At 65.5% G+C, this 57671-nt stretch carries 48 protein-coding genes and 2 tRNA genes (1 of these 50 running past the window's edge); 4 read left to right on the top strand and 46 right to left on the bottom strand.

Annotated elements, in window-relative coordinates:
• From QVN30_RS09305 to lepA, 15 genes are all read right to left on the bottom strand, one after another.
• Positions 1-395: the 5' portion of a hypothetical protein gene (locus QVN30_RS09305; protein WP_204569632.1), read on the bottom strand. Its footprint begins 115 nt before the window's first position; only the first 395 of its 510 coding nucleotides appear in the window; it begins with the start codon at positions 393-395; its stop codon lies off the left edge, out of view.
• A 199-nt stretch (positions 396-594) separates the two neighbouring features.
• Positions 595-2337, bottom strand: coding sequence for a [FeFe] hydrogenase, group A (locus QVN30_RS09300; RefSeq protein WP_289836172.1), 1743 nt, complete (start codon positions 2335-2337; stop codon positions 595-597).
• Positions 2331-4160 carry an NAD(P)-binding protein gene (locus QVN30_RS09295; protein ID WP_289836171.1) on the bottom strand — a complete coding sequence of 610 codons (1830 nt, stop codon included), beginning with the start codon at positions 4158-4160 and terminating at the stop codon, positions 2331-2333. Before QVN30_RS09295 ends, QVN30_RS09300 begins: the two co-directional genes overlap by 7 nt.
• A 183-nt stretch (positions 4161-4343) precedes the next feature.
• Positions 4344-4997, bottom strand: a complete 654-nt coding sequence (locus QVN30_RS09290; protein ID WP_289836170.1) for a class I SAM-dependent methyltransferase — start codon at positions 4995-4997, stop codon at positions 4344-4346.
• A 421-nt stretch (positions 4998-5418) separates the two neighbouring features.
• A complete protein-coding gene (gene recO / locus QVN30_RS09285) occupies positions 5419-6171 on the bottom strand; it encodes a DNA repair protein RecO (protein WP_289836169.1) in 753 nt (250 codons plus the stop codon).
• 17 nt (positions 6172-6188) lie between these two features.
• Positions 6189-7280 (bottom strand): GTPase Era, encoded by a 1092-nt coding sequence (gene era, locus QVN30_RS09280; protein ID WP_435051638.1) that lies wholly within the window; start codon positions 7278-7280, stop codon positions 6189-6191.
• A gap of 31 nt (positions 7281-7311) precedes the next feature.
• Entirely contained in the window at positions 7312-7692 is a 381-nt protein-coding gene (locus QVN30_RS09275) for a diacylglycerol kinase family protein (protein ID WP_087199016.1), read from the bottom strand.
• An 11-nt stretch (positions 7693-7703) separates the two neighbouring features.
• Entirely contained in the window at positions 7704-8213 is a 510-nt protein-coding gene (gene ybeY, locus QVN30_RS09270; protein WP_289836167.1) for an rRNA maturation RNase YbeY, read from the bottom strand.
• A complete protein-coding gene (locus QVN30_RS09265) occupies positions 8194-9198 on the bottom strand; it encodes a PhoH family protein (RefSeq protein WP_289836166.1) in 1005 nt (334 codons plus the stop codon). Before QVN30_RS09265 ends, ybeY begins: the two co-directional genes overlap by 20 nt.
• A gap of 60 nt (positions 9199-9258) precedes the next feature.
• Positions 9259-10545, bottom strand: coding sequence for a MiaB/RimO family radical SAM methylthiotransferase (locus QVN30_RS09260; RefSeq protein WP_289836204.1), 1287 nt, complete (start codon positions 10543-10545; stop codon positions 9259-9261).
• Between the two features lie 12 nt (positions 10546-10557).
• Positions 10558-11709: a molecular chaperone DnaJ gene (gene dnaJ / locus QVN30_RS09255; RefSeq protein WP_066831960.1), complete on the bottom strand. Its 1152-nt coding sequence runs from the start codon at positions 11707-11709 to the stop codon at positions 10558-10560.
• Between the two features lie 197 nt (positions 11710-11906).
• The gene (locus QVN30_RS09250; RefSeq protein WP_187119125.1) at positions 11907-13010 is read right to left on the bottom strand and encodes a DnaJ domain-containing protein; all 1104 of its coding nucleotides are present in this window, start codon (positions 13008-13010) and stop codon (positions 11907-11909) included.
• A 151-nt stretch (positions 13011-13161) separates the two neighbouring features.
• Positions 13162-14361, bottom strand: a complete 1200-nt coding sequence (gene hemW, locus QVN30_RS09245; RefSeq protein WP_289836165.1) for a radical SAM family heme chaperone HemW — start codon at positions 14359-14361, stop codon at positions 13162-13164.
• Positions 14362-14487: 126 nt separating this feature from the next.
• The gene (dusB, locus tag QVN30_RS09240) at positions 14488-15519 is read right to left on the bottom strand and encodes a tRNA dihydrouridine synthase DusB (RefSeq protein ID WP_289836164.1); all 1032 of its coding nucleotides are present in this window, start codon (positions 15517-15519) and stop codon (positions 14488-14490) included.
• Between the two features lie 55 nt (positions 15520-15574).
• The gene (gene lepA / locus QVN30_RS09235) at positions 15575-17383 is read right to left on the bottom strand and encodes a translation elongation factor 4 (protein WP_289836163.1); all 1809 of its coding nucleotides are present in this window, start codon (positions 17381-17383) and stop codon (positions 15575-15577) included.
• Between the two features lie 197 nt (positions 17384-17580).
• Here lepA and rpsT point away from each other — a divergent pair, with 197 nt between their 5' ends.
• Complete coding sequence (rpsT, locus tag QVN30_RS09230) at positions 17581-17844, top strand: 30S ribosomal protein S20 (protein ID WP_066831951.1); 264 nt, start codon at positions 17581-17583, stop codon at positions 17842-17844.
• A gap of 138 nt (positions 17845-17982) precedes the next feature.
• On the opposite strand, the gene holA is transcribed toward rpsT, so the two are convergent.
• The 14 genes from holA to QVN30_RS09160 form a co-directional block, all read right to left on the bottom strand.
• Positions 17983-18963, bottom strand: coding sequence for a DNA polymerase III subunit delta (gene holA, locus QVN30_RS09225; protein WP_289836162.1), 981 nt, complete (start codon positions 18961-18963; stop codon positions 17983-17985).
• A 93-nt stretch (positions 18964-19056) separates the two neighbouring features.
• A complete protein-coding gene (locus tag QVN30_RS09220; RefSeq protein ID WP_289836161.1) occupies positions 19057-21384 on the bottom strand; it encodes a ComEC/Rec2 family competence protein in 2328 nt (775 codons plus the stop codon).
• Complete coding sequence (locus QVN30_RS09215; protein ID WP_289836160.1) at positions 21375-22100, bottom strand: ComEA family DNA-binding protein; 726 nt, start codon at positions 22098-22100, stop codon at positions 21375-21377. Before QVN30_RS09215 ends, QVN30_RS09220 begins: the two co-directional genes overlap by 10 nt.
• A gap of 266 nt (positions 22101-22366) precedes the next feature.
• Entirely contained in the window at positions 22367-23542 is a 1176-nt protein-coding gene (gene thiI / locus QVN30_RS09210; RefSeq protein ID WP_204569602.1) for a tRNA uracil 4-sulfurtransferase ThiI, read from the bottom strand.
• 5 nt (positions 23543-23547) lie between these two features.
• On the bottom strand, positions 23548-23829 hold the full coding sequence (locus QVN30_RS09205; protein ID WP_066831941.1) for a DNA-directed RNA polymerase subunit omega: 282 nt from the start codon (positions 23827-23829) through the stop codon (positions 23548-23550).
• Between the two features lie 6 nt (positions 23830-23835).
• Positions 23836-24405: a guanylate kinase gene (gene gmk / locus QVN30_RS09200; RefSeq protein WP_204539778.1), complete on the bottom strand. Its 570-nt coding sequence runs from the start codon at positions 24403-24405 to the stop codon at positions 23836-23838.
• The gene (gene mihF / locus QVN30_RS09195; protein ID WP_066831938.1) at positions 24406-24714 is read right to left on the bottom strand and encodes an integration host factor, actinobacterial type; all 309 of its coding nucleotides are present in this window, start codon (positions 24712-24714) and stop codon (positions 24406-24408) included.
• Between the two features lie 194 nt (positions 24715-24908).
• The gene (gene pyrF / locus QVN30_RS09190) at positions 24909-25628 is read right to left on the bottom strand and encodes an orotidine-5'-phosphate decarboxylase (protein ID WP_289836159.1); all 720 of its coding nucleotides are present in this window, start codon (positions 25626-25628) and stop codon (positions 24909-24911) included.
• Positions 25622-26530 carry a dihydroorotate dehydrogenase gene (locus QVN30_RS09185; protein WP_289836203.1) on the bottom strand — a complete coding sequence of 303 codons (909 nt, stop codon included), beginning with the start codon at positions 26528-26530 and terminating at the stop codon, positions 25622-25624. The genes pyrF and QVN30_RS09185 overlap by 7 nt, the downstream gene beginning before the upstream one ends.
• Before the next feature lie 11 nt (positions 26531-26541).
• Positions 26542-27336, bottom strand: coding sequence for a dihydroorotate dehydrogenase electron transfer subunit (locus tag QVN30_RS09180; RefSeq protein ID WP_289836158.1), 795 nt, complete (start codon positions 27334-27336; stop codon positions 26542-26544).
• Positions 27337-27449: 113 nt separating this feature from the next.
• A complete protein-coding gene (locus tag QVN30_RS09175; RefSeq protein WP_204564288.1) occupies positions 27450-28739 on the bottom strand; it encodes a dihydroorotase in 1290 nt (429 codons plus the stop codon).
• Positions 28723-29667, bottom strand: coding sequence for an aspartate carbamoyltransferase catalytic subunit (locus QVN30_RS09170; RefSeq protein ID WP_066831932.1), 945 nt, complete (start codon positions 29665-29667; stop codon positions 28723-28725). Before QVN30_RS09170 ends, QVN30_RS09175 begins: the two co-directional genes overlap by 17 nt.
• A 4-nt stretch (positions 29668-29671) precedes the next feature.
• Entirely contained in the window at positions 29672-30256 is a 585-nt protein-coding gene (gene pyrR, locus QVN30_RS09165; RefSeq protein ID WP_204569592.1) for a bifunctional pyr operon transcriptional regulator/uracil phosphoribosyltransferase PyrR, read from the bottom strand.
• Between the two features lie 344 nt (positions 30257-30600).
• Positions 30601-31683, bottom strand: a complete 1083-nt coding sequence (locus tag QVN30_RS09160) for a KamA family radical SAM protein (protein ID WP_289836157.1) — start codon at positions 31681-31683, stop codon at positions 30601-30603.
• A 252-nt stretch (positions 31684-31935) separates the two neighbouring features.
• Between QVN30_RS09160 and QVN30_RS09155 the strand changes: the two genes are divergently transcribed.
• Together QVN30_RS09155 and QVN30_RS09150 are read left to right on the top strand one after the other, a co-directional pair.
• A tRNA-Asn gene (locus QVN30_RS09155) sits at positions 31936-32010 on the top strand.
• Positions 32011-32242: 232 nt separating this feature from the next.
• A tRNA-Asn gene (locus tag QVN30_RS09150) sits at positions 32243-32317 on the top strand.
• A gap of 186 nt (positions 32318-32503) precedes the next feature.
• On the opposite strand, the gene rpoD is transcribed toward QVN30_RS09150, so the two are convergent.
• From rpoD to QVN30_RS09085, 13 genes are all read right to left on the bottom strand, one after another.
• Complete coding sequence (rpoD, locus tag QVN30_RS09145; RefSeq protein WP_066832650.1) at positions 32504-33835, bottom strand: RNA polymerase sigma factor RpoD; 1332 nt, start codon at positions 33833-33835, stop codon at positions 32504-32506.
• 140 nt (positions 33836-33975) lie between these two features.
• Entirely contained in the window at positions 33976-35973 is a 1998-nt protein-coding gene (dnaG, locus tag QVN30_RS09140; RefSeq protein WP_289836156.1) for a DNA primase, read from the bottom strand.
• Positions 35970-36971 (bottom strand): bifunctional riboflavin kinase/FMN adenylyltransferase, encoded by a 1002-nt coding sequence (gene ribF / locus QVN30_RS09135; RefSeq protein WP_289836155.1) that lies wholly within the window; start codon positions 36969-36971, stop codon positions 35970-35972. Before ribF ends, dnaG begins: the two co-directional genes overlap by 4 nt.
• Positions 36968-37909 carry a tRNA pseudouridine(55) synthase TruB gene (gene truB, locus QVN30_RS09130; protein WP_289836154.1) on the bottom strand — a complete coding sequence of 314 codons (942 nt, stop codon included), beginning with the start codon at positions 37907-37909 and terminating at the stop codon, positions 36968-36970. Before truB ends, ribF begins: the two co-directional genes overlap by 4 nt.
• Positions 37910-37919: 10 nt before the next feature.
• On the bottom strand, positions 37920-38963 hold the full coding sequence (locus QVN30_RS09125) for a DHH family phosphoesterase (RefSeq protein WP_435051635.1): 1044 nt from the start codon (positions 38961-38963) through the stop codon (positions 37920-37922).
• 6 nt (positions 38964-38969) lie between these two features.
• Positions 38970-39371, bottom strand: a complete 402-nt coding sequence (gene rbfA / locus QVN30_RS09120) for a 30S ribosome-binding factor RbfA (RefSeq protein ID WP_066832658.1) — start codon at positions 39369-39371, stop codon at positions 38970-38972.
• Between the two features lie 12 nt (positions 39372-39383).
• Complete coding sequence (infB, locus tag QVN30_RS09115) at positions 39384-42077, bottom strand: translation initiation factor IF-2 (protein ID WP_289836153.1); 2694 nt, start codon at positions 42075-42077, stop codon at positions 39384-39386.
• Positions 42078-42176: 99 nt separating this feature from the next.
• A complete protein-coding gene (gene nusA, locus QVN30_RS09110) occupies positions 42177-43427 on the bottom strand; it encodes a transcription termination factor NusA (RefSeq protein ID WP_066832668.1) in 1251 nt (416 codons plus the stop codon).
• Positions 43427-43921, bottom strand: a complete 495-nt coding sequence (rimP, locus tag QVN30_RS09105) for a ribosome maturation factor RimP (protein WP_066832671.1) — start codon at positions 43919-43921, stop codon at positions 43427-43429. The genes nusA and rimP overlap by 1 nt, the downstream gene beginning before the upstream one ends.
• 262 nt (positions 43922-44183) lie before the next feature.
• A complete protein-coding gene (locus tag QVN30_RS09100; protein WP_087202432.1) occupies positions 44184-45608 on the bottom strand; it encodes a sodium:solute symporter family protein in 1425 nt (474 codons plus the stop codon).
• Between the two features lie 402 nt (positions 45609-46010).
• Positions 46011-48578: a leucine--tRNA ligase gene (gene leuS, locus QVN30_RS09095; RefSeq protein ID WP_289836152.1), complete on the bottom strand. Its 2568-nt coding sequence runs from the start codon at positions 48576-48578 to the stop codon at positions 46011-46013.
• A 592-nt stretch (positions 48579-49170) separates the two neighbouring features.
• The gene (locus QVN30_RS09090; protein ID WP_289836151.1) at positions 49171-50187 is read right to left on the bottom strand and encodes a hypothetical protein; all 1017 of its coding nucleotides are present in this window, start codon (positions 50185-50187) and stop codon (positions 49171-49173) included.
• A 447-nt stretch (positions 50188-50634) separates the two neighbouring features.
• On the bottom strand, positions 50635-52146 hold the full coding sequence (locus QVN30_RS09085; protein WP_204539735.1) for an IMP dehydrogenase: 1512 nt from the start codon (positions 52144-52146) through the stop codon (positions 50635-50637).
• Positions 52147-52365: 219 nt separating this feature from the next.
• Here QVN30_RS09085 and QVN30_RS09080 point away from each other — a divergent pair, with 219 nt between their 5' ends.
• Entirely contained in the window at positions 52366-52698 is a 333-nt protein-coding gene (locus QVN30_RS09080; protein ID WP_066832689.1) for a winged helix-turn-helix domain-containing protein, read from the top strand.
• A 97-nt stretch (positions 52699-52795) separates the two neighbouring features.
• Here the strand turns inward: QVN30_RS09080 and QVN30_RS09075 are convergent, their stop codons facing one another.
• From QVN30_RS09075 to QVN30_RS09060, 4 genes are all read right to left on the bottom strand, one after another.
• A complete protein-coding gene (locus QVN30_RS09075) occupies positions 52796-53371 on the bottom strand; it encodes a manganese efflux pump MntP (protein WP_087202441.1) in 576 nt (191 codons plus the stop codon).
• Between the two features lie 72 nt (positions 53372-53443).
• A complete protein-coding gene (locus QVN30_RS09070; RefSeq protein ID WP_289836150.1) occupies positions 53444-54535 on the bottom strand; it encodes a PLP-dependent transferase in 1092 nt (363 codons plus the stop codon).
• A 195-nt stretch (positions 54536-54730) separates the two neighbouring features.
• The gene (thrS, locus tag QVN30_RS09065; RefSeq protein WP_289836149.1) at positions 54731-56494 is read right to left on the bottom strand and encodes a threonine--tRNA ligase; all 1764 of its coding nucleotides are present in this window, start codon (positions 56492-56494) and stop codon (positions 54731-54733) included.
• Between the two features lie 354 nt (positions 56495-56848).
• Positions 56849-57280, bottom strand: coding sequence for a double zinc ribbon domain-containing protein (locus QVN30_RS09060; protein ID WP_066832716.1), 432 nt, complete (start codon positions 57278-57280; stop codon positions 56849-56851).
• Positions 57281-57671: the final 391 nt, after the last annotated feature.

The raw sequence follows: 57671 nt of genomic DNA, 5'->3' as shown, positions 1-57671 counted from the left end.
TCAAAAAGATCTATCACCATTCTTACAAGGAAAAAGGGCATAAGCGCGAGAAATGAAAGCGACAGCGGCACCATCGTCTTGAGCGTCGATCTCCCGAAAGCTCTTGTCTGAGGGCTCAGTCCGCAGCGCTGCATCCAATCGGACGCCACCGGCCGCATCCGGCTTGCATAAACCAACGTTACGACAACGCATGCGATCAGCAAGCCGAGCAGCGCAAGGAGAAGCAACCCGCCCGTATCGCTCCACGAGATACGACCCGAATCGACTGCCGCATTCAAGGCTACATCAAGGACACCGCACATGACCGCGCAAGCTGAACCGACGAGCAAGGGCTTTACAACGGCTCTCCTCTCCCGCTCGTCACATGAACGCCAAACGCGAACCATCGAAAGCATCGTGTCCCCCTTTTGCTCGAGCAACACATATATCAGTAATACAACTAGGGACTCTTAGCAGGAGTTTCCCTCGTTACCACGATTGTTTACGCGCACTGTGGAACCAGTCGGCAGGCGGCAGAAAAAAAACCGCGACCGGCAAGGTTGCCGGCCGCGGAATACAACGAAGAAGAGCAACGCGAATCGTCCCGCCCAGATCCTACTTCGGCATCGACCACGCGGTATGGTCGGTGTGGAGAAGCTCCTCGGCGCGCTCGGAGAGCGGATTGCCGAAGAAATCGTCGTAGACGAGCTTCACGCTCGGGTTCTCGTGGGAGAACCTGATGGGCGCCTGTGCGTCAAGGCCCCACAGCACGTCGCCGCGCTCGCCGGCGAGCTCGCAGCCGTCGTGAATGGGCTGGCCGCCGCCGCCCACGCACCCGCCGGGGCACGCCATGATCTCGACGAAGTCGTATGAAACCTCCCCGGCTCGCAGGGCCTCGATAAGCTTGCGGGCGTTGCCCAGACCGTGCGCCACGGCCACGCGCAGCGGGGTGCCGGCCAGATCGAAGGTCTTCTCCTTCCAGCCGTCGAGGCCGCGCACGCCGGAGAACGCGTCGGGATCGGGATTCTCGCCCGTCGCGAGGAAGTAGGCGGAGCGCAGCGCCGCATCCATGACGCCGCCGGTCGCACCGAAGATGACCGCCGCGCCCGTGCCGACGCCGAGCGGCTGATCGAGCTCCTGCTCGGGCAGGGCGCTCGCGTCGATGTGCGACGCGCGGATCATGCGGTCGACCTCGCGCACCGTGAGCACCACGTCGACGTCGGGGTCGCCGGTCTCGCCCACCATGGTCGGCAGCGCGGCCTCGGCCTTCTTGGCCACGCACGGCATGATGGACACGCTGAAGATCTTAGAAGGGTCCACGCCCAGCGCATGGGCATAGTAGGTCTTGGCGACCGCGCCGAACATCTGCTGCGGGGACTTGGACGTCGAGACCTGGTCGAGCAGCTCCGGATAGTGCGACTTGACGTAGCGGATCCATCCGGGGCAGCATGAGGTGAACATCGGGAACTTGATGTCCTCCCCGCCCGGCTCGCTCGCCTTCTTGATTCGCTCGAGCAGCTCGGAGCCCTCTTCCATGATGGTAAGGTCCGCCGAGAAGTTCGTGTCGAACACGTAATCGAAGCCCATGGCACGCAGCGCGCTCGCCAGGCGCTCGACGGTCGCCTGCTCATGGGTGAGGCCGAGCGACTCGCCCCACGAGGTGCGGACCGCCGGGGCGATCTGCACGAGGCAGATCTTCTCCTGGTCCTCCAGGGCGTCGAACACGCGCTCCGTGTCGTCGCGGGCACGCAGCGCGCCGGTCGGACAGTGCGTGATGCACTGGCCGCACAGGGCGCAATCGGTTTGCGAGAGCTCCTTGCCGCCCGCAACGTTCACCGACGCATGGCTCGCGCGGCTCGTGAGGTCCCATACGCCCGTTGCCTGGACCTTCTCGCAGATCTGGATGCAGCGCAGGCACTTGATGCACTTGTCGTTGTTGCGGATGAGCGGGAAGGCGGGATCGGAGCGGAACCCCTCGAGATGCTTGGGATACGGCAGGTCGGTGATTCCCAGGTCGTTCGCGAGGCTCTGCAGCGAGCAGTTGCCCGAACGGGCGCAGCTCGTGCACTCGGAATCATGCTGCGAGAGCAGAAACTCGACGTTCGCCTTGCGCGCGATCCGCGCCTTGCGGCTGTTCGTGTGCACGATCATGCCGTCGAGCACGTAGTTGTTGCATGCGGCCACGAGCTGGTCGATGCCCTCGACCTCGACCACGCACACGCGGCACGCCCCGACCTCGTTGAGGTCGCGCAGATAGCACAGCGTCGGGATCTTGATGCCCACGCTCGCCGCAGCGTCCAGAATCGTCGTGTGCTCGGGCACCTCGACCACGCGGTCGTCGATAATCAGCTTTACCACTGGAAATTCCTCCCCCCACGGAACGCGCCGAAGCCGAAGTGATCGCAGCGCAGGCAGCGCGAAGCCTCCTGGTGCGCTTCCTCCTCGGTAAGACCGATCTCGGCCATCTCGAAGTCGCCGATGCGCTCGGCGGCGTCGCGCTCCTTGAGCTCGCAGCGGCCGCACAGGCGCTTGCCCTTGAACTGGACGGGCGGCAGCTCGACCTCGAGCAGGATCTGATGGTCAAAGCCGAGGTAGCGGTCGATGTTCGCCGCAGCGACCTTGCCGGCGTTGATGGCGCGGATGACGGTCGCGGGCCCGGTCTGGCAATCGCCGCCCGAGTACAGGCCCTCGAATCCGGGCACGGCCCCGTCGGAATCGGTCACGACGCGGCCCCACTTGCACGGCACGCCCATGGCCTCGAACGGAGCGGAATCGATGTCCTGTCCGATGGCCACGATCACGCGGTCGCACGCGATGAGCTGCTCGGGCGCGGCGGCGGCACGAGGGGCCGGGCGCCCACGGCTCGGGGCGCCGATGATCTGCGGCTGCACGACGACGCCGGCGACGCGCCCGGCCTCATCGGTCTCCACGCGGACCGGTGCGTTGAGCTCCATGATCTGGCAGCCCTCCGCCTCGGCGCCCGCGATCTCGGCATCTTGCGCCGTCATGTCGCAGATGCGACGGCGGTAGGCGATGATGACCTTCTCGGCACCCAGGCGGACGCTCGAGCGGGCGACGTCCATCGCGACGTTGCCGCCGCCGATGACCACGACGCGCTCACCGGAGAAGTCGGGCATCTCGCCGTCGCCGATGGCGCGCAGCATCTGCACCGCGGAGACGACGCCCTCGGCATCCTCGCCGGGAAGGCCGAGCTTCTTGTCGTTGTGCGCACCGATGGCAAGGTAGACCGCGTCGAAGTCAGCGCGCATGCGCTCAAGCTCGGCGCCGTCCACCGCGTGCTCGAGCTCCACCTTGATGCCGCAGTCCAGGATCCACTGGATCTCCTGGTCGAGATCCTCGCGCGGAAGGCGGTAGCTCGGAATGCCGTAGCGCAACATACCGCCCAGGTGCTTGCGCTGCTCGAAGATCGTGACATCGTGACCCATGATGGCCAGGTAGTACGCACAGCTGATGCCCGCGGGGCCGCCGCCGATGACGGCGATGCGCCGGCCGGTCTTCTCGGCGATCCACGGACGGTAGTCCGCTTCCATGTGATCGGTGGCGTAACGCTTGAGCGCCAGGATGTTCAGCGGGTCGTCGACGATGCCGCGGCGGCAGTGCATCTCGCACGGGTGCTCGCACACGCGGCCGCAGACGATGGGCAGCGGATTGTCCTTGCGGATGAGCCTGACCGCATCGGTGTAGCGGCCCGCCTCGACAAGCGAGATGTACCCGGGAATGTCGACGTTGGCGGGGCATCCGGCAACGCACGGGACCCGCTCGTTCTCCGCGAACCCGCATGCGTGCTCACGGACGTGATGCTCGAAGTCGTCGCGGAACCCGCGCACGGCCATGAGCGCCATCGAGCCCGCCTCGTAACCGATCGCGCAGTCGCTCGACAGGTAGATCGTGTTCGCGGTCTTTTCGATCAGATCGATCGTCTCGAGCGTAGCGCGATTCTCCAGCACATCCTCGAGCAAATCGGACAGCGCCCTGAGTCCCACGCGGCAAGGCGTGCATTTGCCGCAGCTCTGCGTGGCGCACAGGTTGACGAGCGCTGCGGTGAACTCGACCGGGCACGGCGCGAGCGATCGAGCGGCGAGACGCCGACCGAGTGCATCATGCAGGTCGTCCATGACGGCCTGGGCATGGCTGCGCTCCATGACATGAAGTCGTGCCATAAGTACTCCCCTCTACTATGTACAATAACTTTTTATTGCATTGGAGGTCGTTTTGGCCAGCACAACCCTATGGACGGACGATTCCGTCTCGTAAGCGTTATCGCAGGTAGAATTTTCCGTAGTATTCGTGGAGAGAGCCGTTGGGTATGTGTTGGTTTACTTTGCGATGCACCGAGCTCGAGTTCAGTCTAATATTTTTTTATCATTGTCCAGAGCGGACAAGGCGGCGCGCCCGCTATACGACCAGATGGTGTAGGTCTGCGGATAGCCGAACACCTGGACACCCTCGAACCATTGGAACGCACCCTGGCGCTCGATGCTCCATCCGGGTCGACCCGCGTAGGCGTAACGCTCGCCGTTATCGGACATATGGATCACCGTGACCGGATGCGCGATCTCCTCCTCGATCTTGTCGAGGAAGCGCGCGAGGACCGGGGTGTCGAAAGGGTTGAACAGGTATATGTGGGTATAGGCGCCGAGCGGCTCGTCGAGCACGTTCGCGCATCGTACAGAGAGCTGGGGAAACCGCCCGATCCAAGAGGACGCGCGCGTCACGAGGTCGCCGTCGAGCTCGACGCCGACCGCTGCGCCCGAAAAGCCGCGCGACGCGAAGTACGCGAGGACGCGCCCCGTGCCGCATCCAACGTCGAGAAGCCGCGAGCCTTCGTCGAACGCGAGATGGGAGAACAGCTCGTCGAGCACGAAATACGGCGTAGGCGTCGGCTCGTGAGCCCCCTCGGCGCTGCGGGCGGCAGGACGCGAGCATGCAAGCGACCGACCGCAGGCGGCGATATCGCGCCGCTCGTCCTCGGCAAACAGGCTCTGCTTAGTCCTCATGAAACTTACCCCTTCTGCAGCGATACTCGAACGACCCCAAAGGTAACACCGAACAAGGCCCTTGCGGTGGAACTCGTTGAGGAAAACGCCCTTGCAGGCATCGCCCCGAAGCACCTTGCGGCGTGATTCGCTTCGGGCTTCCACCCGTTGCGGCCAAACTGGCTAAAAAGTTCTGTTTTGCTGTTAGACGAGCCAGACGAAGGAGGTCAATCTGGCTGAGATACTGCCGTCAGCGCCTCAAATGCCCCGAAACGGAACCTGTCAGGGTGGGCAAGCAGCCACAGACGGCGGATCGGGACCCGCCCGCACGGAGTTCGTAACAGCAAAATAGAAATTTCTAGCCACTTTTCCTCAGAGGGCAGCATGGGCCGCGCGCGGCGCGACGAAGCCGACCGGCAGATCCCCGCAAAGGAAACGATGATCAGCGACCCAGCATGAATTCAAGGCACCGCAGGCGCGCATCGAGATGGGTCGCCGCCCACACATGGGCAAGAGCCAGCATGAACGTCGCGGTCATGCCGTCGACAGGGGCCTCGACCAGCTCATCGAACCGCAGCGCCAGCAGCGACTGGAGCCAGCGCACCTGATTGGCGTCGACCTCGTCGGCGCCCGGCACGCTCGAGGCGCACGACGCGCACAGCAGGCCGCCCGCCGAAGCGGAAAAGTAACTCAGCGCAACGTCCCCGCACAGCACGCACGACGAGAGGTCGGGTCGATACCCCTCATGGGAAAGCAGTTTGAACACGAAGGCGGCGACCAGCACATCGAGATGCACAGCGTCGCACGCCTCGTTGCCCACGAGCGAAAGCGCACGCTCCGTGATGGCGAACGTGAACGGATCCTCGGAATCCTCGTAGCTGCAAAGCTTCGCGATCTCGGCGATCGCGCTGGCGGCGCACATGCGCTCATAGGTCGCGCCCGCGCCGAGCGGGGCCGCGAGCAGCTCGGCCTGCGAGACGACATCGAGCGTGCGGCCATGGGCGAGCAGCACATCGACCGTGCAGAACAGCTCGCAGCGCGCCGCCAGGCGGGACCCCGGCTTGCGGGCGCCCTTGGCGACCGCGCGGATCTGACGCCCCTTCTCGGACAGAAGGGTCAAGATCAGATCGGTCTCTTTGAGCTTGACCTTATCGAGCACGACGGCGCGCGTGCGATATGTACGCGATCCCGCCACGAAAGGAGCCCCCTCGGCTATTCCTCGAAGGCGTAGCCCATGCGGCGGATCTCGTTGACGTCGTCACGCCAACCCTGCTTCACGCGAACCGCGAGCTCCAGGTACACCTTGCGACCGAACAGGCGCTCCAGGTCATGGCGCGCATCGGTGCCGATATGCTTGATCATCTCGCCCTTGCGCCCGATGAGGATGCCTTTTTGCCCCTCGCGCTCGACGTAGACCGTGGCATGGACGCGCACGAGCTTCGATGTGCTCTCGAACGAGTCGCATACGACGCCGACCGAGTGGGGCACCTCCTCGCGCGTGCGCAGCAGCACCTTCTCGCGCACGAACTCGGCCACGAGCGTCGCGTCGTCGGTATCGGTGTCCATGCCCTTGGGGTACCAGCGCGGACCCTGCGGCAGGTAGTCGGCGACCAGCTGGATGAAGGGCTCGACGTTGAACCCCTCCGTGGAGGAGACGACGATCACGTCGTCGAAGTCCACGAGCTTGCGCGCCTCCTCGATCTGCTTGATCATCTTGGTCTGATCGACCTTGTCCGCCTTGGTGAGGACGAGCACCTTGACCGCGGAAGACGCCGCCACGCGCTCGGCGACCCATGCATCGCCGCGCCCGATGGGCACCGACGCATCGATCAGGAAGGCGACCACGTCGACATCGGACAGCTCCGCGAGCGCGGAGCGGTTCAGCTCGGAGCCGAGCCCGTCTTTGGGCTTATGGATGCCCGGCGTGTCGACGAACACGAGCTGGAACTCGTCGCGGTCCACGACGGCGCGCATGCGCCGGCGCGTCGTCTGGGCGACCGGCGAGGTGATGGCGACCTTGGTGCCCATGCAGGCGTTGAGCAGCGTGGACTTGCCCGCGTTGGGACGACCGACCAGCGCGACGAAGCCGCTGCGGAATCCCTCGGGCGTGTCCCCCGCCACAAGGCCCAGCTCGGCGCCGACGCCTCCCTGCGACTCGACGAGCGCATCGAGCTCGTCGTCGCTCAGGTCCGCAAAGGGGTCGAACTCCTCGAGCTCCTCGTCGGCATCGAGCCCGTCTTCCTCCTCGAGGGCGTCCTCGGCGTCATCGAGCTCCTCAGCCGTCTCCAGCAGGTCTTTATCCAACTCAGTCATGGTTCCTCGTCTTTCTTGGACGCTAGGCGATGAGCCCCAGCGCACGGGCGAACACGATGATGCCGACAATCGCCGCGGTGATCGACAGCGTGTAGACGCTTGCGGCGGCGATGTCCTTCGCGCGCTTGGCAAGCGGATGGTATTCCTGGGTGGCGAGATCGACAATGGCCTCGATCGCCGTGTTCACCAGCTCCGCGAAGATCACGAGACCGAAGCACAGGGCCACCAGGCACCAGGAGAGCAGGTCGATCTTCAGGACGCAGCCGACCACGACCGCGGCGATGCCCAGCGCGAGCATCACCTTGATGTTGCGCTCGGTGCGCACCGCCGTGACAAAGCCCTCGAGGGCGTATCCGAACGACCGGATGAACGACGGGTGGTCCTTGTTGGAACCGGGAATCATCTCAACCCCTCCTACTCGCCCTGGTGGCGGGTCGTGGGACCGATCTTCACGTCATCGGGATCGTCTCCGCGGCGGCGGGCGAGCTCGCGCAGGACCTCGATCTCGCGAGCCTCCATGTCGGCGGCCTCGGCATCTTCGAGGTGATCGTAGCCCAAAAGATGGAGCAGACCGTGCACGAGCATGAGGCGGCACTCCTCCGCCGGCGTGTTGCCGAACTCGGCGGCCTGCGCGGCGATCACGCCGGGCGCGAGGATCACGTCGCCGAGCTCGACCGCCTCATCCACGGGGATGTCCTCGTCAAAAGGCGAGTCGCATTCGAACGACAGCACGTCGGTCGGGGCGTCGATCTCACGCCATGTGCGGTTGAGCCCCCGCATCTCCTCGTCGTCCACGAACGAGACGGACACCTCGACCGGGCGCTCGACGCCCTCGTGCTCGAGCGTGCACAGGACCGCCTCCTCGATCTCGGACGCCGCGATCAGCGTGTCCAGCTCGGCATCGTTACTGATGAGCACGGCCATGGCCGCCTCCCTTCTGCGGGCGCGCGCCGGCAGGGTGCGCGTCCTCGTATGCGTCGTACGCCTCGACGATGCGGCCGACGAGCGCATGGCGCACCACGTCGGCGCGGTTGAGGTGGATGAAAGCGATGTCATCGACCCCGGAGAGGATGTCTTCGATATCGGTCAGGCCGCCGCGCCTGCCGGGCAGGTCGCGCTGGGTCGTGTCGCCCGTGATGATGAACTTGGAGTTGAACCCCAGGCGGGTCAGGAACATCTTCATCTGCTCGGGCGTGGTGTTCTGCGCCTCGTCGAGCACCACGATGGCGTCGTTCAGCGTCCGGCCGCGCATGTAGGCGAGCGGGGCGATCTCGATGATGCCCTGCTCCACAAGCGTCGTCGCGCGGTCCATATCGGTCATGTCGAACAGGGCGTCGAACAGCGGGCGGACATAGGGATCGATCTTCTCCTCAAGGGTGCCGGGGAGAAACCCGAGGTTCTCGCCCGCCTCGACGACCGGCCGCGTGAGCACGATGCGGCCGACCTCATGGCGCTTGAGCGCGGCCACGGCGATGGCCATGGCCAGATAGGTCTTGCCGGTGCCCGCCGGACCCATGCAAAACGTGATGGTGTTGTTGCGGGTGGCGTCGATGTAGCGCTTCTGGCCGATCGTCTTGGGCCTGATCGCGTGGCCGCGATACGTCAGTAGGATGTCGTCGGAGAGGCCCGAGATGTCCGAGCGCTCGGCGCGCAGGGCGTCAAGCGCGCGCAGGGCGTCAGATTCGCTGGGGGTCTCGCCGGCCGAAGCGAGCTTGATGATATGGGTGAACAGGCGGCAGAGCAGCTCAACCTCGTCGGGCGTGCCCGAAAGCGAGATGGCCGTTCCGCGCACGACGATCGAGACGCTCGTATGGTCCTCGACCGCTCGCAGAAGCGCATCGCCCGTACCGGTGATGCGCGTAGGATCGATATGCTCAGGAATGGACAGGCGCACCTTCGCGGTATCCATGCTCCCCCTTATCCGCCGCAGGGCGCCGGCGCGCCCAAGCGCGTCGGGACTCGCCCCGGTTTACTCGTCAGCGTCGAGGACCGGACGGCCGTGCAGCACGCCCTCCTCATCCATATACATGATAGCAACGTCCACGATCGATTTGACCGCGAGGTCGGGGGCGTTATCGAGGACGACGCGATGGAACGACCCCAACGTCCCGCGCCCGGGATATTCGACCACCGCACGCTCGGTCGTGCCGATGCGGGCCTGCGCGTCCGCGCGAGCCGTGCGTTCGACGAGCTTTCGGATGGCAAGCGACCGGTCCGCCATGACCTCGGGCGCCACCTGGTCGGGCATCTCGGCGGCAATCGTGCCGGGACGCGCGCTGTAGCGGAAGACGTGCAGCCGGGAGAACCCGACGCGCTCCACGAACGCGCGCGTCTGCTCGAACTCCTCTTCCGTCTCGCCCGGAAACCCGACGATCAGGTCGCCCGAGATGGAGGCCGCCGGCAGGATCTCGCGAATGCGCGCGACCGTGCGCTCGAACTCCTCCGCGGAATACGGCCTGCCCATGCGCTGGAGTGTGGCGGTGCAACCGGACTGCACGGGAAGGTGCAGGAAGGGGGCCACGCGCCGAGGCTCTGCGGCCATGCGGCGAACCAGGCGCTCGCTGACATCCATCGGCTCGATGGACGACAGGCGCACGTGCGGGATATCCGTCTCGGTCAGGATGGCATCGAGCAGCTCGTCGATCTCGACGTGGTTGTCGTCGGGACCCATGCCGTCGTAGGCCCCCAGGTTCACGCCCGTGAGCACGACCTCGGGAATGCCCGCGGCGTGGGCCTCGCGCACCTGCTCGAGCACGGCGTCGACGGGTACGGAGCGCTCGGGCCCGCGGGCCTTCCAGACGATGCAGTACGCGCAGCGGTTGTTGCAGCCGTCCTGGATCTTGACCCCGAGCCTCGAGCGGCCGAGCAGGTCGGCGAGCTCGCGGGAATCGAGGCCGCCATCGCACGCTCCGGTCTCGCCGAATCCCAGGAGGTCCGCGGCGCGCGCCGCGACGTCGGTCTTCATGGGCTCGATCACCACGCGGTCGGAAAGCTCGGCGAGGGAGTCGGGGTGCAGGTTGACCGCGCATCCCGTGACGACCACGTAGGGCTTGCGCGGCAGGTTGACCGCATGGCGAACGGCCTTGCGGGTCTTGGCCTCCGCCTCGCCGGTGACAGCGCAGGTGTTGATGACGACGAGATCGGCCTCGTCCTCATCGACCAGGCCGAAGCCGGCGCGGGCAAAGTCTACGGTCATGCGGTCGCTCTCGACCCGGTTGACGCGGCAGCCGAGGTTCACGACGCTCACAAAGGGCATGGGCACGGGCAGCTACTCCAAGATGTCGTCGATGGCGTCACGGATGCGGTCGCCCATCGTCTTGCGCGGCGTCGGCGATTCACCCATCTCACGGGCGAACCTCTCAAGCGCCTCGCGGGCGGCGGGGCTCATCTTGCGCGGGACGACGATGGCGACGCGAACGATCAGGCGCCCGCGCGAGCCGCCTCCGCCGGAGCGGGGCATGCCGCGCCCGTCCACCGTGATGGCGTCGCCGTACTGCGTGCCCGACGGGATCTCGACATCGATGCGCTCGCCGTCGAGGATGCCGTCCACCTGGACCGTGCACCCGAGCGCCGCGCTCGCCATGGGCACCTCGACCGTGCAGTACAGGTCGTCACCGCTGCGCTGGAACCGATCGTGCTCGGATACCTGGACCGTAACGATGAGGTCGCCGGATGCGGCACCGCGGAATCCGGCCTCGCCGTAGCCGCGCACGCGCAGCTGCCGGCCGGTGGCGATGCCCGCCGGCACGTCGATATCGATCTTCTCATGGGTGGGCGTGCGGCCCTGGCCGTCGCACATCTCGCAGGGATGGTCGATGACGGTGCCCTCTCCGTGGCAATCGGGGCACGGGGAGCTGGACTGGACCTGGCCGAAGATGGAGCGCTGGACCGTGGTCACGAAACCGGTGCCGTGGCAGCGCGGGCACTGCTTTTCCTGCGCGCCGTCGGCGCCGCCGGTGCCGTGGCAGTCCTCGCACGTGGCCAGACGATCGTAGCTGATGGTCTTCGTGCAGCCGCGCGCGGCCTCCTCGAGGGTGACGGTCAGCGTGATGGCCATGTCGCGGCCGCGGGTGCGACGCGCGCTGGCGCCTCCGCGCGAACCGGCTGCCCCGCCGCCGAAGAACGACGAGAAGATGTCGTCCATGCCCATGCCGCCGAAGATATCGGAGAAGTCGACGTAGCCGCCTCCCATGCCCGGCCCGTCCGCCGTGCCGAACCGGTCGTAGTTCGCGCGCTTCTGCTCGTCGGAAAGGACCGAGTACGCCTCGTTGACCTCTTTGAACTTGGCCTCCGCATCGGGATCGTCGGACACGTCCGGATGCACCTCGCGCGCCTTCTTCAGGAACGCGCGCTTGATCGTGCGCTGGTCGGCGTCGCGGTCGACGCCCAGTACCTCGTAGTAGTCCCGTTTATCCGCCACAGCGAACTTCCTTCCCAGAAATCCTCAGCAACACAGCAAAGCGAAGGGCCGGATAAAAACCGACCCAAGAAGATATACCCAACGCGCCGCACTCGTAGGCGCTACATTTTGCGACGAGGTCATTTTTGATCGTGGACCCCGTTTCGAGGGCCATTATCAATAGTGGCCCCACCCCAAAACGTATCGCCCGGTCGCCGTTAGAAGAGATAGTAGTACGGGCGCATCATGCACGACGAGAACGACACCGAGATGAGCGCCAGCAGCAGGCCGTTCGCCATGCCGTTGACCACCTGCGACAGGCCGCGTTTCCACCAGATCTTCGAGCGGCTCTTGAGATCCGAGCGAATGATCATGGAGAGCCCCATGAAGAACGGCACGAGGCACAGGATGGCGAACACGCCGAACACGCCCTGGACCGCCGAGAGAATCAGGAAGGGCAGGACGAATCCCACGAGGTAGAAGCCCGTGCGGGGCGTTCCCTCGAGGCGCTCGGCCGCAACGTGCGCGCGACCGACCAAGTCTCCGCCCGCCGCACCGTTCGTGCCCGCGTGCCCCATAGACGAGACGCGGACGGTGTCGCCGTCGTGGGTGCCAGCAGGGAACTCGACGACCGCCTCGGTGACCACCGGCGTCCTTCCCGAGCCGCCGCAGTCGGGACACGGGTCGGCGATCACGCGCCCCGAGCCTCCGCATTCGGGGCAGACCGTCTGAAACGTACCCGCGCCGAACATGAAGGACAGGTCGACGTCGATGGTGCCGGTGCCGTGGCACGAGGGGCACGCATGGGCCTCGCCCGAGGAGACCGAGCCCGACCCGTGGCAGCGGTCGCACGGCTCATACCGGCGATACTTCACCGCGCGGCGCGCGCCCTGCTTGGCCTGCTCCGCGGTGAGGTCGACATCGACCACGACGTCGGCGCCGGTCTCGGGGTTGTACGCCGAACCGCTGCGGCGGCGCTGGCCGTACGCGTTGTCGAACGGAAAGCCGCCGAAGGGAAAGCCCCCGTACCCGCCGCCGGTATAGCTGCCGGAATACCCGCCGCCATAGGGCTGGGACGTCGGCGCGCCGGCAAAGGGGTTGCCCGAGCGCATGGCGTCGTAGCGAGCGCGCTTCTGCTCGTCGGACAGCACCGCGTATGCCTCGGATACCTCTTTGAACTTCTCCTCGGCATCCGGTGCCTTGTTGACGTCCGGGTGCAGCTTGCGCGCCTTCTGCTGAAAGGCCTTCTGAATCTCGCGCGCCGACGCATCCTTCGAGACGCCGAGGATCGCGTAGTAGTCTTTCTCGTTCATCGTTGCCATATGGCGACATAACCTCCTGCGGTTTTTTCAGTTGCTCTATTGTACCGAACCGCACGGTTAATATGCACACCCCACGATACCTGCACGTCCGTACACCAACGAGAGCGGTGAAATTCTAGGGACTGAAATTCTAGGGACAGTCCCTAGAATTTCATGCGGAGGCCAGCTCCCAGAACAGGCCGTAAAGCTCGTTGCCGAGAAGCCAGCCGTCGTGGGTGGGCACCAGGCGCCGCCCGCCCGCCGTGTCGCACCAGCGGGCGAGCCCCCGCGATAGCGCATGGTCGACGGCGCGGTCGACCGCATCCGACCCGATCTCCTCGCGGGCGCGTACGAGCAGCCCGCAGCCCACCCCGCGCGACATCCTCATGCCGAGCATCAGGTCCTCCGCGACGACCTCGCGGGCGCGCATCTGCTCGATATCGAAGGAAGCCGGCACGCGCCTTCCGCCGGGCAGCGCGTCAGTCGTCTGGACGAAGCGGATCCTCGCGGCATCCTCCCCGACCTCGGGCAGCGAAAGGTCGCAGCGCAGCTCACCATACGTCTTACGGTCGAACATGCTCGCCGCAGACCGCCCGAGCCCCAGATAGCTCTTCCCGGTCCAATAGGCGATGTTGTGGGCGCACTCCTTGCCCGGTCGCGCATAGCTCGCCACCTCGTAAGGACGCATGCCGGCAGACCCGAGCCGCCGCCTCGCCTCCTCCATGCACCATGCCTGGAAGTCCTCGTCGGGCTCGGCGAGCGCGCCGCGCTCGACCTTCGCGGCGAGCGGCGTTCCGTCCTCGATCGTGAGCGGGTAGACCGAAACGTGATTCGTCCGGGCGGCGACGGCCGCATCGAGCGTGGCCTCCCAGCTTTCAGCCGTCTGCAAGGGAATGCCGCACATGAGGTCGCACGACACGTCCAGCCCCGCGGCACGCGCCGCGTCGATGGCCTCGCGTGCGCCGCGCGCCGAATGCAGGCGCCCGAGCGCACGGAGCTCGTCGTCGACGAAGCTCTGGACCCCGAGCGACACACGCGTCACGCCTGCGCCCGCGAGCGACTCCGCCAGACCCGCCGAAAACGACTCGGGATTCGCCTCGCACGAGAACTCGACAACGCAGGGCGCGGCCTCGCGCACGGTTTGCGCGAGCTCGACCAGCAGGTCGCCCAAAACGCTCGGCGTGCCGCCGCCAATATAGACCGTCCGGCAGGACGACAGCGCGCCCGTCTCCCCCAGCCGCTCGATGCACTCCCGCATGGAAGCGACGTACGCATCGTAGGCCGAAGCGTCCCGGCATGCCCGGGACTCGAAATCGCAGTACAGGCACTTCGCATGGCAAAACGGCACATGGATATAGAGCGCATCGACCATTCGCATTCCCCTTCCGCACATCCACGGCGCGCACATGGAGCGTCCACCGACCGAGTGTACGCCACAGGAGCGCTATTCGCCCGAATGCGCTCCCATGGCGCTCTTTGGAAGCATGGGCGCCGAGCGCTACGCGTTCGCGAGAGGAGGCAGGGTGCCGCCCGCGGCGAGGATCTCCTCGCAAGCGGCCACGTCCGCCTCGATCTCGTCGACCAGGTCCATGAAGTCCCTGTAGTCTGTGCACTTGACCACGCGTCCGCGCCACGCGGCGGCATGCGGCATACCCTTGAGATACCACGTCGCGAACGTGCGGGCGCGCGCCATGAACGGCAGGTAGCGGTGCACGAGGCCCAGATGCTCCCGCAGGGCCTCGAGACGTTCGTGCGCCGAGCGGACGGGCACCGCGGTCCCGTCCGCGACGAGGGCGCGCGCATCGTCGAAGACCCAGGGGTTGCCGTAGGTGCCGCGCGCCACGAACACGGCCTCGGCCTTCGTGGTCTTGAGCATGCGCACGGCGTCCTCGGCCGAGAACACGTCGCCCGAGCCCACGACCGGGATCTCCACGGCATCGGCGACCTCGTCGATGATGGACCAGTCGGCGGCCCCGGTGTAGAGCTGCTTGGCCGTACGCCCGTGGACCGCCACGGCGGCGGCGCCCGCGTCCTCGAGCATGCGCGCGAGCTCGGGCGCGGTGCGCTCGCCCGTACGGAACGCGATGCGCATCTTGACCGTCACCGGCACCTGGGCGCGCCCGACGGCGGCGCGCACGATATCCGCGGCTAGCTCGGGGGTCTCCATGAGGGCGGAACCCTCGCCCTTGGTGATGACCTTGCGCGCGGGGCACGCCATGTTGATATCGATCAGCGAGAGCTTGTCCCCCACGCGCTCCTGCACCGCATCGACGGCGCCCGCGAACTGCTCGGGCTTGGAGCCGAACAGCTGCACGCAGATCTGGGGCTCCTCGTCCTCGGGCAGCACGAGGCGCCAGGTCTTGTTGCTCGCGTATGCCAGCCCGGCGACGCTCACCATCTCGGAGTACGCCATGGCCGCCCCGCAGCGACGGCACATGATACGGTAGGCCGCGTCGGTCACGCCCGCCATGGGTGCCAGCAGAAACGGCTGCTCGGCATAGGCCGCGCGCAGGTCGTCGGAAAACCCCATGAATCCCCTTTGCACGCAATGAAATTCTAGGGACTGTCCCTAGAATTTCACGCGGTTACTCGTCCACCTTCAGAATCGCAAGGAACGCCTCTTGCGGCACATCGACCGAGCCGATGGCCTTCATGCGCTTCTTGCCCTCTTTCTGCTTCTCGAGCAGCTTGCGCTTGCGCGAGATGTCGCCGCCGTAGCACTTGGCGAGCACGTCCTTGCGCACCGCCTTGACCGTCGAGCGCGCGATGATCTTGTTGCCGATCGCACCCTGGATGGGCACCTCGAACTGCTGCCTGGGGATGATCTCTTTGAGCTTGTCGCACAGCCCGCGCGCAAGCGGGTAGGCCTTGTCCTTGTGGACGATGAAGGACAGCGCGTCGACCTCGTCGCCCGAAAGCAGGATGTCGAGCTTGACGAGCTCGCTCGTGCGATAGCCGGAGAACTCGTAGTCGAGGCTCGCATATCCCTTGGTGCGGCTCTTGAGCTGGTCGAAGAAGTCCAAGATGAGCTCGGCGAGCGGCATGTCGAAATGCATCTCCACCGACTTGGCGGACAGGTGGATCATATCGGTCATGACCGCGCGGTGCTCGATGGCGAGCTGCATGACCGCGCCGGTGTACTCGGGCGGCACGATGACCTTCGCGGCGAGGTAGGGCTCCTCGATATGGTCGATGCGCGTCACGTCGGGAAGATCCTGCGGGCTGCGCACGTCGACCATGGTGCCGTCGGTCTTGTAGACGTGGTAGTCAACGCTAGGGCTCGTCGCGATGAGGTCGAGGTCGAACTCGCGCTCCAGACGCTCCTTGACGACCTCCATGTGAAGCAGGCCGAGGAAACCCACGCGGAAGCCGAAGCCGAGCGCCACGGAGGTCTCGGGGCTCCAGGTGAGCGACGGGTCGTTCACGCGCAGCTTCTCGAGGGCGTCACGCAGGTTCTCGTAATCCTTGTTGTCGATCGGGAACAGACCGGTATAGACCATGGGCTTGGCCTCGCGATAGCCCGGCAGCGGCTCGGGGCACGAACGGTCGCGATACGTCAGCGTGTCGCCCACGTGCACCGCCCCCGGATCCTTGAGGCCCGTCACCACGAAGCCGACCTCGCCGACGGCGATCTCGTCGACGAGGATCTCGGCGGGGCGCTTGATGCCCACGCCGTCGACCAAAAAGCTCTCGCCGGTCTGCATCATGGTGAGCGTGTCGCCTTTGCGGATCGAGCCGTCGAAGACGCGCACCGTCGCCACCACGCCGCGGTACTCATCGAAATAGGAATCGAGGATGAGCGCCTTCAGCGGCGCCTTCGCGTCGCCCGCCGGCGGCGAGACGAGAAACACAATGGCCTCGAGCAGGTCGTGGATGCCCTCGCCCGTCTTTCCCGAGACGCAGACCGCGTCGTCGGCGGGGATGGCGAGCTCGTCCTCGATCTCGGTCTTGACCTCGTCGGGATGGGCGCTCGGAAGGTCGATCTTGTTGATGGCCGGAACGATGTCCAGGTTGGCGTTCATGGCCAAATTGGCGTTGGAGACCGTCTGGGCCTCGACGCCCTGGGTGGCATCGACCACGAGGACCGCGCCCTCGCACGCGGCGAGCGAGCGCGAGACCTCGTAGGTGAAGTCGACGTGGCCCGGCGTGTCGATGAGGTTGAACTGGTAGACCTCGCCATCGTCGGCCGTGTACATGACGCGCACGGCGTTGCTCTTGATGGTGATGCCGCGCTCGCGCTCGATGTCCATCGAGTCGAGCAGCTGCGACTCCATGTCGCGCTCGTCCACGGTGTGCGTGAGCTCGAGGATGCGGTCCGAGATCGTCGACTTGCCGTGGTCGATGTGCGCGATGATGGAGAAGTTTCTGATATGTGAGGTGTTAGTCGTATCCATGGGGCCTATCATACCCGAACGCCGAGGGCTCACGCGAGTGTCCACTCGTGCACATCTCGTGAGCATCACGCCTAATCCACACCGAATACGCTTTTCTTCCCTGCATACGCGTGCTATACTCACCGAGTTGTGACCTCACCGTGTCTCAGAGGCCGTGAACATAAGGCTTATCGAAGCATTTGAAAGGATTTCTGCAAGTGGCAAACATCAAGTCTCAGAAGAAGCGTATCCGCACCGCCGAGGTTGCCCGCATCCGCAACAAGGCGATCAAGTCCGAGCTCAAGACGCTGATCAAGCACGTTCACGCTGCCGTTGAGGCTGGCGACAAGGCTGCTGCCTCTGCTGCCGCGACCCGCGCCAACCGCGCGCTCGACAAGGCTGTCGCCAAGGGCGTCATCCACAAGAACCAGGCCGCCAACCGCAAGTCCGGCGTGCAGCACCTGGTCAACTCCATGGAGTAACTTCTCAACGGTACAACGTTGATCGCAAGGGTCCCGCTTTCGCCAGCGGGACCCTTTTTCATGGCGCGAGGGCGGCGAGGCCTCGCACGAATGCGCCGCCGCGCCTTCCGAGAAGGGCGAGCATGAGCGCGAAGGCGGTCAGCCGGCACTTCTCTCGTTGCGCGGCGAGCAGATCTGAATCACCCACATGCGCAGGGCGAGGGCAGAATCGCGCGAGCCCTTGAGGGCGGCCTCGACATCGACGGCCGCGGAGAGCGCATCGACGAGCTCGGCCATCTTGTAGCGGCGCGCCCATGTGAGATGGTTCTTCACCTGCCAGCTCTGAACGCCGAGGGTGGCCGCGAGCTCCCGCCCCGCCCCGCGCGCATCGAGGGCTTTGGCCACGATGAGCTCCCGCAAGCGGGTGACGAGCAGCGAGAACAGCCGGACCTCGCTGCGATCCGGCTGGAGCGCCAACAGCTCGAGCGCGCGCGGCAGGTCGCGGGCGGAGACGGCGTTCAGGAAGTCCCACGGCTTGACCTCGGCCGTGCGCATCACGAGCCGCTCGACATCGTCGACGGTGATCTCGGGGCCCTCGATCATCTGCGAAAGGCGCTTGAGCTCGTTGTCGAGCATGCGCGAGGCCTCGCCCGCGCGGCTGACCAGCGCCTCGGCGGCGGCCAGGCTCATGACCTTGCCGTGTGCGCGCGCCATGGACACGACCTGCTTGGGCATCTCCCAGGCCTTCTTGGGCGTGCAGTCGACGATCGCCTTCTTGTCGATCTTCGCGACCGCCTTGTACAGCCTTGTGTTCTTGGCCAGCGTGTTCGCCACGATCAGGCAGACGGTGGTGGGAGACGGGTTGGCGAGGTACTCGACAAGCGGCTCGCTCACGGTCTTCGGCAGGCGATCGCAGCCGTCGAGGATGACGAGGCGGAAATCCGCACCCATGGGGAACGTGTTCAGCGAGGCGACGATATCGTCGATGGCGGGGTCGCGCGTCATGTCGCGCTCGTCGAGGTTGAACTCGGCCATACCGCTCTTCTCGAGACGGGCCTTCATGCGCTCCACGGCATGGGAGCGCTTGTACTCATCTGCGCCGACGATAAGGTAGACGGGCAGCAGCGACGCCTCGGGCATAGGGCGGCTCCTTTCGATCGCGCGGAAACGCTGATCGATTGATCTCGCGGCGGATGCCGCATGAATCGACGCGCGTTTCTTTAAAGGCCCATTCTACCCCGATGTGCCCTGCGCCCTCACGCGGAACCCGCCGTCATGGGGCTCCACGATCAGATCCCCCGCATCCTTCGTGCACGCGAAGGCCGCGCCGTGCCGCTCGACCGCCTGCACGCAGGCGGGATCGGGATGGCCGTAGGCATTGTCCTTGCCCGCGCTGGCCACGGCGACGCTCGGGTCGAGCAGGGCGAGCACCTCCCCGTCGACCGACGCGGCGGACCCGTGATGCCCGAGCTTCAAGATGTCGACCGTGCCCACCGCGTCGGCGTACGCCAGCTCCTGGTCGACCTCCGTGTCCCCGGTGAGCAGCATGCTGTATGATCCCGCCGGCCCCGCATACGAGACGTCGAGCACCACCGAGTCGGCGTTCTCCTCCCCCGCCACCTCCTCGCGCGGCCATACGACATCGCAGGTGTAGCCGCCGACAGAGATGCGATCGCCCACCGAGAGCTCGGTGCATGCGCACGGCAGCAGATCGAGAAGCTCGGACGGGACGCGTGCCGCGCCGCCCCGTGCCACGAGGATCCGATCAACCTCGACGGTCGCGAGCACGTCGGGCAGCCCTCCCCAGTGATCTTGGTCCCAATGGGTGATGAGCACGGCGTCGAGCTGCAGCACATGGTTGCGCGCGAGCGCCTCGGCGGCCGCCTCGTCCACGCCCGCATCGACCAGCAGCGTCTGAGATCCGTCGCGCACGAGGATCGAGTCCGCCTGCCCGACATCGAGCACGGTGATCGCCGGCGGGGCGAACACCTGCCAGTACGCAAACCAGCAGCCGCACGAGCCGGCCGCCAGCGAAACGCCGAAGAGAAGCTGCCAGCGCTTCGGGTCGGGCCAGCGCACGTAGACCGCCGCGGCCACGACATAGGGAATCGCCATCATGGGGCCCTCCGCCGACACGCGGACGGATGCGAACGGAACGGACGCCAGCAGCTCGGCGGCGAAGATGGAGATGTTCGCCAGCGCCTCGGGTATCGCCATGAGCGCGCACAGCGGGGGAAACGCGATACAGGGCCAGACGAGCGCGAGCCCGCATACGAGCAGGGCGCTCATCAGGGGCCCGACGATGAGATTCGCCGCAGGCGCCACGAGGGAAAGCTCGCCGAACACGGGCAGCGTCAGAGGAAGCGTCGCCCATTGGGCCACAAGCGTGAGCGACAGCGGGTCCGCGAGCACCCTCGGCAGCCCCGCGCGCCGAAGCAGATGGGCGACATAGGTCCCGAACAGCGAGATGAACAGCACGCTCATCGCGGAGAGCTGAAAGCCGAGGTCGAACACCACGCCCGGCCACATGAACACGAACCCGCAGACGGCGAGCGCGAGCGCCGATATGCCGTGGCCGCGACGCCCCGCGCCCTGCGCCGTCATAGCCAAGCACACCATGATGGCCGAGCGAACGGCGGAAGGCGCGCACCCGGTGAACAGGACGTAGGCGACCGAAAGCGCGCCGACCACGGCGAAGCGCGCCGTGCGCGAGCACCCGATGCGGTCGAGCAGTTTCGAGACGAACGCCGAGATGAGCGCGAGATGGCTTCCCGAGACAGCAACGAGATGGGACAGACCGGTCGCCGAGAACACATCCGACGCATCGGTCTGGTTGAGATCCGTGACGCTCCCGCACACGGTTCCCGCCACGAGCGCTCGGGCGGCGCTGCGCGCGGGATCGATGGCGTCGACGGCCGCCTGGCGCAGGGCGCGAACGGGGTCGAAGCCTCCTGAGACCGCGTTGGTCACGCGCACGGCGCGCACCGTGGCGATCTCGCCCCTCATGAAACGGGACCGCCCCCATTCGGAGTCGTCGAGCGGCTCTATGCGCCCCACCAGCGACAGCACATCTCCCGCAGCGAACGCCTCCTGCGCCGTGACGCGTACGCGGCATGCGCGACGACCCTCGTCATCGTACGCCTCGGCGGTAAACGAGACGCCGAACGCACCGTGGCTGGCATCGGAGCAGACCTCATACCGGTACCGGCTGGCCGAGCCCGCAAACGATGCGCCGTCCCGTTGAAGCCCTTGGATCCAGATGGCGCTCGAGAGGCTCGAGGCGATGCACAGGCTCCCCGCCCAGAACAGCGCGGCGCGCGCAAAGTCGGCGCGCCGCGCGAAGGGGGTGGCCGACAGCACGACGAGGGCCGCGCCCACGGCCACGGCGCCCGCCACGACCGTGATGGGAAGCCATACGTCCGCCCCGGTGCACCGGATCGCCCACGCGCGGTCAAGCAGCAGGGCGCAGACCGCACATGCCGAGGCCGCGCCCGCGCACAGGGGCGGGACATAGGGGCGTGGCGGCAATCCGGCGTCTGCGGGCGCGGCCCCTACACGCAAATCAGGCCCTTCAGCTTCTCGAACTTCTTCTCGCCGATTCCCGAGACGCGCATGATGTCCTCGATGCTGGCGAACGCCCCGTTCTGCGTGCGATCGTCGACGATGGCCTGCGCCGTGGAGGGGCCGACGCCCGGAAGCGTGTCGAGGTCGTCGACAGACGCCGTGTTGATGTTGACGGGGCCCGCATCAGACGATGAGGCGCCCGGGCTCGCAGGCGTCGCCGCGCCCGCGGTCGTCTCGACCTCCTCGCCGACATGGGAGACGTAGACCTTCTGGCCGTCGGTCAGAAGGGCGGCGCGGTTTATCGCCGCGACATCGGCCTCGTTCGTAAGGCCGCCGGCGGCCTGGATGGCGTCGTTCACGCGCGCGTCCGCATCAAGCTCGTAGACGCCGGGATTCGAGACGGCGCCGTCCACGTCGACAACAAGCGATGAAGGCGTCGCCGCAACGTCTTGATCATCGACGGCATCCGCGCCGTCCGCCCCCGACCCGTCTGCATCCGGCCCATCTCCCTGCGCCCCATCCGTCTCGGGCAGCGGCGCCGCTCCCTGTTCGATGAGCACGCCGTCGCCGGTCGCCTGCCAGATGCCGATTGCGCACACCGCCGCGATCGTCACCGCCGCCACGAGAAGCGCCGCCAGCAGCGCGGGATTCTGACGAACGCGCCGCTTCGCCACCTCCACCGGATGCTGCGCCTTCGATTCCAACTGAGCCATACGAGCCACCTCCTGCACCCCATGCAACCATGGGGCACGACGGCAGGCGTCAAGGATCTCAAATCCCAGCGTACGACCTTACCGGACGCTTGCCGCGAATCCGACAGATGCGTTGGATTCCGGTAAGGCGCGCGGTCGTCCGAGTGCGCCATGCGTCACATAGCGGGCGCAGGCAGGATGCACGGACCGGCTCCGTATCCGTGCTGAAAACGAAAACGCCCGGCACGCTGTGCCGGGCGTAGGATGAATCGGCGGGTGTTTCCCCGTTACGGCTGACGCGGAAAATCGATGTGCTCGACATCGCGCACGAGCTGGTCGATCATCGCATCGTGGTCGAACATGTCCCATGCCTCGTGCACCTTGTCCATCTTGGCGTGCGTCTCGGGACGGCGGGGCATGAACAGCGTGCAGCAGTCGGGAGCATCCTGCGTCGAGATGTCGTAGGTCCCGATCTGCTTGGCGCGCGCGATGATCTCCTGCTTATCCGAACCGATCAGCGGGCGGAACACCGGAAGGCTCGCGACCTCGTTGACCGCCATGATGTTCTCAAGCGTCTGCGAGGCGACCTGACCGAGCGACTCGCCCGTCACGATGGCCTTGGCGTTCTCGAGCCTGGCGATCCGCTCGGCCACGGAGTACATCACGCGGCGATACATGATTACACGCAGGTCGCTCGGGCAGGCAAGCGAGATCTCGCGCTGGCAATCGCCGAACGGGACGACGTAGAGGCGCGGGATCTTCACGGCGGGAGCCAGCGCCTCGATCACATCCTGCACAAGATACTCGCTCGTGTCGGCCGTCTGGGGACGGCCCGAGAAGTGCACCGGGACGGGTGTGGCGCCGCGGCGCGCGAGCATCCACGTGGCCACCGGGGAATCGATGCCGCTCGAGAGCAGGGTCACGACCTTGCCCGCGCTCCCCTGCGGCAGACCTCCCACGCCAGGGATGCTCTTGGCATACACGTAGACGCTGCCCTGGACCACAAGCACGTGAACCTGGATGTCGGGGTCGTGCATGAGGACCTTCTTGTCGGGGAAGGCCTCGCACAGCACCTCGCCGACCTGTCGGTTGAGGTCGATCGAGGTGAGCTCGTAGTCGGTGTTCGAACGGCGCGCGGCGACCTTGAAGGAGGAGAACTCCCCCGCCTCGCGCAGGGCGCGCACCGCCGCCTGGCAGTATTCATGCGCCTCGCGGTTGGTGTGGAACGCCAGCGAGACCCGGGCGACGCCCGGAACGCGCGCGATGAGCTCGAACGCGCGCTCGGCCTCCCCCGCGACAGAGAACGTCACGAGGATATGGCCGGAGATGCGCGCGATCGTCGCCACGGAAAAGGCGGCCAAGGCCGCCTTCAGGTTATCCATGAGAATATGCTCGAAACGCGCGCGGTTTTTACCCTTGAGCCCGATCTCGTGATAATGGACCAGGCAAACGCGGCTCGCCATACGCGCTACGCTTCCGGGTTGGCGTGCTGCAGGGCCGACACGTAGCGCTCGTGGTCGTAGGAGATGTCTCCGTCGAGGATCTCATCCATGGCCATGGAGATGGTGTCGGCGCCGGACAGCGCGATGGTGATATCGTCGACATCCTGGACGGCCAGAACGCGGCTGTGCTGGCCGCGCAACATGCTGTTGATGTCGCAGGCGCGCTTGGAGGCGAGCGATGCCAGAAGGAAGCGGTTGTTATCCGTCTTCTCCAGCAGGTCGTCGATACGGGGCTTGATTACGGACATGACGTCTCAGTTCCTTTCATGCTTCTCGATAACACCCAACAGCTCGCCCGTCGCGCGCTCGAGGTCGTCGTTGACCACCACGTCGTCGTAGCGGTCGGCGAGCGCCATCTCGCGCTCGGCGTTGGCCATCCTCAAGGTGAGCGACTCGTCGGTCTCGGTTCCGCGGTCGCTCAGGCGCTGCTTCAGTATAGCGAGCGAAGGGGGCATGATGAACACGAGGACGGCGTCGGGGAAGCGCTCCTTGACCTGGAAGGCGCCCTGCACATCGATCTCGAGCACCAGGGAGCTGCCGCTGTCCAGCTTGGACGTGACCTCGCTCACGAGCGTGCCGTAGCAATGGCCGTGCACATGCGCCCACTCGACGAATTCCCCCGCCTCGACACGGCGGGAAAACTCCTCATCGGTCAGGAAGTAGTAGCTCTTGCCGTCGATCTCGCCCTCGCGTGGCTCCCGTGTGGTAGCGGAAACCGTCAGGCCGAGCCGAGGATACCGGTCGCGGATGCGCGCAACCAGCGTCCCCTTCCCTGCACCTGACGGTCCGGAAATCACAAAGAGCTTAGGGGTGTAGCCGCTCACTTAACGGGAGAGCTGCTCGAGGAGCTGCTCGCGCTGGCGGACACCGAGACCCTGGACACGACGCGTAGCGGAAATGCCCAGCTCGTCCATGATCTTGGCAGCCTTGGCCTTGCCGTAGCCGGGGAGCGACTCGATGAGGGTGGAGACCTTCATGCGAGAGGCGATCGGATCGTCAGAGTTGAGGACGGACTCGAGCGAGATCTCACCCTTCTTGATCTTCTCGCGAAGCTCGGCACGGGCGTGACGGGCGGCAGCAGCCTTCTCCAGAGCGGCCTTGCGCTGCTCATCGGTGAGCTGAGGAAGCGCCATGATACCTCCAATTACGTAGGGTAACTTACCATAAAACATTGAACGCAAGCGCGTGACCTGCGGTCTTTGCACTCATGCGCCGTAATACCTTAGTCGATGTGTTCCCAAACTTCAAGCAAAACCGCAGGAAGAATGGACATTCTCGGCTTCGCTCCACGAAAGATTCGCGATAGGCGCGGCACGACATGGAGAAACTAGGCCTGCTCGACGAGCTCGGCGACGATGGCCTCATAGGCGGCGACGGGATCGTCCGCGCTGGTAATGGGCCTGCCGACGACGATATGGCTCGCACCGCGCGCGATGGCCTGAGCGGGCGTGGCGACGCGGCTCTGGTCACCGAGCGCCGCGCCCGCCGGACGCACGCCGGGCGTCACGACAAGCGCTCCCTCACCCAGAAGTTCACGCATGCGGGAGGCCTCCTGCGGCGAGCACACCACGCCGTCGATGCCGTTTTGCGTGGCCAAGCCGGCCAGGCGGTCGGCCTCTTCGGCAACCGGCGACTCGACGCCGATGGAGGACAGCGCGGCCTGGTCCATGCTCGTGAGCACGGTCACCGCGATGACCTTCGCGCGCTCGCCGCCCTCGGCGGCCGCCTCCACGCCCTCGCGCGCGGCGGCCATCATGGCGCCGGCTCCCAGGCCGTGGATGGTCAGCAGGTCCGCGCCGGTGCGCACAGCCGCCTCGGCGGCGCCGCGCACCTGATGCGGGATGTCGTGAAGCTTGAGGTCGAGGAAGACCTTGAAGCCGCGCTCGCGCATCTCGGCCACGATCGCGGGGCCCTCGGCGTAGAACAGCGTCATGCCGACCTTGAGCCACCGGGCATGGCCCGACAGGCGGTCGGCGAGGTCGAGCGCCTCCTCGCGCCCGCAGTCGATGGCGACGATCACGCGGTCGCGGGCATCGGAATCTAGCATATGACGGCCCCCCGGAGCTCGTTGATGTCGGACACGCCCTGCGATGCGGCCCAGTCCTCGAGCTCATGCAGGATGCGCACCGAGGCGGTCGGGTCGACGAAGCTGGCCATGCCGACCGACACGCAGGTCGCGCCGGCAAGGATGAACTCCGCCGCGTCCTCGCCGGTCATGACGCCGCCCACGCCGTTGATGGGGATGTCCACCGCGTTGGCGACCTCCCATACCATGCGCACGGCGATGTGGTGGCACAGCGGGCCGGACATGCCGCCCGTGGGCTTAGACAGGCGGCTCTTGCGCGTGTGCACGTCGATGGCCATACCGGAGATGGAGTTGATGACCGACAGGCCGTCGGCGCCCTCCGCCTCGAGCGCACGGGCGATCTCCGCCACGCGGACCGGGGCCATCTTGACGACAAGCGGCTTGTCCGTGACCTTGCGGCACGCGCGCATGACCTCGGCGGCGCCCTCGGGCGTCGATCCGCAGGCGGCGCCGCCCGCCGAGATGTTGGGGCAGCTCACGTTGATCTCGAAGCCGGCGGCCCAGGGGCACAGCTCGCAGAACAGCTCGAGCGCGCGCACGTACTCCTCGGTGGAGTGGCCCGCCAACTGGCAGATGACCTGCGTGCCCTTGGCCGTGAGGTCGGCCAGGTACTCGCCGGACTCCTCGGCGAACCCGCGGACGCCGGGGTTCTGCAGGCCGACGGAGTTCATCATGCCGCCGGGGATCTCGCACATGCGGGGCGCCGGGTTGCCGGGCCACGGCTCGGCCGCGCAGCCCTTGGTCGTGATGGCGCCCAGGTCGCTCACGTTGATGAACGGCTCGAACTGCCAACCCTGGCCGAACGTGCCGGCCGCGGTGTTGATGGGGTTCTTCATCTTGATGCCGCCGAAATCGACGGCCATATTCACCTGGCTCACCAGACCACCACCTTGGATGCATCGAACACGGGGCCGCACATGCAGGCGCCCTTCATACCCTCCGTCGTCTCGACGTTGCAGGTGCTGCAGGCGCCGAAGCCGCAGCTCATCATGCGCTCGAGCGACGCCTCGCAGTACGCGCCCGCCTTGGCGGCGGACTCGGCGACCTTGGACATCATGACGCTCGGGCCGCAGGTGGCGACGTAGTCGTAGCGCTTCTCGTCGAGCAGCTTGGCGGCGGGGTCGGTCACGAAGCCGTGGTAGCCGTCCGTGCCGTCATCGGTCGCGATCTCGATGACGTGCGCGCCGAGCGCGTCGAGCTCCGAGCTGCCCACGCCGGCGGTCGCCGTCTTGGCGCCCAGGCACACGTCGAACTCGATGCCCTGGGCATGCAGCTGCTCGGCCAACGGAACCAGCGGGGGGACGCCGATGCCGCCGCCGACGAGCAGCGCGCGCGAGCAGCCCTCGGGCACGCTCCACCCGTGGCCGCCGGGGCCGAGCACCGTCGAGGTGTCGCCGGGCCGCATCTGCGACAGGCGCTCGGTGCCCTCGCCCACCACCGCGTACCAGATCTCGACCGTGCCGGCGTCCGCGTCCGCACGGGCGTAGGACAGCGGGATGCGCAGCAGGCTCATGGCGTTGCCGGGAACCTCGAAATTCATGAACTGTCCGGGTTTGATGGCGGCTGCGAGCGCCGGGGCCTCGATGACGAGCGCATAGGTGTCGTCGGCGATCTTGTCGTTCGAGACGACCCTGAACTCATGCAGCCGAGCCGAAGAAGGCTGGGGCATACGCGTCTCCTCTCTTGATAAGCGAAACTCAACGGGCCGAGGCACCCCTCTTGCGAGATGGCGCACCCGGCCCGCAGCTAACGGTTGGTACCTATGGTAGCAAATGCGCGCGGCTAGCAGACGACGCCATCGCGCAGGGTCGCCTTGCCGCCCACGAACACGTCGGTGGCGCGACCGCAGACCTCGGTGCCCGTGAAGCCGCAGTTATGGGCGCGGGACTCAAAGCCGTCCTCGCCGATCGTCCAGCGGATCTCGGGATCGAACACGGTGATGTCGGCAAGCGAGCCGGCCTCGATCTTTACCTCGTCGACGCCGAGAATGCGGCGCGGGGCGATGGACATGAGCTCCACCATGCGCTGGTAGGTGATCTTGCCGGTCTTGACCAGGTTGGTCAGCACGAGCGCCAGCGAGCCCTCGATGCCGATCATGCCGAACGGAGCCAGCTCGAACTCGCGAGACTTCTCCCAGTCGGCATGGGGCGCATGGTCGGTCACGATCGCGTCGACCGTGCCGTCGGCGACGCCCTCGCGCAGGGCCTCGGCGTCCGCGGCGGTGCGCAGCGGCGGGTTGACCTTGAGGGAGGTGTTGTAGGTCTCGTCGATGGCGTCCTCGGTGAGGAACAGGTGGTGCGGGGTCGCCTCGCAGGTGACCGGAAGGCCCTCGGCCTTGGCGGCGCGGACCATCTCGAGGCCGCGCGCGGTCGAGATGTGCTGGATGTGCAGCTTGGCGCCGGTCAGGCGGGCAATCATGATGTCGCGCTGGATCTGGAGCTCCTCGCCCTCAGCGGGCCATCCCAGAAGACCGAGGCGCGTGGACACGGCGCCCTCGTTGATCTGGCCCTCGCCGACGAGGTCCTCGTCCTGGCAGTGACTCATGAAGACCTTGCCGAACATCTTGCCGTAGTCCATGGCGCGGCGCAGCATGCCGGCGCCCTGGATGCCGCGGCCGTCGTCGGTGAACGCGACGCAGCCGTGGGCGACCATGTCGCCCATCTCGGAGATGATCTCGCCCTTGAGGCCCTTGGTGATGGCGCCGGACGGATAGACGCGGCAGTGGCCCTTGGCGGCGGCGACGGACTTCACGTACTCGACGGCCACGCCGTTGTCGGTCACCGGGTCGGTGTTGGGCATGGAGCACACGCCGGTCATGCCGCCCTTGGCAGCGGCGCGGGTCTCGCTCACGATGTCACCCTTGTGCTCGTAGCCCGGGTCGCGCAGGTGGACGTGCATGTCCACGAGGCCCGGCACGAGGTACTTGCCGGAAAGGTCGATGACCTCGGCGCCCTCGACGGCAAGGTTCTCGCCGACGGCGGTGATGCGGTCGCCCTCGATGGCGACATCGGCCACGCCGTCAAGGTTGACGGACGGGTCGACGATGTGGGCGTTCTTAAGAAGCAAGGCCATTATCGGCACCTCCAAGCAGCAAATACAGGGCGGCCATGCGCACGCAGATGCCGGCATAGACCTGGTCCAAGATGACCGAGCGCTCAGGATGGTCGGCCATGTAGGAGTCGAACTCGACGCCGCGGTTGATCGGGCCGGGGTGGCACACGATGGCGTCGGGCTTCATGAGATGCTCGCGCTTGCGCGTGAGACCGTACAGCTCGTGGTACTCGCGCAGGCTCGGGAACGGGGCGCCCTCGAGGCGCTCGCGCTGGATGCGCAGCATGTAGACGACGTCGAGCTCGGGGAGCGCGTCGTCGAGGCTGTAGCTCACGTGGTCGACGCCGAGCACCTCGGGCGCGGGCGGGATGAGCGTGCCGGGGGCGATGATCGTCACCTCGGCGCCCATGATCTTGAGCGCGGGGATGAGCGAGCCGCACACGCGGGAGTGCGAGATGTCGCCCACGATACCGACCTTCAGACCCTCGAAGGTGTGCTTGCGCTCCCAGATGGAGTACAGGTCGAGCAGGGCCTGGGTGGGGTGGCCGTGCTTGCCGTCGCCCGCGTCGATGACCGACACGGGAGAATGCTGCGTGACGATGTAGGGGGCGCCCGCGTGCTTGTCGCGGATGACGACCATGTCGATCTTATAGGAGTTGAGCGTCATGACGGTGTCGATGAGGCTCTCTCCCTTGACGGTGGACGTCGAGGAGCCGCCGAAGTTCAGGCTGTCGGCGGACAGGCGCTTCTCGGCGAGCTCGAAGGAGCTGCGGGTGCGCGTGGAGGGCTCGTTGAACATGTTGACGATGGTCTTGCCCTTGAGCGTCGGCACCTTCTTGATGGCGCGCTCGTTAACCTGGGAGAAGGCCTTCGCCGTCTCCAGAATGGTCATGAGATCGGTATCGGAGTACTCCCGGATGTCGATCAGATGCTTGTGATTGAAAGCCATGCGGCTACTCACCTCCCAGAGGCGCGGAGCCCACGTGTGCCCCGGGCGCGACGTCGAAGATCTCAACGGCCGTGCGGCCGTCGACCTCCTTGAGATACAGGCGGACGTTCTCCTCGTGCGAGGACGGAACGTTCTTGCCCACGAAATCGGGGCAGATGGGAAGCTCGCGATGGCCGCGGTCCACGAGGACGGCGAGCTCGATGCGCGAGGGGCGGCCGAGGTCCATGATGGCGTCCAGCGCGCAGCGGATCGTGCGGCCCGTGTACAGGATGTCGTCGACCAGCACGATGCGCTTCCCGTCGACATCGAACGGGATGTGCGTGGCGTGCACCTCGGGCGAGAAGTGGGTCAGGAAGTCATCGCGATAGAAGCTGATGTCAAGGCTGCCGAGCGGGACGTCCACCCCCTCGATCTCCTTGATGCGGTCTACGAGCTGCTTGGCCAGAAGGTCGCCACGGGTGACGATGCCCACGATGGCGAGGTTCTCGCACCCTTCGTTGCGCTCGAGAATCTCGTGCGCGATGCGCGTCATCGCACGCGAGACGGATGCCTCATCCATGATGACGGCTTTGGGTGTAGGCGTGCTCATCGAACTCCTTCCCTGATGGTCGCGGCGCGCGCCTGCCCGAAGGCCCGGTCGCGCCATAAAAAATAGATGCCCCAGCGCAGTCGGCGAGACATCCACATAGAAAGGCTTATTTCCGCATCGCGGATATGTTGGTTCCATGCGAGCATCTCGTACTGCGCTTAATGGTCAAGGCCTAGTATAGCGGCATGCGCCGTCTGTCCAGCCCTCAAATTCGTCTTCGCCGTGTCCCTACAATCCGTGTGGGTTGGCCTCCGCCGAACACGGCGGGACGGGACCCGCGCAGTGCGGATCCCGTCCTTCGTGGCGAGGCGAGGGTCGCGCAGACGCCGCCGTCATGCGGCCGGTCAGTCGAGCCAGGTCTGCCCCTCGGCAAGCTCCGTGGCGAAGATGCGCCCCTGGTCCTCGTCCTTGCGCGCCTCGTGGTACTTGAACACGGCGCGTCCGTCCTCGAGGAAGCCGAGCATCTCGACCTTGCCCCAGCGGTGCGCCAGGATGAAGCGGAAGCTCTTGGACATGCCGCTCATGCGCTCCTTGGCGCTCTCGACGATTCGAATGCCGTCGGCGATCGGGACCTGCAGGTTGTCCTGCACGTAGAACGGACGGCGGCACTGGTACAGGTAGTACGGGTCGACGCCCGCCGCCACCAGGCCGTTCATCAGCTCGAGGATCGTGTCGGGGTCGTCGTTGACGCCCTTCATCAAGACGGCCTCGTTGCGGATCGTGCAGCCCGCCTCGCGCAGCATGCGCAGGGCGACGACCGCCTTGTCCGTGAGCTCGCGCGGATGGTCGAACTGGGTGACGATGACGATCGCCTTGGCCTTGGCATAGCGGGAAAGCAGGCCGAGCAGCTCACCGTCGTCCTCCGTGATGCGCTCGGGCAGCGTGGCGGGCGTACTCGTGGTGAAGCGGATATAGTCGATATTGGGCAGGAACGAGAACGCCTTGAGGTACTCGCCGATGCGCTGGTTCGAGTTCAGGAACGCGTCGCCGCCCGAGATGGATATGTTGTCGATCTCGGGATGGTCGCCGATGTATTCGGCGAGCTTGGGGATGCGCGTGGTGACTTCATCGGGCGAGAGCGCCACGAAGTCCTTGCGGTAGCAGCGGCGCGCGTAGGTCAGGCAGTCGAAGTTGGTCATGATGAGGACCGACTGATCGTACTTGTGCTGGCCGCCGTCGATGACCGTATCGGTGATGTACTTCACATCGTCGGAGGGCTTGGTGGCCAGCGGGATGCACATGCGCTTGATGGGGTCGTCCGCATCCCATGGGCTTATGAGCCGCAGATAGCCCTCGGGGATCACGATCGGATAATGCTCCTCGACGAGCTGGAAGGCGGCGGCCTCTTCTTCGGTAAGGTTCAGGCGGTCCTTCAGATCCTCCAAGGTCCGCTTGCCGTCCTCAAGTAACTGTTCCCAGCGTTTCATGATGACCTCACTTCTGAACATCCGGACGTATCCCTTTTCCGGTATGTCCATATTGATACCAGCTTTCCGAATATTTGAGTCCCATGTGCCGATGTATGGTCGGATTTGCCTGCTTTTCGGTATGATAGCCGCTGCTATACCCGTGTTTTTCTGCTCGCTGCGACCGACTGCCGCAAAAAACTGAAAGAAAGGTCTTGCGCGCACGGGGGATTTGCCTATACTTAAATCCGTTGCTTGCGAGCGAGCACATATTCCTCGATAGCTCAATGGTAGAGCCCGCGGCTGTTAACCGCGTTGTTGTAGGTTCGAGTCCTACTCGAGGAGCCAGAATCCAACGCCCCGTCAGCTCAGCTGGCGGGGTTTTTCTTTGCCGCACCCTGCACCCCGGGAGTGCAAATTGGGGGACGTACCTTTCGCATGCAAAAATGCAAACGGAAGGTACGTCCCCCAATTTGCATGTTGGCTCGTCTGGCATCGTTTTTCTTTTTTCTTATTCAGGGGTTGCGCACGCGGAAGAATTGAATATACTAATCACTGTTGCTTGCGAGCGAGCACATATTCCTCGATAGCTCAATGGTAGAGCCCGCGGCTGTTAACCGCGTTGTTGTAGGTTCGAGTCCTACTCGAGGAGCCAGAATCCGACGCCCCGTCAGCCCAGCTGGCGGGGTTTTTCTTTGCCGCGCCACCGTGCAAATTGGGGACGTACCTTTTGCATGCATTTGTGCACGCAAAAGGTACGTCCCCAATTTGCAAAAGTGCAAGCGGAAGGTACGTCCCCCTGTTTGCACTAAAAAGCCCCCGGGTTGCGGGGGCTTTTCTGCTAGCTTTCGATGTAGTCCTTGAGCTTGCTCGAACGGCTCGGGTGGCGAAGCTTGGCCAGCGTCTTGGACTCGATCTGGCGAATGCGCTCGCGCGTGACGCCGAACTCGCGCCCGACCTCCTCGAGCGTGCGCGGATGGCCGTCGACGAGACCGAAGCGCAGCTCGATGACCTTGCGCTCGCGATCGGCGAGCGAGTCGAGCACCTGGGTGAGCTGCTCCTGAAGCATGGAGAAGCTCGCGGCATCGGGCGGAACCTCGGCGTTGGAGTCCTCGATGAAGTCGCCCAGCTGGGAATCCTCTTCCTCACCGATAGGCGTCTCGAGCGAGACGGGCTCCTGGGAGATCTTCTGGATCTCGCGCACGCGATCGGCGCTCATGTCCATCTCGGCGCCGATCTCCTCCGGCGTCGGGTCGCGGCCCAGATCCTGCAGCAGCTGGCGCTGCACGCGGACGAGCTTGTTGATGGTCTCGACCATATGGACCGGGATGCGGATCGTGCGGGCCTGGTCCGCGATGGCACGCGTGATCGCCTGACGGATCCACCACGTCGCGTAGGTGGAGAACTTGAAGCCCTTCTCGTAGTCGAACTTCTCTACCGCGCGGATCAGACCGAGGTTGCCCTCCTGGATGAGGTCGAGGAAGAGCATGCCGCGGCCCACGTAGCGCTTGGCGATGGAGACGACCAGGCGCAGGTTCGCCGAGATCAGCGCCTGCTTTGCCTCCAGGCCCACCTGCTCGACGCGGGTCAGGCGGCGCATCTCGGCGCGCGTCAGCTCGATCTCGCCCGCCTCGGCGGCCTCGAGCTTGTTGGTAGCGTCCAGGCCGGCCTCGATCTTCATGGCCAGGTCGACCTCGTCTGCTGCGGTCAGCAGGTCGACCTTGCCGATCTCCTTCAGGTACATGCGGACCGGGTCGCCGGTGAGCATGACGGTGGACGCGTCGATGCCGCGCGCGCGGGAGCGGGAACGCGAGGTGCGGACGCGCGACTTGCGCTTGGTCCGCGCCGAGGCCATCTCGGCGTCGGCGTTCTTGGCTACCTTGATCTCATGGTCCTCAATGCTCTCGTCGCCCAGCTCGTCGTCATCCAACACATCGGAGTCGCCGATATCGAGGGACGTATCGTCATCGTCCCCGCTGGCGGAAATGACTTCGATGCCATGGTCGCGCAGGCTACGGTAGACGGAGTTCAGCTGTGCATCGGACACATCGACATCTTTGAGCGCGATCTGGATATCGTCTTCGGTGACTGAACCGGACCTTGAGCCTTGGTCCAGAAGCTTATCGAGGTACGAATTGAGATCGGCACTCGTGCTTTCGGTCTTCTTTGGCACAGATTCTCCCTTCATGACACAGGACTCTCAACTTTAGCACAACGTTCTATACCCGCCTAGCCGAATATCGTGCATCCGTCAAGTATTTTACGGATATACGGCATACGGCACGCAGACTGAAGGCGGACGGGTTCATCCGATCACGACCCGAGGGTCCGGAACGGATCGGCAACGCCCTCGACGGCGCGCTCGAGCTCGCGCACGCGCGCCGCGTCCTGCGTGGCCTTGATGGTCATGTCGCGCCGCTCCTCCGCGCTCAGGGTGCGGTCTGTTCGCAGGCGGGCCTGAGCGGCGCGCATGCGGCGGCGAATCGTGTAGAGCTCGAGTGTGTCGAGCAGAAACTCGATGTTCGTCTCGGTGGGGTGGGCGCTCGTCGCGTCGATCGTTCCCGCGCTCACCAGCTTTGACGCCTCGGGGCAGACGCTGCGCACCGAGCTCATCACCTCGGGAACCGGCGTCCCCTCGGGGGTCGCGAGCACCGCCCACGCGATCGTCTCGTTGCGCGGGTCGATCCACGAAATCTCGGTGATGCGGTCGGCAAACGCGCGAAAGCTGTCGGGGTAGCTCGCGAGCAGGCAGACGAGTTCGCGCTCGCCCGCAAGCGAACGGCGCTCGAGCTCGGTCAGGGGCGCCGCGGGCTGCGAAGGTGCTGTGGGCGCGAAGGACGCGGGCGCCGCCTGGGCCTCGGCGGGCACGTAGTCGTAGGGCTCCTCCTCCACGGGAGCGCCCTCCCATGCATCCATGGCCTCAGGCGCCGGCGCGACCGGGCGCGCGTCTTCCCCGCGGCGATCCGACACCGCCCGCTGGGCGCGCTCGCGGTTGCGCTCGCGCGTCTTGGCGGTCTGCTCCTCTTGGGCGACCTGACGGAACACCTTGGTCGCCGACTGGCGCACCATGTCCACGTCGGCCCCCAGGCGGTCTGCGATCTGCATGTAGTACGTGTCGATCATGTAGCTGTCGCGCAGCGGGTAGATGAGCCGGCACGCGTCCTCGAGCGCACGTGCCCGCCCGCCGGGCGTCGACACGTCGCTGCGGTCCTCGAGCTTACGGAACACGAAGTCCATGAGCGGCTCGGCGGCATCGAGGAGCGCGCGCAGCTTTTCCCCTCCCCGGTCGCGCAGGAAGTCCGCCGGATCCAGGTCGTCGGGCAAGATGACGCAGCGCAGGTCAACCGAGCCGGTCTCGACGAACTGGATGGCGCGCTCGGCCGCCCTCTGACCGGCCGCGTCGCCGTCGAACAGGTAGACGATGCGCTTGGCAAAGCGGGTCAGCGTCTTGACGTGGTGCTCGGTGAGCGCCGTGCCGAGCGTCGCGACGACGTTTTTGATCCCCGCCTCCCAGCACGCGATTGCATCGGTGTAGCCCTCGACCACGATCGCCTCGTTGGCCGCGACGATATGCTCCTTGGCCCAGTTGAAGCCGTAGAGGTTGCGCTTCTTGTGGAAGACCGGGGTCTCCGCGGTGTTGAGGTATTTCGGCTCGCCCGCACCCATGATGCGGCCGCCGAACGCGATGCAGCGCCCCTGCTCGTCGAAGATGGGGAACATCACGCGCTCGTAGAAGCGGTCCGCGAGATTGCCCCGGTCGCGCTTGATCGCCACGTTGGCGTCGACCATCTCGCGCGGGGTGAAGCCCTTGGACGAGAGGTGGGCGACGAGCGCCCCGCGCCCCGGGGCGAAGCCCAGCCGGTAGCGTTGGCAGATATCGGAGCCCAGGCCGCGCGAGGCGAAGTAGGTGCGGCCGCGCCCGTCCTTGCCGCGCATGAGCATGGTGTGGTAGAACGCGCACGTCTCCTCGCACACGTCGATGATGCGGGTGCGCTTGGTGCCGCGGCGCGCCGTGGGCGCGTCGTCGGCGATCTCGATGCCGGCCCGATCGGCAAGGTAGCGGATGGCATCGGGAAACGTGAGGTTCTCGCGCTTCATGACGTAGCTGAAGACGTCGCCGCCCTCGCCGCACCCGAAGCAGTGCCACACCTGCGTCGCGGGGATGATGTGGAACGACGGGGTCTTCTCGCCATGAAAGGGGCAGCAGCCCCAGAACTCCTGGCCGCGCGGGCGGAGCTCGACGGTCTCCTGGACCAGCTGCACAAGATCGGTCGCCGCGCGCACGCGCTCGCGGTCCTCATCGGAGATCATGCGATACACACCCCGCTTTCACCGTATTCGTCCCGGATATCTTGGATATTACCCATCACGGTGTCAATCAGCTCGCGCTCGGAGCCAAAAACCCGCGAGTCGCGCAGGCGGCGGCAGAAGGCGAGCGAGACGGCCGAGCCGCGCACATCGCCCGAGAAGCCGATCAGGTTCGCCTCCAGCTTCGAGGCGCCGGGGAGCCCAGCGAAGGTCGGAGGGATGCCGACGTTCACCGCGGCGGGCCACACGACGCCGTCGAGCTCGGCCAAGCAGGCGTACACGCCGTCCTTAGGCCACACGAGCCCTGCGGGAACGGCGATGTTTGCCGTCGGGAACCCCATGCCGGTGCCCTGGCCGCGACCCGAGCCGACCGTGCCGCGCATCATGAAGCGGCGCCCCAGCTCGGCGCGCGCGTCCTCGACGAGCCCCTCGGCCAGCAGCGCGCGGATGCGCGTCGCCGTGACCGCGGAGCCGTCGGCGAGCACCAGGCTGTGGCCGGTGACCTCGATGCCGCGCGCGGCGCCCCACGCCCGCATGACCTCCACCGTCGAGGCGCCCCCGCGCCCCAGGCGAAAGTCGCAGCCCACGTGCACGGCGCGTACGTCCATGACGGGCGACAGCACGTCAGAGAAGAAGGCGACGTGGTCGAGCGCCGCGAGCTCGCGCGTGAACGGCACCACGACGACGGCATCGACCCCGCTGGCGCGAAGTGCAAAGAGCCGGTCGTCTCGGAGCATGAGCTTCGGGGCCGGGCCCGGCCCCACGACGCAATCGGGATCGGGGTCGAAGGTGACCGCGCAGGCGCGCATCCCGCGCGCGCGGGCGTCGGCGACGGTGCGGGCGATGAGCTTCTGATGCCCGATATGGAACCCGTCGAACGCCCCGATGGCGATGACGGCGTCGCCGAGCGGCTCCGCGGCGCCGTCATCGAGCCTGACGAGGGCCGCAGACCCGTCCTCGCGCAGGAAGTCGCGGCGCAGCTCGCGCACCTCCGGCATCATGGGCGCACCCCGCAGATGGGCTGCGGAAAGACGTCGGACATCGCGATGCGCCCCGCCTCGACGCGGCCGAGCGCCCGCAGGGCGCCCCCGTTCACGAGCGCGACCGTGTCGCCCTCGCCCACCGCCCTGTCGGCCGTCGCCATCAGGCCGCCGGGCAGCCTCCTGCCGCAGGCGATGTCGTCGAGATGGCGCCCCTCGACCGCGATGGCGGGCACGCCGAGGACCTCCACGGGGTCGAGCATCTTCGCGCGCGCCGTCTCGGGCGACAGGTCGTCGAGCGACACGCACGAGGCGAGCGTGACCGAACCCGACGCCGTGCGGCGCAGCGACGAGACGTGGGCGGCGGCATCGAGCATGCGGCCCAGATCGCGCGCCAGGGCGCGGATGTAGGTCCCCTTGCTGACGGTGTAGGCGACGGTCCACACGGGCGCGCCGTCGACCTCGCTCACCGAGATCAAGGTGGCGGCGCGCACCTCGATGGGCCGCGCCGGGAGCTCGACGGCGTCGCCCGCGCGGGCCCGCTTGTAGGAGCGAACCCCTCCCACCGAGATGGCGGAGAAGGCGGGGGGCACCTGCATCTGCGGACCGACGGTGGAGGCGAGCGCGCGGGCGGCCGCGGCGGCATCGAACAGCTCCGCGGCGGGCTCGACGGTCCGCGTCGGCTCCCCTTCCGCGTCGTCGGTATTGGTCTCGAAGCCGAACGTCACGTCGGCGATATAGCTTTTGGTGTCCTGCGTGATGCGGCCGAGCAGGCGCGTGCCCTGACCGAGCCCCAGCACCATCACGCCCGAGGCGAGCGGGTCGAGGGTGCCGGCATGCCCGATACGGCGCTCAGAAACGGCGCGCCTCGCACGCGCAACGACGTCGTGCGAGGTGCAGCCCTGAGGCTTGTCGACGGCAAGCAGCAGGTTCAAATCGGAAATTGTGCGTTTTGCCATAAACGTCCTGTCACAGCTCGACGTGAAGACCCGCGGCGCTCTCCCCCACCAGCTCGCAGAGCATGGGGAGCGCATCGTTCAGGGTCTCAACGATACTGCCCTCGTAGGTGAAGCCCGCCGCCGCCGCGTGACCGCCGCCGCCGAAGCGGGCGGCGATGCCCGAGACGTCCAGATCGCATTTGGAGCGCAGGTTGCCGCGCACCTTGTGGCAGCACTCGGTCTCCTTCACGAACAGGCAGACCTCCACGCCGCGCACCGAGCGGACCACGTCAACCAGGCCGTCGCACTCGTCCGCCGTGACCCCGTAGAAGGTCAGGTCGGAGGCGTAGGCGTAGCTGTAGGCGACGCGCCCGTGCGCGACGGTGTGGATGCGGCTCATGACGAGCGATTCGAGCTTGAGGTACTCGAGCCGCTGGCTCTGGTAGACCTCGAGCGCGATCAGCGAGGGGTCGGCGCCCGCGTCGACCAGGCGCGCCGCGCAGGCGAATGCGGCGGGGTCGGCGTTCTGGTACTGGAACCGGCCCGTGTCGGTCATGAGGCCGCACAGCAGGCTGGTCGCGGTGGACTTGTTGCAGGGGATGCCCGCCCACGCGAGGAACTCCTCAATGAGCACGGCCGTCGCCGCGGCAGCCGGACGGCGCACGCAGACGTCGGCGAACTCCTCGCGCGCCGGATGGTGGTCGAAGCACACGACGTTGCGGGACCGCTCCACCACCTGGACGGAATCGGCCAGGCGCTCGAGCGTGGGGCTGTCGACGGAGATGAACAGGTCGGGTGCGCACGCCGTGTCGGCGGCGCACACGAACCGTTCCGATCCTGCCATGAACTGGTAGATGCGCGGCACGCAGCCGCGATCGGCCAGCAGGAAGACGACGTCCTTTTTGGGATAGCGCTCGACCAGGGCCATGCCTAAGCCGAGCACCGACCCCAGGGCATCGCCATCGGGCGAGGTGTGGCCCGAGATGGCGATGCACGACGCGTCCTCGATGAACTTGAGGATGCGCTGGTAGTCGTTCACAAGATCAGGCGAAAGCGCCTCCTTGCACATGCCCATCGAGACTCAGGCCTCCTCATCGCTCGCGGGCTGGATGGGATAGCCCTCCTCGTCCTTCTCGACCGCCATGGTGGCCGGGACGTTCTCGAGCGCGCGGGCGATGGCCTCCGCCTCGTCGGTGGACTGGTCGATGCGGAAATCGAGCTCGGGCACCGTGCGCCAGTCCAGCGAGCGGGCGAGCAGGCTGCGGATGCGGCCGCGGGCGCTCTCCAGCGCCTCCATGACCTCGCCGTAGCGTTCCCGGTCGCACGACACGTAGACGCGCGCGTAGGTGCGGTCCACGCTGACCTCGGCGCCCGTGAGGGTCACGAGGTCCAGGCGCGGATCGGAGATCTCGAACAGCAGGATGTAACCGAGCTTCTCGCGAAGCTGCTCTCCGGTGCGTCGGGTAGCGGCTGTCTGCTTCAACGTGCGCCTCCCTTACTCCGTACGGGCGACCTCGACGACCTTGTACGCCTCGAGGATGTCGCCCACCTTGATGTCCTGGAACTTCTCGATGCCCAGACCGCACTCGTAGCCGGCCTTGACGCTCTTGACGTCATCCTTGAAGCGGCGCATGGAGGCAAACGAGCCGTCGAACACCACGACGCCGTCGCGGACGACGCGCACGGAGTCGGTGCGCTCGATCTCGCCCTCGGTGACCATGCAGCCGGCGATGAGGCCGACCTTGGGCACGCGGAAGGTCTCGCGGACCTCAGCCTCGCCGGTGCGGACCTCCTCCTCGGTGGGCTTGAGCAAGCCGACGCGGGCGGCGTCGATGTCCTCGATCGCCTTGTAGATGATCGAGTAGGTCTTGATCTGCACGTTCTCCTTCTCGGCCAGGTCGCGCGCCTTGCCCTGCGGGCGGACGCCGAAGCCGATGATGATGGCGTTCGAGGCGGCCGCGAGCACGACGTCGGTCTCGGAGATGGCGCCGACGGCGGAGTGGATGATGTTAATGCGGACCTCGGACTGGTCCATCTTGCCCAGCGCGTCGGCGAGCGCCTCGATGGAGCCCTGGACGTCGGCCTTGACGACGAGGTTGAGCTCGGCGAGCTCGTTCTCGCTCATCTCGGAGAACAGGGTCTCGAGCGTGACGTGCTTGACCTTGTTCTGCTCCTCGATGCGCGCCTTGAGCGAGCGCTGCTCGGCGAGGTCGCGCGCGTCGCGCTCGTCCTCGAAGACGCGGAACTCGTCGCCGGCGGCGGGCACGGAGTTCAGGCCCAGGATCTCGACGGCGTCGGAGGGCTTGGCCTCCTTGACGTTGTTGCCGTGCTGGTCGAGCATGGCGCGCACGCGGCCGTAGCTCATGCCCGCGACGAGGGTGTCGCCCACGTGCAGGGTGCCGCGGTTGACGAGTACCGTCGCGACGGGGCCGCGGCCGCGGTCGAGTTTGGCCTCGATGATGTAGCCGGAGGCGAAGGTGTCGGGGTTGGCCTTGAGCTCGAGGACGTCCGCCTGGAGCAGGATGGTCTCGAGCAGGTCGTCGATGCCGGTCTTCTGGCGCGCCGACACGTTCACGAACATGTTCTGGCCGCCCCACTCCTCGGGGATGACGCCGTACTCGACGAGCTCCTGGCGCACGCGGTCGGGGTTCGCATCGGGCTTATCGCACTTGTTGACGGCGACGACGATGGGGACGCCGGCGGCCTTGGAGTGGTTGATGGCCTCGACGGTCTGCGGCATGACGCCGTCGTCCGCGGCGACGACCAGCACGACAACGTCGGTGATCTTGGCGCCGCGGGCGCGCATGGCGGTGAACGCCTCGTGGCCCGGGGTGTCGACGAACGTGATCTGGCGACCGTTGATCATGACCTGGGACGCGCCGATGTGCTGCGTGATGCCGCCGGCCTCGTGGGTCGCGACGCCGGTATGGCGGATAGCGTCGAGCAGGCTCGTCTTGCCGTGGTCGACGTGGCCCATGACGGTGACCACCGGCGGGCGGGGCTTCAGGTCCTTCGGGTCGTCGTAGAAGCTGAAGGTGTTCTCCTCCTCCGGCGTGACGATCTTGATCTGGCGGCCCAGGTCGTCGGCGACGAGCTCGACGAGGTCGTCGGACATGGACTGCGTCATGGTGAGCGGCGTGCCCAGCAGGAACAGGCGCTTGATGATGTCGTTCGGGGAGACGTCCAGGGCCTCGGCGAGCTCCTGGACGGTGACGCCCTGGGAGACGCGCACGGCGTCGAGGTCCTCGGGGTTCACGCCCTGGGCGAGCGCCTCCTCGATCTTTTTCTCCTCGCGCATCTGGGCGGCCTCACGCTCGCGCTTCTCCTTGCGCTTCTTGCGGCGGCCAGTCGACTCGCGGCTGGCCTCCTCGACGGCGGCGCGGGCCTCCTCGAGGACGCGCTCGCGGCTGTACTCCTCGGCCTCGCGAGCCATGCGGGAGTAATGGTCGTTATGCTGATCGGCCTGCTGGCCGCCGCGGCGCTTCTTGCCGCCGCGACCGGCCTTCTCGGGAGCGGGGACGTCCATACCGGCGGGCACGACGGGCGCGCTGTTCGAGCGGCGGCTGCGCGGGGCGCTCGCGGCGCTCTCGGCAGCAGCGCCGCCGCGGCGGTCGGACTTGCGGCCGCGACCGCGCTCGGCGCGCGGGGCGTCGGCGTCGGCCTTCTTCTTGGTCTCGGCCTCCTTCTTCTCCTTCAGCACGACCTCCTGCTGCGCGATCTGGTCGAGCAGCGAGCGGAAGCGCGATCCGGAGTCGGAAGCGGGCACCGCGCGGCGCTTGGCCTCGAGCTCGGCCTGGCGGGCGGCCTCGGCGGCACGCTCGCGCTCGGCGCGCTCGGCCTCGGCGGCAGCGGCGCGGGCGGCCTCCTCGGCGGCCATGGCGGCCTGGGAGAGACGGCGCTCCTCCTCGCGACGGCGCTCGGCCTCGATGCGCTCGGCCTCGGCGGCGGCGGCCTTCTCGGCCTCCTCGCGCTCAGCGGCCTCCTTCTCGGCCTGCTTCTGCGCCTCGATCTCGGCGGCGCGGGCCTCAAGCACCGGAGCGAGCTTCTTTTTCACCATGGAGACATACGCGTCCTCAAGGGCGCTCGACGCGGACTTCGCGGGAATCTTCATCTCCGCGAGATGGTCGAGCAGCTCCTTGGACGTCATTCCAAATTCCTTGGCAAGGCTAGATACGCGAACTTTTGCCATATGCCAAATCACCTACCTCTCGGGCGCCTGGCGCCCTCACAGCAATCCAACGGGTCGATCTCGGGTGCGCCCCGCAACGCGGGCGGGACGCGCTACCCGTTAGATGAGGTCCTCGGCATCCTCGATGGCGTCCTCTCCGAATCCTTCGGGATCATGGACGCCGCAGAAGCGAGAACCGGGACGCGCCTGGTTGCGGCAGCGCACGCCGTCGGAGCTCACGTACGCGCAGCGCTCGGGCTCCTCGTCGGAGAGCAGGTCCTCCGCCGGCTCGGGAGCGACCGGGACGTTGCGCAGGATGTCGGCGGCGAGCGACTCGCTCTTGATGTCGATGTGCCAGCCCGTGAGGCGGGCGGCGAGGCGGGCGTTCTGGCCCTCCTTGCCGATCGCGAGCGAGAGCTGGTCGTCGGGCACGATGACACCGGCGTAGTTCTTCTCCTCGTCGATGAGCACGCGCGTCACCTTCGCGGGAGACAGGGCGTTGCCGACGTAGACGGCGGGATCCTCGTCCCACAGGATGACGTCGACGCGCTCGCCGCGCAGCTCGGACACGACGGTGCGCACGCGGCTGCCCTTGGGGCCGACGCAGGCGCCCACCGGATCCAGGCGGTCGTCGAGCGAGCGGACCGCGACCTTGGAGCGCTGGCCCGGCTCACGCGCGATGGACATGACCTCGACGGTGCCCTCGTAGATCTCGGGGACCTCGAGCTCGAACAGGCGACGGATAAGCGCCGGGTGCGTGCGGGAGATGACGATCGGCGGACGGGAGTGCTCGCCGCGCACGGGCTGCACGGTCGAGTTCGGGTCGCGCACGTCGATGATGACGGCCTTGATGCGCTGGTTGTGCATGTAGCGCTCGCCCATGGGGCGCTCGTTGCGCTCGTTCTCGTAGCGGCGCTGGTCGAAGTGCGGCAGCTCGGCCTCGACGCCCTCGCGGATCTTCACGATGGTGAAGTCGGGGGTGGACTGCAGCACGGTACCGGTGATGATGTCGCCGATACGCGACGAGAACTCCTCGTAGATCTGCTCGCGGGCGGAGTTGCGCACGATGGCGTTGATCTCGGCCTTGGCGTGCTGCGCCGCAATGCGCGAGGTGTCCTTGGGCGTGACGTCGATCTCCTCGAACTCGGTGTAGTTGCCCTCTTCGTCCATGGAGTCGTCGATGGGGATGAGCTTGTAGACGTAGATCTTGCCCGTGGAGCGGTCGATGGTGACCTTGGCGCCCCAGTCGAGGTGGAGGATCTCGGCGTAGCTCTTGGCCAGCGACTGCTCCAAGCGGTCGATGAGGTAGAGCTGATCGATATGCTTCTCCTGGCACAGCGCCATGAGCGCTTCCATCATCTCCGATGCCATTACTTATCACCCTTTCCGCCCTTGAAGTCATACACCGGCTTCAAGGCACACTTCTTCACGTCTCCATGGGGAATCGAAACCTGCTCGCCATCCTCGAGCTCGAGCGTCACCGCCTGCTCGTCGGTCGCCGCGATGGTCCCCTTGAACTTGCGGCGGCCCTCCGTGGCCGTGGTCACGAGCTCGACCGCGCTTCCGATGTAGCGCTCGAAATCGGACGGTCGACGCAGCGGGCGCGCCATACCGGGGCTCGAGACCTCCAGGGTGTAGGAACCCGAGATGGGATCGAGCTTCTCCACGGCATCGCTCACCCATGCGTTCTGCGCAGTGACCTCATCGAGCGAAATGCCCTCGCCGTCCAGGCGGTCGATGCGAACGCGCACGCACGGCGCCTTGGTGGCCCCGACGATCTCGACGTCGACGATGTCGATGCCGTGCTCGGGCGCGACCGCCTCGAGCGCATCGATGATGTCCTGCTCCAGCTTGCTCTTGACCATGCAACACCTCCCCATACAGAAAAAAGAAGCGCGGGCGAGCCCGCACTCCTTTTTCATTACAGCTTCAATTGCCGCCCAAGCATATCATAAGCTGGCCAAATGTGCGCAAATGCCCGCTGAGCGGCAGTTTTTGCGGCGATTTCCTCCGCAAATTGCACACATAACGACTCGGCGAACGGCGGTTTTCCAGCGTGAAGGCGACGAAAAAAGCCCCGCTCTGACGAGCGGGGCTCGAGGGGAGTCATCTGCGCGATGACGGTCTCTACTCCTCCAGGTAGGCGGACGGGGCCGCGGGAACGCCGCGCTTCCACTCGATGGCGTTCACGACGAAGAACACCACGACGGAGACGAAGCAGCCGAACACGACGGGCAGGATGCCGAACAGGAAGTCGCCGCCGGACAGGAACTGCCAGAACAAAAAGCCGATGGTGCCGCCGACCAGCGAGATGATGCCGGAGTTCTTCGTGGCGTTCTTGACCACGAGGCCCAGACCGTAGGCCGCGAACGGGCCGGCGCAGCGGATGCCGAAGGCGAACGTGTTCATCGTCACGATCGGGACGCCGAACATCGAGATGCCGATGGCTATGAGAGCGAACACGACGTTGCACGCGCGGGTGTAGAACACCTTCTGCTTATCGGTGAGCTCGCGGCCGCCGAACTTGAGGTACAGGTCGTTCATGATGATGGTCGACATGCACAGCAGGTTGGAGTCGGCAGACGACATCGTGGCGCAGATGATGGCGGCACAGACGATGCCCGCCACGAACTCGGGCGCATGCGAGGTCGTGACCTCGAGCATGGCGTTGGCGCCCTCATTCGGAAGACCGGGCATGGTGGCCGCGGCGCACAGGCCGAGCAGCGTCGGGAAGAAGGCCATGGCGGCCATCAGGACGGCGGACAGCCAAGCGGCGTGCGTGGCGGTCTTCTCGTCCTTGGCGGACTCGAAGCGGGAGACCATCTCGGGACCGGCGAGGAACGTGCAGAAGTAGTTGAATATGTATCCGATGATCGTCACGACGCCGATGGTCGTGAAGTCGAGCTGAGCCGGAGGCAGCGCGGAGGAGACGGCCTCCCAGCCGCCGCAGCCCTCGATGACGAACGGCGTCGCGATGGCGAGGCCGACGAGGATGACGCAGAACTGGATGAGGTCCGCCACCTGGTCGGCGACCATGCCGCCGAACGTGGTGTAGAAGATCACGACGAAGCCGGCGGCGACAAGCGCCACGTTCGTGGGGATGCCGAGCAGCGTGGACACGACACTGCCGGCGGCGGCGATCTGCGAGGAGGTCAGGCAGAACAGCGAGAGCACGGACAGCACGGCGGTGATGGAGCTCGACACGTTGCCGAAGCGACGGCCGACGACCTCGGGGATGGTGACGGCCATGGTCTTGCGGATCTTCGGCGCGAAGTACGCGAGCGGGATCATCGCGATCGACGCCGCGAGAACGTACCAGACGGCGCTGATGCCCCACTCACCGTACGCGCGCTGCGCGAGACCGGTCGTCGAGCCGCCGCCGATGTTGTTCGCGGACAGCGAGAACGCGACGAAGAACAGGCCCATTCGACGGCCTGCGACCATGTAGTCCTCGCTGTTCTTGATGTTGAGCTTGCCGACGATGAAGCCGATGCCCAGCATGACAACCAGGTACACCACCACAATTACCAGTGCTTGTGTTTGCAGGTGCATGTTTGTCCCTTCTCTCCCCTTTTCCAAATCGGACAACTTCTGGAGCAATAAAAGTTTATTGGACCAGCTGAGAAAAGAATATCACGCACGCTTCGCGGCCCTTGAGCCGGACCGTGAATTTAACCGTTAACTTATGCGAACGGTAGGAAATGGCAGGCGAACAGTCTGGAAGGCTAACGGACTTTCCGTTTTGGTCGTATGAGACAAAACCGGCACCGTCCCATGCATATCGAGAACGTGCAAATTGGGGGATGTACCTTCGGCATGCACTTTTGCAAATTTGGGGACGTACCTTCCGCATGCACAAGTGCATGCGGAAGGTACGTCCCCAAATTTGCATGGAGCGGGCCGAGCCGGCATAAAAAAGCGCCCCGCCGATGGCGGGGCGCTCAGCTGGAGGTGCTATTTCACCACGAGGTTCACGAGCTTGCCGGGCACGCAGATCGCCTTGACGATCTGTTTGCCCTCGAGCCACTTGCCGGCGACGGCGACGGCGGCCTCCTGCATCTGCTCGGTCGTGGCGTTCGTCGGGACCATGGCGTGGGCGCGCATCTTGCCGAGCACCTGGACCGCGATTTCGACCTCGTCCTCGACCGTCTCGGCGAGGTCGAACTCCGGCCAGCTCGCCGTGTACGCGTAGCTGTCGTGGCCGAGCGCCGCGTGCCACAGCTCGTCTGCCCAGAACGGGCAGATCGGCGCCATGACCGACACGATGTCGGTCGCGACCAGCTGGCTCAACGCCCCGTCGAGCTCCTCGCCCGCGTTGATGTAGGCGCTGGCGGCGTTCACGAGCTCCATGATCGCGGAGATGGCGGTGTTGAACTGCTGGCGGTCGAAGTCCTCCGTGCACTTGGCAATCGTGCGGTGGCGCTCACGGTAGAGCTTCATAGCAACGGGGCTGAGCGCGCCCTTGTCCACCTTCGCCGAGGCGTCCGCGGCGTTGGCGAGGGTCCACACGATGCGCCACGCGCGCTTGAGGAAGCGGTTCGCGCCGGCGACGGCGTCGGGATCCCAGTCGAAATCCTTCTCGGGCGGGGCGATGAACAGGATGGCGAGGCGCATGGTGTCGGCGCCGTAGGGCTCGATGACGCTCGAGGGAGGCACCACGTTGCCCTTGGACTTGGACATGGTCTCGCCATTCTCGTCTTTCACCATGCCCTGGCACAGCGGGTTGGTGAACGGCTCGTCCACATCGAGCATGCCCATATCGCGCAGCGCCTTGGTGAAGAAGCGCGAGTAGAGCAGGTGCAGGATCGCATGCTCGATGCCGCCGATGTAGTTGTCGACCGGCATCCAGCGGTCCGCCGCATCCTTGGAGAACGGCAGCTCCTCGTTATGCGGGTCGCAATAGCGCAGGTAATACCAGCTGGAGCACGTGAAGGTGTCCATGGTGTCGGTCTCGCGGCGCGCCGGGCGGCCGCAAACCGGGCAGGTGGTCTCGTAGAACTCGGCGCACTCGGCAAGGGTCTCGCCCGCACCGAGGTCGAGGTTGTCCGGCAGCATGACGGGCAGTTGGTCCTCGGGAACCGGAACGATGCCGCAGTGCTCGCAGTGGATGGCCGGGATGGGGTTGCCCCAGTAGCGCTGGCGGGAGATCAGCCAGTCGCGCAGGCGGAACTCGACCTTGCGGCGGCCGGTGCCGGCGGCCTCGAGGTCGGCCACGATCGCGGCCTCGCCCTCGGAGTGCTTGCCGCCACGCATGCCGGTGTACTTTCCGGACTGGACGAGCGTGCCCTCGGCGGCGTGCGCGCAGTCCCAGTCGACGGTCTCGGCATGATAGGTGTCGATGGACTCGCCGGACTCCTCGAGCGCGGCAAGCTCGTCGTCCATGAGGATAATCGGCACGATGGGCAGGTCGTACTTGCGGGCGAACTCGAAGTCGCGCTGGTCGCCGCAGGGCACCGCCATGACGGCGCCGGTGCCGTAGTCGGCAACCACGTAGTCGGCCACCCACACGGGGACCTTGGCGCCCGACACGGGATTCACCACGTAGCGGCCCGTGAAGGCACCGTGCTTCTCGAGGGTGCCCTGGGCGCGCTCGACCGCGGAGATCTTCTTCGCGCCCTCGACGATCGCCATGACGTCGTGCTCGTACTCGGTGCCCGCGACCAAGTCGTGCAGGCCCTCGTACTCGGGAGCGAGCAGGAAGAACGTGCAGCCGAACAGCGTGTCGGCACGCGTCGTGAAGACGGTGATCTTGCCCTCGTCGCCGCAGATGGGCTCGCCGTCGGCGTCGCACAGGGTGAAATCGACCTCGGCGCCCTCGGAGCGGCCGATCCAGTTGGCCTGCATCTGCTTGACGCGCTCGGGCCAGCCGGGCAGCTTCTCGAGGTCGTCGAGCAGCTCCTGCGCGTAGTCGGTGATCTTGAAGTACCACTGCTCGAGGTCGCGCTTCTCGGGCTCGGAGCCGCAGCGCCAGCACTTGCCCTCGGTCACCTGCTCGTTGGCGAGAACCGTCTTGCAGGTGGGGCACCAGTTGACCGGGCTCTTCTTGCGGTAGACGAGGCCGCGCTCCCACATCTTCTCGAAGATCCACTGACCCCAGCGATAGTAATCGGGACTGCACGTCTTAACCAGACGATCCATGTCGTAGGAGAAGCCCATGCGCTTCATCGTGGCGAGCGCCTGGTCCATGTTCTTGTAGGTCCATGCGCCGGCCTGCGTGTTGTGCTTGATGGCGGCGTTCTCGGCGGGCAGGCCGAACGCGTCGAAGCCGATGGGATGCAGCACGTCGAAGCCGCGCATGCGGGCCTGGCGCGCCATGGCGTCGCCGATGGTGTAGTTGCGCGCGTGTCCCATGTGCAGGTCGCCCGACGGATACGGAAACATCTCAAGCACGTACTTTTTCGGCTTGTTAGGATCGGTGTCCACCGCGAAGACGTTGTCGCGGTCCCACGCCTCGATCCATTTGGTCTCGATCGCCGCGGCGTCGTACGCGGGGATCTCCTTATGGTCGGTGCAGTCGCACATATACGGGCTCCTTTACGGCTTGGCGAATCTTCTAAAAAATAGCGGGGTCGGCACGATGCCGGCCGCCCATATGGCTAACTCGACAATTCTAGCAAATCGGCCGCATGATGGAGCGTGATCATCGAGGCCACCGATTCACAACGCCACGTGGCGCACCCGCAGCATCTCGCGCGACGCCTTGGAGGCCGCTCCCCTGCAGCATCTTGCGCACGTCACATGGTTCAGCGGGACTGGGTTTTATCAAGTTCGGAAGACGAAAGGGATACACAGACGGCTTAATATCTCTGAAAAAACGGGGATTTGAGTGCCCGCGCATTCAAGTAGATCAAAACGGTACAACCGGACATGGCATTTTTGCAGGTAGACTGCATGCCGCTTCGGATGGTCAATGCGCTTTCAGGGCCTTTGAAACTGTAGCCACTCAAAACCTCGTTTTTTCAGCGACTCTTTCGATTCAAACTACCGGACGCAGTCGCATCTCGGTTGATGCGCCCCTGCGAATGCCGGAAAGGCATACGCTGCCGCCGAAGCAATCGAGTCGGCCCATACAGCAAGCCGAGGTGATTAGTGCCCGTATTTTGGAAGGCCTCGCTCAGTAACCTGGACCCTTGAACACGAATCGCTTCCATAAGTCATCCTGACGAGAGCGAAATCGAGCGAGCTGCATCCTTCCCTCCTCGCTCTCGCGAGATACGCGCAAGGTTGGACGTGCAGCGAGCTTCAGCACACGACGAGCCCGCTCCCCCATGAGTACCAGATAATCGAAATCCTCGAGATCCGTGGTGGTAATCGAATAATGAACGATCGAATCGACCGTGGCAATCGCATTCGCTCGACGACGGTCGTCAAGCAGCTTGGCGTCCCCTTCGTGAACCGAGACGCTATCGTAATCAAATGCAACGTCCCGCCGAGCACCGGACTTACTCACCGAGGTCAACAGGATATCGGGATAGCGCTCTTCACTCTGAGGTTTACCGAATAGATCGCGTCCCGTAAATACTTTGATACAGGGGTTTAGTCTAACAGTTCCCAGCTTCATCCCACCGAGGGCTGGGGGAAGCCCGTAGAACATGGCAAGCCCCGATTCCTTGGGAGATCGGGAATGCTCGAGCACGTAGGGCAATGCGATTCGTGCTTTTCGTGCCCCGTATAACGACCCCGCGCGCTCGAGAAATCGTTCGATGCGGGAAACCGATGTCAGTGGTACGTCAGAACAAGATCTGGTAACGATGCCGCCGGCTCCCAACGGCTCGATTCGATAATCGGAGCACAATGCCATGCCCGCATAGATAGCACCAAGCTTGTCTGATGTGGCCGCCATGTGCACGAACGTAAGCTCAGGGTTTGTGATATAGAGGGAAAGGTCGTCTATGCCACTAGGTATCCCGATGAGCGAACCCTGGGGTAACGAATCGCGACATAGATGGGCGCATACCCTCTTGCCCCTCCTGCGCAGCAGCGGATCATCGGTCAAGAAATCCAAAGGAATATCCTCAAGATCGAGGAACCATTGCAGTTTGCGAATGACCTCATCGCTCGGAATGCTGGCATAGGCCAGGGATGCGCGCAGCGATCGAGAGCCGATTTCTCTCGGATTCTTATGGCGCATGTACCATATTGTAGCCGCAGTATGTCCAAGTACGCATTTCATGCTGCGAGCATATCATATTGGAATAGTACATACAATATATGTATCTCAGAATATTTGCTACGGCAGGAACCCTACGGCAGGAACTCATTCGGAAGAAAGGTGGTTGCAGCCATGAGAGTCACTGAAAAAACGGGGATTTGAGTGCCCGTGCATTCAAGTGGATCAAAACGGCACAAACGGATATGACCTTTTTGCAGGTAGACTGCATGTCGCCCCCGGTGGTCGATGCGCTTTCAGGGCCTTTGAACCTATAGGCACTCATACCCTCGTTTTTTCAGTGATCCTCTCGTCCGCAGCTACCTCTGAAGACAACGACGCGCCCTTGCGCGACTTTCCGCACAAGGGCGCGTCGTAAGAAACGACCTATCCGTGAAAGCGAACCCCGAAGGAAAGGCCCACCGAGGCTTAGTTGTAGCTCACCGTCTGCTGGGAGTCCTTCACGACGACGTCGTGCGCGCCGCCCTCGACGATGGAGGTGGAGGAGACGAGCGTGAGGCGAGCCTTGTCCTGGAGCTCCTTGATGGTGAGCGCACCGCAGTTGCACATGGTGGACTTGATCTTGTACAGCGTGGCGTTCACTCCGTCCTTGAGAGAACCGGCGTAGGGCACGTAGGAGTCGACACCCTCGACGAACGCGAGCTTCTGCGCGCCGCCCAGATCGTAGCGCTGCCAGTTGCGGGCGCGCGCGGAGCCCTCGCCCCAGTACTCCTTCATGTACTGGCCGTTGACGTTGACGCGCTCGGTCGGGCTCTCGTCGAAGCGGGCGAAGTAGCGGCCGAGCATCATGAAGTCGGCGCCCATGGCGAGCGCAAGCGTCATGTGGTAGTCGTAGACGATGCCGCCGTCGGAGCACACCGGGACGTAGATGCCGGTCTCCTCGAAGTACTCGTCGCGCGCGCGGCACACGTCGATGAGCGCGGTGGCCTGGCCGCGGCCGATGCCCTTGGTCTCGCGGGTGATGCAGATGGAGCCGCCGCCGATACCAACCTTCACGAAGTCTGCGCCGCAGTCGGCCAGGAAACGGAAGCCGTCGGCGTCGACGACGTTGCCGGCACCCACGCGCACGGACTCACCGTAGTTGGCGCGGATCCACTCGATGGTGCGCTTCTGCCACTCGGAGAAGCCCTCAGAGGAGTCGATGCACAGCACGTCGGCACCGGCCTCGACCAGCAGCGGCACGCGGGTGGCGTAGTCGCGCGTGTTGATGCCCGCGCCGACCATGTAGCGCTTGTTGGCGTCGAGCATCTCGTTGGGGTTGGACTTGTGGCTGTCGTAGTCCTTGCGGAACACGATGCCGACCAGGTGGTCGTTGTCGTCGACGACGGGCAGGGCGTTCAGCTTGTTGTCCCAGATCACGTCGTTGGCCTTCTTGAGGGTGATGTCCTTGTCGCCTACGATGAGCTTCTCGCGCGGGGTCATGAACTCGGAGACCTTCTTGGAGTGGTCGTCGCGACTGGGACGGTAGTCGCGGCTCGTGACGATGCCGAGCAGGCGGCCGCGGGAGCTGCCATCATCGGTCACGGGCATGGTGGAGTGGCCGGTGCGCTCCTTCAGCGCCATGACCTGCTCCATGGTCATGTCGGGCGTGAGGGTGGAGTCGGACTCGACGAAGCCGGCCTTGTGGTCCTTGACCGCCTTGACCATCGCGGCCTCCTGCTCGGGGGTCTGAGAACCGTAGATGAAGCTCAGACCGCCCTCGGTCGCCAGGGAGACGGCCATGTCGGGGCCGGAAACGGACTGCATGATGGCGGAGACCATCGGGATGTTCAGATTGATCGCAGACTCCTCGCCGCGCTTGAAGCGCACGAGCGGGGTCTTGAGCGAAACGTTTGCAGGGATGCACTCGGAAGACGAGTAACCCGGGACCAACAGATACTCGGAAAATGTATGGGACTCACCGGGGAAGAACATTGCCATAGATACTCCTTCTTTCGAGTAGGGTGCGATCGAGCCTCGCGCACAGCGGCGCGAAAGCCCATGCCGCACGGTTTCGCCGATGAACCGGATGGCGGCCGGTTCGCGGCTATTGTAGAGCAATCTCCGCTGCTACAATGCAATTTGTAGCATCTTCACGCGGATTGTGCTCCGCGAAGAGCAAAATCGCAGCAGGGGCTTTACCCGAGGGGAGCGAGCGATATGGCGATCAAGGCACGGGCGCGTCTCACGTTCGTAAGCGACGACAATCTTCCGGGCGCGTTCGGACAGGGCATCGCCCTCCTGATGGACGGTGTCGAGGAGGAGCACTCGCTCAACCGCGCCGCCAAGCGCATGGGCATGGCGTATTCCAAGGCGTGGCGCATCATCAAGGAGGCTGAAGGCCAGCTCGGCTACGAACTGCTCGCCCGCGACGGCGCGCGCGGATCGACCCTGACACCTGAGGGCAAGCGCGCGCTCGAGGTCTACTGGAGCATCAAGCAGGAAGTGACCGAGATCCTCGAGCGCCGCGTACACGAGCTCGAGCTCGGATAGCGCGACAGCTCGACAGGGCAAACGTCACCCCCGGCAAGGCGTGCCTCGCCGGGGGTGACGTTTGCGTCGTGTAGCTGTCGCGCGGGACGGCTCTCCCCTATCCCAAAAACGCCTTGATGCCAATCAGGATGAGCACGATACCGCCCACAACCTGGGCACGCGCGCCAAAATGCTCACCCAGCTTGCGCCCGATGAGCAGCACGGCGAGGCAGCACGCGAACGTCGTCAGCCCGATGGCGCCGCCGTACAGCACGATATCCTTGCCGCTCGCGGCGAACGAGACGCCGACGATGAAGGCGTCGATGGAGGTCGCGACGGCCTCCATGCCGATGGTGGGCCACGTCAGGCGCGAAGAGCTGCAGCTCTCGGGCTCGCGCATCTCGTGCACGGCCTCCCAGACCATCTTGCCGCCGACGAAGCCCAGAATCACCAGCGAGACGATGCCCGCATAGGCTTCGATGAGCGGGGCGACGAGCGTGCCGCCGAAAAAGCCCGCGATGGGCATGCCCATCTGAAACAGTGCGAACGCGACGGGCATAGCGAATTTCTTCGAGCGCGGCATGTCCGGCTCGCACAGAGAGTTTGACAACGTGACGGCCATGGCATCCATGGCAAGTGCGACGCCCAAAACGAGCGCCTCGACCAGATTGGCGGCAGAAAACGAATCGACCATGACATCCTCCCCCGATGTTGTGGTCTTGTTGGTTCAGCTATGGAGTTGTGGAGCGGCTCGACCGCGCGTGCATCAGGCGTGGGGAGGATTGCAGTACAGGCGCATGGCCTGCTCGAGGCTGTCGACGATATCGATAGGATCGTCAAGGCCGGCGAACAGGCGGATATAGTGCGATTCGTCTCCGCACAGCGGGGACAGGCGCGTGGCGCGGCCGCCAGCGGGACGGTCGCGATGGGACGCCGCGCACCGCTTGATGAACGTTCCGGCGCTCATGCGCTCTGCCAGCTCGAAATCGACCGCCGGGCCGAATCCGTGCATGAGCGTACGCGCCGCGACGTCGTGGTCGGGATGGGACTTGAGCCCCGGATAGCATGTCTGCGGCACCAAGGGATGGGCCGCGAGGTACTCGGCGATGACGCGCGCATGGTCCGTGTGACGCTGCATGCGCTCGCCGAGCGTCTGCAGGCCCTCGCTGATGATGGCGAGGTCGGCATCGTCCACATTGAACACGAGCTGGGAGAACTCCCCTCCCAGGCGCTGCGCGAGCAGGCAGTACGCGCGATGGGCGAGCTCGTCCGTGCGGCGCTTCCTCCCCTTGCCGGAAACGGAGCGCGCGACGGCGATGGCGACCGCCTTGGCATGCAGGGCGCCGCCGGCGACGCGGTCGAGCGCCTCGAGCACGATGTGGGCGCCGAGGGAAAGCGGCTGGCAACCCCATGCGGAGGCCACGGTGTTGTCGACGATGAGGATGGCGCCGGCCTCGTGCGCCGCCTCGGCGAGCACGCGGATGTCGGGGACGCGAAGACCGCGGCAGCCGATGGAGTTCACGAGCCAGAACAACCGGTCATAGCGGGCGCCCGCGCCGTCGGCGTAGGACGCGTGCCCCTCCTTGGGGCCTCCGGCAGCGGGATGGGCGGACGAGCGGGTCGCGTCGAGAAACGCCTCGGGCGTCTGGTCCATCGCAAACGTCAGGACGCCGTTTCCGAAATGGTGAAGGTACGCATCCGTGAAATCGTTCGCACGGACCACGAGCCGGTCGGACGGGCCGATCAACCCGAGCTTCGCGATAGTCTCGGGGACATGGCGAGCGCGAACGAACCAAGCGGAGCGCGCCCCCTGCAGCGATGCATAGGCCTCGGCGAGCCCCTTGAATGCCTCGGACACGTTCGACCAACCCCCTCCTTACGACGTGTGTCAAGTATACCTGTGGCGATGCGGCCACCCGGTTCAAAACGGCAGATTAATCTTCCGCTACAAGCATTTTTCTTAGCACGAAGGCGGGGCACCAGGCCCGCCGACCTGCCCGCAGAAAAGAAAAAGCCGCCGCGAGGCTCCCCCGCGGCGGCTGCCCTTGCGCACTTAGCTGCGGCGCTCGGCGATCTCGGCGCTCACCTGCGCGATGAAGTCCTCGACCGTGGAGGCGTGCGTCTCGTTCGTGCGGTCGCGCACGGAGATGTTGCCCGCCTCGGCCTCCTTCTCGCCCAGGATCAGCATGTAGGGCACGCGGTCGACGCCGCGGGCCTCGCGGATCTTGTAGCCGATCTTCTCGTCGCGGTCGTCCACGACCACGCGGATGCCGGCGGCATCGAGCTTCTCGGCGACCGTGCGCGCGTACGCGCGGCTCTTCTCGGACACCGGCAGGACCTTGACCTGGACGGGCGCGAGCCACGTCGGGAACTTGCCCGCATAGTGCTCGATCAGGATGCCGATGAAGCGCTCGATGGAACCGAAGGCCACGCGATGCAGCATGATCGGGCGCTTCTTGGCGCCGTCGGCATCGGTGTACTCCAGGTCGAAGTTGATGGGCATCTGGAAGTCGAGCTGCACGGTGCCGCACTGCCAGGTGCGGCCAAGCGAGTCCTCCAGATGGAAGTCGATCTTGGGGCCGTAGAAGGCGCCGTCGCCCTCGTTGATCACGTAGTCTTTGCCCAGACGCTCCAACGCCTCGCGCAGGCCGGCCTCGGCGCGCTCCCAATCCTCGTCGGAGCCCATGGAGTCCTCGGGGCGCGTGGAGAGCTCGAGGTGGTAGGTGAAGCCGAACTTCTGGTACACGGAGTCGATGAGGTTCACCACGCCCACGATCTCGTCGGTCAGCTGGTCGGGACGCACGAACAGGTGCGCATCGTCCTGGTTGAAGCAGCGCACGCGGAACAGGCCGTGCAGCGCGCCCTTGAGCTCATGGCGGTGGACCAGGCCGATCTCGCCGGCGCGGATGGGCAGCTCGCGATAGCTGTGCGGATGCGACTTGTACACGAGCACGCCGCCGGGGCAGTTCATCGGCTTGATGCAGTACTCCTCGTCATCGATGATGGTGGAGTACATGTTGTCCTTGTAGTGGTCCCAGTGGCCGGAGGTCTTCCACAGCTGCTTGTTCATGATGAGCGGCGTGGAGATCTCGACGTAGCCGGCCTTGTGGTGGATCTCGCGCCAGTAGTCGAGCAGCTGGTTTTTCAAGATCATGCCGTTGGGCAGGAAGAACGGGAAGCCGGGGGCCTCGTCGCGCATCATGAAGAGGTCCATCTCGCGGCCGATCTTGCGATGGTCGCGCTTCTTGGCCTCCTCGAGCATGCGCAGGTGCTCGTCGAGCTCCTCCTTGGTGGCGAACGCGGTGCCGTTCACGCGGGTGAGCATCTTGTTGTTCTTGTCGGCCTTCCAGTAGGCGCCGGACACGCCGGTAAGCTTGAACGCCTTGAGGGCCTTCGTGTAGGTGATGTGCGGGCCGACGCACATGTCGATGTACTCGCCCTGCTGGAAGAACGTGATGCGCGCGTCCTCGTCCAGATCGCCGATGTGCTCGACCTTGTACTTCTCTCCGCGCTCCTCCATGAGCTTGATGGCCTCTTCGCGGGGCAGCTCGAAGGTCGTGAACTTGAGGTTCTCCTTCACGATCTTGCGCATCTCGTCCTCGATGGCGGGAAGATCGTCCTCGGACAGCGTCTTGTCGCCCAGGTCGACGTCGTAGTAGAACCCGTTGTCGGTGGCGGGGCCGTAGGCGAAATCGGCCTCGGGGTACAGGCGCTTGATGGCCTGCGCCATGATGTGGGCGGCGGAGTGGCGGACGACGTGCGTGACCTCGTCTGCAGGCAGCTCGGCTACAGACCCGTCGTTATACAGTGCTTTCATGGGAATCCCCTTTTCGGTTGGTTGGAGCCAAGAAAAAAGCCCGTGCGTCAGACGGTGACGACGAGCGTTATGCGGCGCCTGTCCGTGGCCTGCCGGCCATGCGATGAGACAGACGCCTAGATAGTCTGAGTTCGGGCTATGTGAGCGAAGATTCGCTGCATGGTTTCAAACCTCTCCGTATCTTGGGTGAGACAGTTGTACCACTTGCAGGCCCTCGGGTCTACCGGAGCGGACGTCAGAACCCGAAGCGTTACATAAAATAAGAAAAAGTCCCCCGCCCCCGGCGCTTCTGCGGGACGGTAGTCCGGCGCACCGCGCATGAAAAAGCCCCCTGCGGGCAGAGGGCTTCATGCTCTACTGGATGTGGGTGCGGCAGTACGGGCAGACCTTCCAATGCGCATCGAGCGGACGATGGCAGCTGGGGCAGACGTTGCGCACCTGCGTGTTGCAGACGGGGCACACCACGAAGTCCTTCTCGATGGGCGCGCCGCACTGCGGGCAGGTCCCGTACTGGGCGAGCTGGCGCTCGCGCAGGGCCATGTCGAGCTCCTGCTCCTCGCGGTCGGCGAGGTAGGAGTTCGGACGCAGCACGAGATACGCGATGAGACCGACGAAGGGGATGATCGAGACGATGCCCCATGCCCAGAACGCCTTCACGCCGCGGCGCTTGGCATCGATGAACACGTAGACGATGGAGAGCACCCAAAGCGCGGCGATGAAGCCGACGAACAGGTAGATGGCGCCCATCAGCTGGGGCGACATGAGCTCCTGGATATACTCAGACATGACCGGACAACCTTTCTGTCCCGAACGCGGTTCACACAAACATGCCGACATTCTATACCGCGCTATGCGTATTATGCGACACGTCACGCTTTCGACATACCCACGGTCCCCGTGGGCGCCGGCCGCCTGCCCTCAGCAGATGTTTTGCACCGCTGTCGGGATGGGTTCGTTGGGGACGGGTTCGTTCCAACCCATCTGGAAAAGGTCGAGGTCCGATGTCACAAAAAGGGCAGTTTGGCACGCTAAGAGCCCTTGTTGACCCTCTTTAGAAGATATGACCGATAACTGATCGGTCGGAGCCTCCCCGGATGCCCGCGGGATGGGCGACAATCGTTGTTGTCAGCGCAAGCGGCGGTCGCGCACCGCAGTCGAAGGGGAGGCCCCATGTCGG

It is taken from the genome of Collinsella ihumii (genome assembly GCF_030385545.1).
Taxonomy (GTDB): domain Bacteria; phylum Actinomycetota; class Coriobacteriia; order Coriobacteriales; family Coriobacteriaceae; genus Collinsella; species Collinsella ihumii.
This window is presented reverse-complemented; position numbering and strand designations above follow the sequence as displayed.

Coding starts and splice junctions, on each gene's coding strand:
- holA (WP_289836162.1), bottom strand. CDS start 18,963: ATGCCCGAGGCGTCGCTGCTGCCCGTCTACCTTATCGTCGGCGCAGAT.
- QVN30_RS09250 (WP_187119125.1), bottom strand. CDS start 13,010: ATGGCAACGATGAACGAGAAAGACTACTACGCGATCCTCGGCGTCTCG.
- QVN30_RS09090 (WP_289836151.1), bottom strand. CDS start 50,187: ATGCGCCATAAGAATCCGAGAGAAATCGGCTCTCGATCGCTGCGCGCA.
- dnaG (WP_289836156.1), bottom strand. CDS start 35,973: ATGATCTCCGATGAGGACCGCGAGCGCGTGCGCGCGGCGACCGATCTT.
- thrS (WP_289836149.1), bottom strand. CDS start 56,494: ATGAAAGCACTGTATAACGACGGGTCTGTAGCCGAGCTGCCTGCAGAC.
- QVN30_RS09205 (WP_066831941.1), bottom strand. CDS start 23,829: ATGTCCGTAATCAAGCCCCGTATCGACGACCTGCTGGAGAAGACGGAT.
- QVN30_RS09125 (WP_435051635.1), bottom strand. CDS start 38,963: ATGGGCATGTGCAAGGAGGCGCTTTCGCCTGATCTTGTGAACGACTAC.
- QVN30_RS09295 (WP_289836171.1), bottom strand. CDS start 4,160: ATGGCACGACTTCATGTCATGGAGCGCAGCCATGCCCAGGCCGTCATG.
- QVN30_RS09175 (WP_204564288.1), bottom strand. CDS start 28,739: ATGGCCTTGCTTCTTAAGAACGCCCACATCGTCGACCCGTCCGTCAAC.
- QVN30_RS09215 (WP_289836160.1), bottom strand. CDS start 22,100: ATGGCTCAGTTGGAATCGAAGGCGCAGCATCCGGTGGAGGTGGCGAAG.
- lepA (WP_289836163.1), bottom strand. CDS start 17,383: ATGGATACGACTAACACCTCACATATCAGAAACTTCTCCATCATCGCG.
- QVN30_RS09180 (WP_289836158.1), bottom strand. CDS start 27,336: ATGCCCCAGCCTTCTTCGGCTCGGCTGCATGAGTTCAGGGTCGTCTCG.
- QVN30_RS09160 (WP_289836157.1), bottom strand. CDS start 31,683: ATGAAACGCTGGGAACAGTTACTTGAGGACGGCAAGCGGACCTTGGAG.
- rimP (WP_066832671.1), bottom strand. CDS start 43,921: ATGGTCAAGAGCAAGCTGGAGCAGGACATCATCGATGCGCTCGAGGCG.
- QVN30_RS09060 (WP_066832716.1), bottom strand. CDS start 57,280: ATGTCTGAGTATATCCAGGAGCTCATGTCGCCCCAGCTGATGGGCGCC.
- pyrF (WP_289836159.1), bottom strand. CDS start 25,628: ATGCTAGATTCCGATGCCCGCGACCGCGTGATCGTCGCCATCGACTGC.
- QVN30_RS09075 (WP_087202441.1), bottom strand. CDS start 53,371: ATGGTCGATTCGTTTTCTGCCGCCAATCTGGTCGAGGCGCTCGTTTTG.
- QVN30_RS09265 (WP_289836166.1), bottom strand. CDS start 9,198: ATGGATACCGCGAAGGTGCGCCTGTCCATTCCTGAGCATATCGATCCT.
- pyrR (WP_204569592.1), bottom strand. CDS start 30,256: ATGAGCACGCCTACACCCAAAGCCGTCATCATGGATGAGGCATCCGTC.
- ybeY (WP_289836167.1), bottom strand. CDS start 8,213: ATGGCCGTGCTCATCAGTAACGATGCCGAGCTGGACACGCTGATCGCG.
- QVN30_RS09080 (WP_066832689.1), top strand. CDS start 52,366: ATGGCGATCAAGGCACGGGCGCGTCTCACGTTCGTAAGCGACGACAAT.
- hemW (WP_289836165.1), bottom strand. CDS start 14,361: ATGGTCGATGCGCTCTATATCCATGTGCCGTTTTGCCATGCGAAGTGC.
- QVN30_RS09085 (WP_204539735.1), bottom strand. CDS start 52,146: ATGGCAATGTTCTTCCCCGGTGAGTCCCATACATTTTCCGAGTATCTG.
- ribF (WP_289836155.1), bottom strand. CDS start 36,971: ATGATGCCGGAGGTGCGCGAGCTGCGCCGCGACTTCCTGCGCGAGGAC.
- nusA (WP_066832668.1), bottom strand. CDS start 43,427: ATGGCATCGGAGATGATGGAAGCGCTCATGGCGCTGTGCCAGGAGAAG.
- infB (WP_289836153.1), bottom strand. CDS start 42,077: ATGGCAAAAGTTCGCGTATCTAGCCTTGCCAAGGAATTTGGAATGACG.
- QVN30_RS09290 (WP_289836170.1), bottom strand. CDS start 4,997: ATGAGGACTAAGCAGAGCCTGTTTGCCGAGGACGAGCGGCGCGATATC.
- mihF (WP_066831938.1), bottom strand. CDS start 24,714: ATGGCGCTTCCTCAGCTCACCGATGAGCAGCGCAAGGCCGCTCTGGAG.
- thiI (WP_204569602.1), bottom strand. CDS start 23,542: ATGGCGAGCCGCGTTTGCCTGGTCCATTATCACGAGATCGGGCTCAAG.
- QVN30_RS09275 (WP_087199016.1), bottom strand. CDS start 7,692: ATGATTCCCGGTTCCAACAAGGACCACCCGTCGTTCATCCGGTCGTTC.
- dusB (WP_289836164.1), bottom strand. CDS start 15,519: ATGGGGTTTTCCGACGACCTGCGCGCGGCCTATGCCGAGCAGCCGTTT.
- QVN30_RS09170 (WP_066831932.1), bottom strand. CDS start 29,667: ATGGCTTTCAATCACAAGCATCTGATCGACATCCGGGAGTACTCCGAT.
- QVN30_RS09260 (WP_289836204.1), bottom strand. CDS start 10,545: ATGCCCTTTGTGAGCGTCGTGAACCTCGGCTGCCGCGTCAACCGGGTC.
- QVN30_RS09185 (WP_289836203.1), bottom strand. CDS start 26,530: ATGGCCGTCGATTTCGGCGGCATCAAGATGAAGAACCCCATCAACACC.
- truB (WP_289836154.1), bottom strand. CDS start 37,909: ATGGCAAAACGCACAATTTCCGATTTGAACCTGCTGCTTGCCGTCGAC.
- QVN30_RS09100 (WP_087202432.1), bottom strand. CDS start 45,608: ATGCACCTGCAAACACAAGCACTGGTAATTGTGGTGGTGTACCTGGTT.
- leuS (WP_289836152.1), bottom strand. CDS start 48,578: ATGTGCGACTGCACCGACCATAAGGAGATCCCCGCGTACGACGCCGCG.